51 protein-coding genes and 1 riboswitch are annotated in these 57,116 nt (G+C 68.6%); of the genes, 34 read left to right on the forward strand and 17 right to left on the reverse strand.

The genetic code is table 11. The annotated features are described in order from the left end of the window. Nucleotides 1-145: 145 nt before the first annotated feature. The 4 genes from AC1DDH_RS19280 to AC1DDH_RS19295 form a co-directional block, all read right to left on the reverse strand. Complete coding sequence (locus AC1DDH_RS19280; RefSeq protein ID WP_476956083.1) at nt 146-1,027, reverse strand: glycoside hydrolase family protein; 882 nt, start codon at nt 1,025-1,027, stop codon at nt 146-148. Between the two features lie 185 nt (nt 1,028-1,212). Then, nucleotides 1,213-2,358, reverse strand: a complete 1,146-nt coding sequence (wecB, locus tag AC1DDH_RS19285; protein WP_476956108.1) for a non-hydrolyzing UDP-N-acetylglucosamine 2-epimerase — start codon at nt 2,356-2,358, stop codon at nt 1,213-1,215. A 50-nt stretch (nt 2,359-2,408) separates the two neighbouring features. Beyond that, nucleotides 2,409-2,720, reverse strand: coding sequence for a hypothetical protein (locus AC1DDH_RS19290; RefSeq protein WP_476956084.1), 312 nt, complete (start codon nt 2,718-2,720; stop codon nt 2,409-2,411). Between the two features lie 145 nt (nt 2,721-2,865). Beyond that, the gene (locus AC1DDH_RS19295; protein ID WP_476956085.1) at nt 2,866-3,441 is read right to left on the reverse strand and encodes a YdcF family protein; all 576 of its coding nucleotides are present in this window, start codon (nt 3,439-3,441) and stop codon (nt 2,866-2,868) included. A gap of 210 nt (nt 3,442-3,651) precedes the next feature. Between AC1DDH_RS19295 and AC1DDH_RS19300 the strand changes: the two genes are divergently transcribed. The 5 genes from AC1DDH_RS19300 to rsmD all read left to right on the forward strand — a co-directional run bounded on the left by AC1DDH_RS19300 (nt 3,652) and on the right by rsmD (nt 11,852). After that, the gene (locus AC1DDH_RS19300) at nt 3,652-6,648 is read left to right on the forward strand and encodes a hypothetical protein (protein ID WP_476956086.1); all 2,997 of its coding nucleotides are present in this window, start codon (nt 3,652-3,654) and stop codon (nt 6,646-6,648) included. A 165-nt stretch (nt 6,649-6,813) separates the two neighbouring features. Beyond that, complete coding sequence (gene thiL, locus AC1DDH_RS19305) at nt 6,814-7,857, forward strand: thiamine-phosphate kinase (RefSeq protein ID WP_476956109.1); 1,044 nt, start codon at nt 6,814-6,816, stop codon at nt 7,855-7,857. Between the two features lie 22 nt (nt 7,858-7,879). Then, nucleotides 7,880-8,956 (forward strand): DAK2 domain-containing protein, encoded by a 1,077-nt coding sequence (locus tag AC1DDH_RS19310; RefSeq protein WP_476849017.1) that lies wholly within the window; start codon nt 7,880-7,882, stop codon nt 8,954-8,956. After that, nucleotides 8,946-11,198, forward strand: coding sequence for an ATP-dependent DNA helicase RecG (locus AC1DDH_RS19315; protein ID WP_476956087.1), 2,253 nt, complete (start codon nt 8,946-8,948; stop codon nt 11,196-11,198). Before AC1DDH_RS19310 ends, AC1DDH_RS19315 begins: the two co-directional genes overlap by 11 nt. A gap of 39 nt (nt 11,199-11,237) precedes the next feature. After that, nucleotides 11,238-11,852: a 16S rRNA (guanine(966)-N(2))-methyltransferase RsmD gene (gene rsmD / locus AC1DDH_RS19320; protein WP_476857249.1), complete on the forward strand. Its 615-nt coding sequence runs from the start codon at nt 11,238-11,240 to the stop codon at nt 11,850-11,852. On the opposite strand, the gene AC1DDH_RS19325 is transcribed toward rsmD, so the two are convergent. Genes AC1DDH_RS19325 through AC1DDH_RS19335 form a run of 3 tightly spaced genes read right to left on the reverse strand, consistent with a single transcriptional unit; the run spans nt 11,849 to nt 14,702 of the window. Continuing rightward, nucleotides 11,849-12,634 carry a spermidine synthase gene (locus tag AC1DDH_RS19325; protein WP_476956088.1) on the reverse strand — a complete coding sequence of 262 codons (786 nt, stop codon included), beginning with the start codon at nt 12,632-12,634 and terminating at the stop codon, nt 11,849-11,851. The genes rsmD and AC1DDH_RS19325 overlap by 4 nt on opposite strands. Before the next feature lie 2 nt (nt 12,635-12,636). Then, entirely contained in the window at nt 12,637-13,845 is a 1,209-nt protein-coding gene (locus tag AC1DDH_RS19330) for an aminotransferase class I/II-fold pyridoxal phosphate-dependent enzyme (RefSeq protein ID WP_476874035.1), read from the reverse strand. Further along, nucleotides 13,842-14,702, reverse strand: a complete 861-nt coding sequence (locus AC1DDH_RS19335; protein WP_476956089.1) for an SDR family NAD(P)-dependent oxidoreductase — start codon at nt 14,700-14,702, stop codon at nt 13,842-13,844. Before AC1DDH_RS19335 ends, AC1DDH_RS19330 begins: the two co-directional genes overlap by 4 nt. An 87-nt stretch (nt 14,703-14,789) precedes the next feature. Between AC1DDH_RS19335 and coaD the strand changes: the two genes are divergently transcribed. From coaD to mutM, 5 genes are all read left to right on the forward strand, one after another. Next, on the forward strand, nt 14,790-15,290 hold the full coding sequence (gene coaD, locus AC1DDH_RS19340; protein WP_223916485.1) for a pantetheine-phosphate adenylyltransferase: 501 nt from the start codon (nt 14,790-14,792) through the stop codon (nt 15,288-15,290). Nucleotides 15,291-15,464: 174 nt separating this feature from the next. Further along, nucleotides 15,465-15,989 carry a YceD family protein gene (locus tag AC1DDH_RS19345; RefSeq protein WP_079553424.1) on the forward strand — a complete coding sequence of 175 codons (525 nt, stop codon included), beginning with the start codon at nt 15,465-15,467 and terminating at the stop codon, nt 15,987-15,989. Between the two features lie 36 nt (nt 15,990-16,025). Then, nucleotides 16,026-16,229, forward strand: coding sequence for a 50S ribosomal protein L32 (gene rpmF, locus AC1DDH_RS19350; protein ID WP_009356569.1), 204 nt, complete (start codon nt 16,026-16,028; stop codon nt 16,227-16,229). Between the two features lie 21 nt (nt 16,230-16,250). Beyond that, entirely contained in the window at nt 16,251-16,973 is a 723-nt protein-coding gene (gene rnc / locus AC1DDH_RS19355) for a ribonuclease III (RefSeq protein ID WP_079553422.1), read from the forward strand. A gap of 9 nt (nt 16,974-16,982) precedes the next feature. Continuing rightward, complete coding sequence (mutM, locus tag AC1DDH_RS19360; RefSeq protein ID WP_476956090.1) at nt 16,983-17,954, forward strand: bifunctional DNA-formamidopyrimidine glycosylase/DNA-(apurinic or apyrimidinic site) lyase; 972 nt, start codon at nt 16,983-16,985, stop codon at nt 17,952-17,954. On the opposite strand, the gene AC1DDH_RS19365 is transcribed toward mutM, so the two are convergent. Genes AC1DDH_RS19365 through AC1DDH_RS19375 form a run of 3 tightly spaced genes read right to left on the reverse strand, consistent with a single transcriptional unit; the run spans nt 17,890 to nt 22,639 of the window. Further along, nucleotides 17,890-18,927, reverse strand: a complete 1,038-nt coding sequence (locus AC1DDH_RS19365) for an NAD-dependent epimerase/dehydratase family protein (RefSeq protein ID WP_476871163.1) — start codon at nt 18,925-18,927, stop codon at nt 17,890-17,892. The two genes, mutM and AC1DDH_RS19365, sit on opposite strands and share 65 nt — an antisense overlap. Beyond that, nucleotides 18,924-21,623, reverse strand: coding sequence for an alpha/beta fold hydrolase (locus tag AC1DDH_RS19370; protein WP_476956091.1), 2,700 nt, complete (start codon nt 21,621-21,623; stop codon nt 18,924-18,926). Before AC1DDH_RS19370 ends, AC1DDH_RS19365 begins: the two co-directional genes overlap by 4 nt. After that, a complete protein-coding gene (locus AC1DDH_RS19375) occupies nt 21,617-22,639 on the reverse strand; it encodes a 3-oxoacyl-ACP synthase III (protein ID WP_476848951.1) in 1,023 nt (340 codons plus the stop codon). Before AC1DDH_RS19375 ends, AC1DDH_RS19370 begins: the two co-directional genes overlap by 7 nt. A gap of 262 nt (nt 22,640-22,901) precedes the next feature. Here AC1DDH_RS19375 and smc point away from each other — a divergent pair, with 262 nt between their 5' ends. Together smc and ftsY are read left to right on the forward strand one after the other, a co-directional pair. Then, a complete protein-coding gene (gene smc / locus AC1DDH_RS19380) occupies nt 22,902-26,546 on the forward strand; it encodes a chromosome segregation protein SMC (RefSeq protein WP_476956092.1) in 3,645 nt (1,214 codons plus the stop codon). An 88-nt stretch (nt 26,547-26,634) separates the two neighbouring features. Further along, nucleotides 26,635-27,846 carry a signal recognition particle-docking protein FtsY gene (ftsY, locus tag AC1DDH_RS19385; RefSeq protein WP_028276845.1) on the forward strand — a complete coding sequence of 404 codons (1,212 nt, stop codon included), beginning with the start codon at nt 26,635-26,637 and terminating at the stop codon, nt 27,844-27,846. Between the two features lie 78 nt (nt 27,847-27,924). Here the strand turns inward: ftsY and AC1DDH_RS19390 are convergent, their stop codons facing one another. Beyond that, on the reverse strand, nt 27,925-29,631 hold the full coding sequence (locus tag AC1DDH_RS19390; RefSeq protein WP_476932432.1) for a hypothetical protein: 1,707 nt from the start codon (nt 29,629-29,631) through the stop codon (nt 27,925-27,927). Between the two features lie 161 nt (nt 29,632-29,792). Further along, complete coding sequence (locus AC1DDH_RS19395) at nt 29,793-31,043, reverse strand: MFS transporter (RefSeq protein ID WP_476848955.1); 1,251 nt, start codon at nt 31,041-31,043, stop codon at nt 29,793-29,795. 251 nt (nt 31,044-31,294) lie between these two features. Between AC1DDH_RS19395 and AC1DDH_RS19400 the strand changes: the two genes are divergently transcribed. Both AC1DDH_RS19400 and AC1DDH_RS19405 read left to right on the forward strand, forming a co-directional pair. Beyond that, on the forward strand, nt 31,295-32,677 hold the full coding sequence (locus AC1DDH_RS19400) for an ammonium transporter (RefSeq protein WP_476956093.1): 1,383 nt from the start codon (nt 31,295-31,297) through the stop codon (nt 32,675-32,677). Next, the gene (locus AC1DDH_RS19405) at nt 32,674-33,012 is read left to right on the forward strand and encodes a P-II family nitrogen regulator (RefSeq protein ID WP_028276847.1); all 339 of its coding nucleotides are present in this window, start codon (nt 32,674-32,676) and stop codon (nt 33,010-33,012) included. Before AC1DDH_RS19400 ends, AC1DDH_RS19405 begins: the two co-directional genes overlap by 4 nt. Nucleotides 33,013-33,213: 201 nt before the next feature. Here AC1DDH_RS19405 and AC1DDH_RS19410 read toward each other — a convergent pair whose 3' ends face one another. Then, nucleotides 33,214-34,602, reverse strand: coding sequence for a glucose-6-phosphate dehydrogenase (locus tag AC1DDH_RS19410; RefSeq protein WP_476956094.1), 1,389 nt, complete (start codon nt 34,600-34,602; stop codon nt 33,214-33,216). A 152-nt stretch (nt 34,603-34,754) separates the two neighbouring features. Between AC1DDH_RS19410 and ffh the strand changes: the two genes are divergently transcribed. Continuing rightward, nucleotides 34,755-36,344 (forward strand): signal recognition particle protein, encoded by a 1,590-nt coding sequence (gene ffh / locus AC1DDH_RS19415; RefSeq protein WP_223916506.1) that lies wholly within the window; start codon nt 34,755-34,757, stop codon nt 36,342-36,344. Nucleotides 36,345-36,415: 71 nt separating this feature from the next. Beyond that, a complete protein-coding gene (locus tag AC1DDH_RS19420; RefSeq protein ID WP_476956095.1) occupies nt 36,416-37,150 on the forward strand; it encodes an alpha/beta fold hydrolase in 735 nt (244 codons plus the stop codon). On the opposite strand, the gene thiC is transcribed toward AC1DDH_RS19420, so the two are convergent. After that, nucleotides 37,147-38,952, reverse strand: coding sequence for a phosphomethylpyrimidine synthase ThiC (gene thiC, locus AC1DDH_RS19425; protein WP_476956096.1), 1,806 nt, complete (start codon nt 38,950-38,952; stop codon nt 37,147-37,149). The two genes, AC1DDH_RS19420 and thiC, sit on opposite strands and share 4 nt — an antisense overlap. Next, nucleotides 38,948-39,055, reverse strand: a riboswitch (TPP riboswitch). (Overlaps the previous gene by 5 nt.) A 76-nt stretch (nt 39,056-39,131) precedes the next feature. Between thiC and AC1DDH_RS19430 the strand changes: the two genes are divergently transcribed. The 13 genes from AC1DDH_RS19430 to AC1DDH_RS19490 all read left to right on the forward strand — a co-directional run bounded on the left by AC1DDH_RS19430 (nt 39,132) and on the right by AC1DDH_RS19490 (nt 48,698). Beyond that, on the forward strand, nt 39,132-39,632 hold the full coding sequence (locus AC1DDH_RS19430; RefSeq protein WP_476956097.1) for a GNAT family N-acetyltransferase: 501 nt from the start codon (nt 39,132-39,134) through the stop codon (nt 39,630-39,632). A gap of 3 nt (nt 39,633-39,635) precedes the next feature. After that, nucleotides 39,636-40,742, forward strand: coding sequence for an amidohydrolase family protein (locus tag AC1DDH_RS19435; protein WP_476956098.1), 1,107 nt, complete (start codon nt 39,636-39,638; stop codon nt 40,740-40,742). A 75-nt stretch (nt 40,743-40,817) separates the two neighbouring features. After that, a complete protein-coding gene (locus AC1DDH_RS19440; protein WP_476956099.1) occupies nt 40,818-41,693 on the forward strand; it encodes a VOC family protein in 876 nt (291 codons plus the stop codon). A 609-nt stretch (nt 41,694-42,302) separates the two neighbouring features. Continuing rightward, nucleotides 42,303-42,740, forward strand: coding sequence for a hypothetical protein (locus tag AC1DDH_RS19445; protein WP_476848964.1), 438 nt, complete (start codon nt 42,303-42,305; stop codon nt 42,738-42,740). A 218-nt stretch (nt 42,741-42,958) separates the two neighbouring features. Continuing rightward, complete coding sequence (rpsP, locus tag AC1DDH_RS19450) at nt 42,959-43,384, forward strand: 30S ribosomal protein S16 (RefSeq protein WP_026266438.1); 426 nt, start codon at nt 42,959-42,961, stop codon at nt 43,382-43,384. A 1-nt stretch (nt 43,385) separates the two neighbouring features. After that, nucleotides 43,386-43,628 (forward strand): RNA-binding protein, encoded by a 243-nt coding sequence (locus AC1DDH_RS19455; RefSeq protein ID WP_018773450.1) that lies wholly within the window; start codon nt 43,386-43,388, stop codon nt 43,626-43,628. A 123-nt stretch (nt 43,629-43,751) separates the two neighbouring features. Next, nucleotides 43,752-44,369, forward strand: a complete 618-nt coding sequence (rimM, locus tag AC1DDH_RS19460; protein ID WP_476956100.1) for a ribosome maturation factor RimM — start codon at nt 43,752-43,754, stop codon at nt 44,367-44,369. Next, the gene (gene trmD, locus AC1DDH_RS19465; protein ID WP_476956101.1) at nt 44,370-45,233 is read left to right on the forward strand and encodes a tRNA (guanosine(37)-N1)-methyltransferase TrmD; all 864 of its coding nucleotides are present in this window, start codon (nt 44,370-44,372) and stop codon (nt 45,231-45,233) included. Nucleotides 45,234-45,468: 235 nt separating this feature from the next. Further along, nucleotides 45,469-45,828 (forward strand): 50S ribosomal protein L19, encoded by a 360-nt coding sequence (rplS, locus tag AC1DDH_RS19470; protein ID WP_018773447.1) that lies wholly within the window; start codon nt 45,469-45,471, stop codon nt 45,826-45,828. A 131-nt stretch (nt 45,829-45,959) separates the two neighbouring features. Continuing rightward, the gene (lepB, locus tag AC1DDH_RS19475; RefSeq protein ID WP_476956102.1) at nt 45,960-46,640 is read left to right on the forward strand and encodes a signal peptidase I; all 681 of its coding nucleotides are present in this window, start codon (nt 45,960-45,962) and stop codon (nt 46,638-46,640) included. Further along, nucleotides 46,641-47,627, forward strand: coding sequence for a signal peptidase I (lepB, locus tag AC1DDH_RS19480; RefSeq protein WP_476956103.1), 987 nt, complete (start codon nt 46,641-46,643; stop codon nt 47,625-47,627). It abuts the gene before it with no gap. 10 nt (nt 47,628-47,637) lie between these two features. Next, nucleotides 47,638-48,303, forward strand: a complete 666-nt coding sequence (locus AC1DDH_RS19485) for a ribonuclease HII (protein WP_223916524.1) — start codon at nt 47,638-47,640, stop codon at nt 48,301-48,303. 68 nt (nt 48,304-48,371) lie between these two features. Continuing rightward, entirely contained in the window at nt 48,372-48,698 is a 327-nt protein-coding gene (locus tag AC1DDH_RS19490; RefSeq protein ID WP_018773443.1) for a DUF2469 domain-containing protein, read from the forward strand. A gap of 10 nt (nt 48,699-48,708) precedes the next feature. Here the strand turns inward: AC1DDH_RS19490 and AC1DDH_RS19495 are convergent, their stop codons facing one another. Both AC1DDH_RS19495 and AC1DDH_RS19500 read right to left on the reverse strand, forming a co-directional pair. Beyond that, nucleotides 48,709-49,638, reverse strand: coding sequence for a transglycosylase domain-containing protein (locus AC1DDH_RS19495; RefSeq protein ID WP_476956104.1), 930 nt, complete (start codon nt 49,636-49,638; stop codon nt 48,709-48,711). 428 nt (nt 49,639-50,066) lie between these two features. Next, complete coding sequence (locus tag AC1DDH_RS19500) at nt 50,067-50,489, reverse strand: HAD domain-containing protein (RefSeq protein WP_476956105.1); 423 nt, start codon at nt 50,487-50,489, stop codon at nt 50,067-50,069. A gap of 171 nt (nt 50,490-50,660) precedes the next feature. Here AC1DDH_RS19500 and AC1DDH_RS19505 point away from each other — a divergent pair, with 171 nt between their 5' ends. From AC1DDH_RS19505 to AC1DDH_RS19525, 5 genes are all read left to right on the forward strand, one after another. Beyond that, nucleotides 50,661-51,017: a YraN family protein gene (locus AC1DDH_RS19505; protein ID WP_230012585.1), complete on the forward strand. Its 357-nt coding sequence runs from the start codon at nt 50,661-50,663 to the stop codon at nt 51,015-51,017. Continuing rightward, a complete protein-coding gene (locus AC1DDH_RS19510; protein WP_476887793.1) occupies nt 51,018-52,565 on the forward strand; it encodes a YifB family Mg chelatase-like AAA ATPase in 1,548 nt (515 codons plus the stop codon). It abuts the gene before it with no gap. A gap of 45 nt (nt 52,566-52,610) precedes the next feature. Continuing rightward, complete coding sequence (gene dprA, locus AC1DDH_RS19515) at nt 52,611-53,798, forward strand: DNA-processing protein DprA (RefSeq protein ID WP_476956106.1); 1,188 nt, start codon at nt 52,611-52,613, stop codon at nt 53,796-53,798. Nucleotides 53,799-53,846: 48 nt separating this feature from the next. After that, complete coding sequence (locus AC1DDH_RS19520) at nt 53,847-54,827, forward strand: tyrosine recombinase XerC (protein WP_476871181.1); 981 nt, start codon at nt 53,847-53,849, stop codon at nt 54,825-54,827. Nucleotides 54,828-55,208: 381 nt separating this feature from the next. After that, entirely contained in the window at nt 55,209-55,712 is a 504-nt protein-coding gene (locus AC1DDH_RS19525) for a DUF3145 domain-containing protein (protein ID WP_026266435.1), read from the forward strand. Between the two features lie 131 nt (nt 55,713-55,843). Here AC1DDH_RS19525 and fabF read toward each other — a convergent pair whose 3' ends face one another. Next, entirely contained in the window at nt 55,844-57,079 is a 1,236-nt protein-coding gene (fabF, locus tag AC1DDH_RS19530; RefSeq protein ID WP_028275211.1) for a beta-ketoacyl-ACP synthase II, read from the reverse strand. Between the last annotated feature and the right edge of the window lie 37 nt (nt 57,080-57,116).

A 57,116-nucleotide genomic window follows, 5' to 3' on the forward strand; every position in this document is an offset into this window, starting at 1 on the left:
GCATTAGCGTGGGACATTGAGGACCTCCTGGTCGCTGCAGCGGTTGTCTAAGCAACTCCACTGTGCAACCGGAGGTCCTCACCTCTGTGTCAACGACTCCAGCGAGTCATCACATTCACCGAACCAACGTCCCTGGGCAGTACAGCTAGAGGGACCGGTACAGCTCGCCGGTGGGGGTCAGTGACCCATTGCTCCGGAACAGGGCGGAGGCTCCCATGATGGGGTCGCCGTGGGCGCGTGTTTTCCAGGCGAAACGCTCCACGTAAGGCATTTTCCGGAGTCCGGCGGCGGTGTCTTTCATGAACGCCAGGATCTCCTTCTCCGTGAACCGGCTGGGCGACTTGGCAGTGGCCTTCCAGTCGGCGACGGCGTACTCGGTGATCCAGACGGGCTTCCCGTAGCGTTCATGCAGTTTCTGCACCGTGTTGAGGAACGAATCCGAGTGCGGCGGCGCGTACCAGTGCATTGCGACAAAATCCACCCGAAGGTCCTTCTTGGCTGCCTGGTCCATGAACTTCTTGAGCCAGTCGCCCAGCGCCTGTACCGGGGCCGGCGACCCCAGCCTGAGGCCCGCCTGTTCCAGCTGGGGCCAGAGACTGATGGCGGTATCCACGGACATGTCCGCTTGACCGGTATGGTCGGGTTCGTTGAAGCCGAGGAGATTGTCGGTGCCCGTCCAGGACACTTCCGACCGCACCTGCTGAATGGCTTTTCGGTCCAAGGAGCCTCGCCCCCAGACCATTGGCACAAATTCAGCGGCCTGGCTCGAAGCCGCCCGGAGAGGCGGATAATCCGGTCCCCAGTCGTAAAACCAGTCCACGTTCAGGGAGTCCAGCTCCTTGAAACCGAATCCGCCGAACCGCGGCATGCCGAGGCCCTTGCTCGCGTACGGGGGTATGGGGCGACGGGGTAGCGGCGTGGGTGAGGTCGACGGCGGCCGGGGCGCAGGTGTTGTATCCGGGGTGCACGCCGCCAGGGCGGCGGCGCCGACGGCGAGGGGCAGTGTGAGGAAGGTCCTGCGGTCCATCTGCACCCCCTGGCGTCGCTGTCGCGCGTCCGTCTCGAACCCGGGGAAACCAGAACCGCCGTCGTACAACGCCTTGCTGGCAACCCGCATCCTTGCCTGCTGAATCACCATTCTTTCACGAATGGGGGCAGCGGTTGACCGCGGTGTGGGCGCCTGCGGCTGCCCCGCCGGGTGGCCCAGGGCGCCTACGCGCCCGTGAACTCCCCGGTCCGGTAACCGACGCCGAGCAGCTCTTGAATGGCCGCTACCGTCCGGGCGGCGGCCTTGCCGTCGCCGTAAGGGTTCACGGCGTTTGCCATGGCGGCAAAGTGCGCGGAATCGTGCAGGAGGCGGGTCACCTCGGCAACAAGCCGCTCCTCGTCCGTGCCGATCAGCTTGACGGTGCCTGCCTCCAGGGCTTCCGGCCGCTCGGTATTGTCCCGCATTACCAGGACCGGCTTGCCAAGGCTGGGCGCTTCCTCCTGCACTCCGCCGGAGTCGGTGAGGACGATGTGCGCCCGGGACAGCAGCCGGGTGAACTCGCCGTAGGCCAGCGGCTCCGTCACCAGGACGTTGGCCTTGCCCTCCAGCGCGGGAAGCACTGCCTCGCGCACCACCGGGTTCTTGTGGGCGGGCAGCACGATGACCAGGTCCGGCTCGGCATCGGCGATCCGGGCAAGCGCCCGCCCCACGCCGCGCATGGATTCGCCCTGATTTTCGCGCCGGTGCGTGGTGACCAGCAGGATCCGGCGGCCGCTGGCATCCAATGCTTCCAGCCGGGGGTCCGTGAAGGGGAGTTGCTTGTCCACCGTGGCGAGGAGGGCATCGATCACCGTGTTTCCGGTGACCACGATGTCCTCGGGGTTGATGCCTTCCCGCTGCAGGTTTTCCCGGCTGGTGGAGGTGGGTGCCAGGTGCAGGCGGGTGATCTGGCTGGTGATCTTGCGGTTGGCTTCCTCCGGAAACGGCGAGAGCAGGTCACCGCTGCGCAGCCCGGCCTCCACGTGAACTACCGGGATGCCGTGGTAGAACGCCGCGATGGCGGCGGCCGTTGACGTGGTGGTGTCACCCTGGACGACGACGGCGTCCGGCCGGGTGCTGGCGAAGAGCTTCTCCAGCCCGTCAACGGTCCGCGTCAGGATGGCTGAGAGGGATTGACCCTGCTGCAGGATGTTGAGGTCGTGGTCCGGAACAATGCCGAAGAGCTCGTTGACCTGGTCCAGCATCTCGCGGTGCTGCCCCGTGACCGTCACGATGCAGTGGAAGAGCGGGGACTCCTGCAGCGCGCTGACGATCGGCGCCATCTTGATGGCTTCCGGCCTGGTTCCGTAAATCGGCATGATGCTGTGCATGGTCATTCCCCAAGGGTGTGCGAGTAGTTGGTAAGGTCTTTGGCCCGGGTTCAGCCGAAGAAAAGGGCAAGCGCGATCGCCAGCACCGCGATGACAACGAAGAGCATGGCCAAGAAAGCCACACGCCGTTTGCGCCGATATGATGCGGCCTGGATGAGCTGCTGGGCTTCTTTTTCCCGGATAGCGGCAGCCTGGGCCGCAGCTTCAGCGGCCGGGCCTGTAGTGTCCCGATCCGGTGCGTCCTCTGTTTCGGCATCCACAATTGGGGCATCCTGCTCGACCGAAGTCTCGGCAAGTGGTTCCTTGAGCGGAAGCGGCACCGCGCCGGGCACCAGGAGGCTGTCCGGGATCTCCGCGTGCATGCGGCGCCTGCGCAGGTGCCGGGGCGCGGCAACCAACGGGGGAGGGCGGTCAGGAGAGTGTTCCAGCGTGCCCTCCTTGCCTCGGTCAGATGCCCGAACCGGCTAACCAGTTCAGCCGGTTGAGGTTCAATTGTTACATTTCCGCTCACTGATTGGCGCATTCCGGCCGCAAGGAAGCGTCGATCAGTCCTCCGGTTTCGATCACAAACCGCCGAATCCATTGACCCAAATCCAGGTCCGGATGAGAGGCAACCATCTGTACGTCCGCCGTCGTGCACTGGCCAATCAGGCGCCCCGCGCGGGTGAGGTGATAACTGGATGTCACTACGGTGACGGACTTCCAGCCGTTGGCCTGGACCAGGCTGGCGATTGCCAGTGCTTCGCCGCGGGTGTCCAGGTCCGGGGGGCGGAAGCAGATGACGGCCGCGTTGGGGAAGGCGGCTAAATTACACGCCTCATCCGCCGCCCGGTTGCCGAACGTGTCCGTGTGCGAGATCACGAGGACCGGAACGTGGAAATCGGCCTGGAACTGGCGCGCCACCGGCAGGCGTTCGGAGGCCGCGCCGCCCAGCATGATGACGGCGTCGGTCCGGTGCACGCTGAGCGGGTCCACGTTGACGAACAGTTGGAGGGCGATGATCAGCCACAGCAGGAGACCTCCGACGGTGACGGCGAGCACCCTGCGGGTGGCGGTATTCACCGCGGCAACGGAAGGAATCACGGCTAAGAGTTTGGCACGCGGTTTTCAGGTGGCGAAATGGTGCGCCGGTACTGCGCCAAAACTTGCACAAAAGAATGCGTGATGCAGTTGTGATTTTGGAGATCAAAGTTACTGGGGTGACAGATGTGGAATGCCGTTTATGCTGTAGGCAACTTACGTCGCTCCCACCAACAGGTCTCCACCTGCGGTCTCACCCCTAAGCGAGCAATCTTGCGAAAACTAAACATAGCGGCAACCGTGATTGCCGCCGTGATGCTGGCAGCAACCTTGCCGCAGGCCGCCGTGGCCGCCGTCGAGGTGCCGGCCGCCGGACAGGTGTCCGCCGGAGCGCTGGCGCCGGCGGCTGCCATGCAGACGGCTGCCGTGCCGGCGGTGTCGGATCCAAGCCCGCAGGGGCAGGTGGATGACTTTGTGCGCCCGGAACCTCCCGCAGGCAGGGCAAAGTCCGAGTACACCTACGTCAGCGCGCCGCTGGCCGGCACGTTGAAAACCACATTGGTGACGGTGCAGCTGGCCGACAAGACTGCAGCCGAAACGGACGCGGCCGTCCCCATGGCCGCTGCGAAGGCCTCGCTCAGCGCCGCTAACCGCTACTGGGCCTACGCCACCGCGGGCCGGGTGGACATTGCGCTGGCCTCCTCGCGCCAGCTGCACAAGTCCGCCGCGACCTCCAAGCAGTCGCCGGCGCAGATCGTGGACATCGTCTCCCAGGAGCTGGGCTGGACGCAGAGTTCCTACACGGCGCTGGTCATGTTCATCCCCGGCGCCTACCTCACCAACGGCGCCGCGGGAATGACCTACAGCAACGGCAACATTGGCGGCCGCATCCTGATGCCGCAGAACAGCCGGCTTTCCACTCCGGTCCTGGCACATGAATTCGGGCACGCCCTCGGCATGGACCATGCCAACAGCCTGCTGTGCGGCAGCGGCGCCATGGACGTGGCCTCCGGTCCGTTCGCCGGGTTTGCGGATGCCACCTGCAGCATCAAGACCTACGGCGACAACCTGGATCTCATGGGTATTTCGCACTTCGACCTCATGCCGGAAATCAGCGCCAGCTTCTGGGAAATGGGCCGGTTCGGCAACGGCAACGAGATCGCCAACCTGGGCACGGTATCCGCCCCCCGCACGGTGAACCTCAAGCCTTGGGCCGGAGCAGGTGCCAACCGCGCAGCGAAGTTCACGGACCCGAAATCCGGCGAGGTGTACTTCCTGGAACTCCGCACCCCGGTCGGTTACGACTCCGTCATTGCGCAGGACGGAAACCGCGGCGTGAAGATCACCCAGCAGGGCGGCGGCAACTCCTCGATCCTGCTTCCTCCCAATACCCGGGCAACCGCCTTCAACGGCTACTACAGCAACACCCAGGCCTGGCAGGCCGGCCAGACCTTCACAACGCACGCGGGCACCAGGGTCTCCATTGACGCTGTCAGCAACACCGCGGCCACCGTGACGATCCGTCCGCCGGGTGCGCCCGCGAAGGGCTCCTTCGACAGCGCAGCCCTCGCGGTCACCTCGTCCGGCGCCACCATCAACGTCCGCGGATGGTCGGTGGATCCGGCGGCGGCCTCCACCTCCACCCAGACGCACGTTTACGTCACAGCACCTGACGGGACGACGACGGGCCACGCCTTCACCGCGGACAAGCCGCGCGCCGACGTCAACGCGGCGCTGGGCATCAGCGGAAACCACGGCTTCCAGGAGTCGATCACCGTCAAAGCGGCCGGACAGTATCAGGCCTGCGCCTATGCAATCGGCATCTTCAACAACACAGCACTGGGCTGCCGGACCCTCACCCTGGCCGGCACGCCCGCTCCCGAGGGATCCCTCGATGAGGTCACCACCGCCATGGTGTCTGGCAAACCGTCCATCAAGCTGCGGGGCTGGGCCGTGGACCGCGGCCAGGCAGGCGCGTCCATCCCGGTCCACGTCTACGTGACCACCCCCGCAGGGGCCACCACCGGCCAGGCCATCACCGCCAACCTGCAGCGCCCGGACGTCAACCAGGCTTTGGGGGTCAGCGGCACGCACGGGTTTGCGGTCACCGTCCCGGCGACGGAGACCGGCACGTATCGGGTCTGTGCCTACGCCATCCCCGTCGCCCCGTTTGCTGCCGGGAACACCACCCTGGGCTGCCGCAACGTCCCGGTTGCTGTCAGTGACCCGCCCACCGGATACCTGGATTCCGTGGCGTTCATCAACGCCGGGTCCTCGGCGCGGCTGGACGTCGCAGGCTGGTCCTTCGACGCCGGCGTACCGTCGGCGTCAATCCCCGTCCAGCTGAGTGTCACGGCGCCCGACGGCAGCACCAAGTCAGTGACCACCACCGCCAACGCTGCCCGGAGCGACGTCAATGCCGCCATGGGGATCGCCGGTTCGCACGGGTACCAGACATCCGTGAGCGTGACGAAGGCCGGTACGTACCGCGTCTGCGCCACCGGAATCGCGGTCGCCACGCTGACCAAGGGCAACGGCTTCCTCGGCTGCGTGAACGCTGCGGCGACCCCTGCTGCGCGGCCGGTCGGCTACGTGGACTCCATTGTGGTGCAGACCAGGACGCCGTCGGCGGTTATCACGGCGTCCGGCTGGACGTACGAACCCGGTACACCGGCGGCCTCCAACGCCGTGCATATCTACGTCACGGGCCCGGACGGCAAGACCAAGGGCTACCCCTTCACCGCGAACGGGACCCGGCCGGACGTCAATGCCGCGTTTTCGCTGACCGGAAGCCACGGATTCCAGAACAGCATCCCGATCACCCTGTCCGGCCGCTACCACGTGTGCGCTTACGGCATTGCCGTGAGCCCGCTGAGTGCGGGCAACACACTGCTCGGCTGCCGGGATGTGGTTGCGCAGCCTGCCGCCCCGGTGCGGGGCTACCTCGACACCGCCCGCCTGTCCGGGACCAGCACCAATAAATCGATCGTGGCGACCGGCTGGGCCATGGATCCGGGCTTCACGAGCCAGAGCGTTCCGGTCCGCGTCACCGTGAAGTCTCCGGACTCGAGCTCCAAAAGCTATGGTGTCACGGCCAACATTTACCGGCTGGATGTGAACCGGGCGCTGAACGTGAGAGGTAACCACGGATACCGGGCCTCGCTCCCCATCAAGGCCCGGGGCAAGTACACGGTCTGTGTCTCCAGCGCCGGGGCCGAGGTCCTTCGGACCGGGGTTTCCGCGCTGGGATGCCAGACCCTGACGTACTGACGGACCGGAGGGTTCCCTCGAACCCTCCGGCCCGGCACGGTCAGTCCCTCGCGGTAGCGTAGGGCTGTGCCTGAAACTGTGCCCGAACCTGTGCCCGTAACCGCTGTGCCCGAAACCGCTGTCCCCGAAACCGCTGTGCCCGAAACCGCTGTGCCCGAAACCGCTATGCCCGCGGACGCCGCACTGACCGTTGCCGGCCTCTCGGAGTCCCAGCTGCTGGGACGCATCTTTCCGCGGCTGACGATCCCGCAGCCCAATGGCGGACCGGCGGCGGCGTCGTACTTGCTGCTGGGGCCGGGGGACGACGCCGCGATTGTCGCGGCGCCGGACGGGCGGACCGTGCTGAGCATCGACACCCAAGTGGCGGACCAGGATTTCCGGCTCGAATGGAACAACGGCTACCGGACCACCGGGTACGACGTCGGCTGGAAAGCCGCGGCGCAAAACCTCAGCGACATCAACGCCATGGGCGCCCGGGCCACGTCCGTTGTGGTCAGCCTGACCATGCCGCCGGAGACCCTCGTCTCCTGGGTGGAGGATTTCGCGGACGGCCTCGTGGCCGGCATCAGGGGCCTGGGGGCTCCGGCCTGCGCGGTGGCCGGCGGCGACCTCGGCCGCGGCCGCGAACTGGCGGTCAGCGTGGCGATCCTGGGGACCCTTGACGGCAAGGAACCCGTCCTGCGCTCCGGGGCCCGGCCAGGGGACACCGTGGCCCTGGCAGGAACAGTGGGCCGGGCCGCCGCCGGGCTGGCGCTGCTGGAGTCGAACGTCCCAGTGGGCGCCCTGACCGCCGGGCAGCGTTCCCTCCTGGACACCCAGTGCAGGCCGCAGCCGCCGCTCGCCGCCGGACCGCTGGCCCGTGAGGCGGGGGCGTCCGCCATGATGGACATCTCGGACGGCCTGGTCCGGGACGGAAACCGCATGGCGGCCGCCAGCCGCGCGGTGCTGAACCTGGACGCCGCCGCCCTGAAGGAGCTGGCCGCCCCGCTGCTGCCGGCGTCGGAGCTGTTGGGGGCAGACCCGCTGGCCTGGGTCCTCGGCGGCGGTGAAGACCACGGGCTGCTCGCCACTTTCCCGGCAGGGGTTCCGCTCCCTCCCGGGTTCACTGCGATAGGCTCGGTAGAGGCCCCTGCACCAACCGAAAGCATGGGAGTAACGATCGCGGGCAGGCCCGCTGACGCTGTGGGATGGGATCACTTTGCAGACTAAGATTGCCGCCAACGCGCAAGCGATGAAGCGGTGGTTGGGCAAGGCGGAAACCACGCTCGGCAACCACAGCGACCGCCTGAACGCCATCAACATCTTTCCGGTAGCCGACGGCGACACCGGCACCAACCTCTACCTGACTGTCCGCGCCGCGGCCCACGCCGCGGACGCCGCCGTGCCGGGACACCCGGACGGGGCGGCGCACGCGGCGCCGGACCCGACCCTGCATGACGTTGGCGCCGTCCTGGCGCAGGCCGGCCAGGTTGCCATGGAGCAGGCCCGCGGCAACTCGGGAACCCTGTTCGCCGTCTTCCTCTGCGCTGCCGCCGAACCCCTGGCCGGGCACACCCGGATCAGCTCACCCCTGCTGGCTGCGGCCCTGAACCGGGCCCAGATCCGGGCCTGGTCCGCGCTGAGTGATCCCGTGCCCGGCACCATGCTCTCCGTCATGGAGGCTGCCGCCCGGGCCGCGGCCGCGGTGGACTCCGCACACGACGGCGATGACAGCAACCAGACCCTGGGCCTGGCCCTGGACGCCGCCGTCGAGGCGGCCCTGGCCGCCGTGGTCCGCACGGAGGAGCAGCTCGCTGCCCTGCAGGCCGCCCACGTGGTGGACGCCGGCGGCGTGGGCATGCTGCTCATCCTGGACTGCCTCCGCTCGGCCGTGCTGGGCGAGGAGCTCCAGAGCGAACTGCTGGACGGACTGCACGGCTACGACGTCCAGGATCCGCATATCCACGTCGGCATGCCGCGCGACGAAGGTGTCGAAGTCATGTGCACCATTTCCCTGTCCCCGCTGGACGCCGCCATGATGCGCCAACGGCTCGACGAAATGGGCGACTCGGTGATCATGAGCCAGGTCGGCGGCGGCGCCGACGCCGCCGGGCTCTACCGCTGGCGCGTCCACGTCCACGTCCTGGATGCGGACCTCGCCGTCGCGCTGATCCGTTCCCTGGGCGAGCCCACGGACATTTCCGTGAGCGAGCTCGCAGTCCCGCGCGACCCGGAGGCACCGGCCGCCACCGTTGCCGCCACCGCAGCCCCTACAGTTGCCACTGCGCGTGCCGCCGAAACCCGAAACCCCGACGGACATGCACGCTGAACTTGAACTGGGCCTGGAGCGCCGCATCGGCAAGCGCTCCGCGGCTGTCATCGAAAAACACCTTGGCATCACCACTGTCGGCGGGCTCCTGAACTATTTTCCCCGCCGCTACCTCAGCCGCGGCGAGCTCACACCCATCAGCGAGGTCCCGCTGGACGAGGAAGTGACCCTGATCGCCCGGGTGGTCTCCAACAGCACCCGGCCCATGCGCGCCCGGCGCGGTTCCCTCACCGACGTCGTGATCTCCGACGACGCCGGCGGTGCCGCTTCCACGCGGGCCGCCGGCGCACTGCCGGGCACACTCAAGGTCAGTTTCTTCAACGGGTTCCGGGCCAAGGCCGAGCTGCAGCCGGGCCGGCGCGCCATGTTTTCCGGCAAAGTCACGCGCTACGCCGGATCCCTCGGCCTGACCAACCCGGATTTCCTGCTGCTGGACGAGGACCCCGAAACACCGGGCATCGACCCCGAGAAACTCGCCGCCATGCCGATCCCGGTGTACCCGGCCACGGCGAAACTGACCAGCTGGTCCATCCAGAAGGTCATCTCGACGCTGCTGGACACCGTGGAACTGGAAACCCTCGGCGACCCGCTGCCCGCCGAGATCGCGGCGCGGGAGAAGTTCCTGCCGGTCGCGGACGCCTACCGGCTGATCCACGCCCCGCAAACACCGGCGGACTACCAGCGCGCCCGCGACCGGTTCCGCTACCAGGAAGCCCTGGTGCTCCAGTCGGCCCTGGCCCGCCGCCGCGCCCAACTCGCCGCCGAAGAAGCGACGGCCCGCCGCCCGGCACCGGACGGGCTGCTGCCCGCCTTCGACCGCCAGCTCCCGTTTACGCTGACCGCCGGCCAGACCGCCGTCGGCAAGACGCTCTCCGATGAGCTCGCCCAGGACTCGCCCATGAACCGGCTGCTGCAGGGCGAGGTGGGCTCCGGTAAGACGATCGTGGCACTGCGCGCCATGCTGCAGGTGGTGGACGCCGGGGGACAGGCTGCCCTGCTGGCGCCCACCGAAGTCCTCGCCGCCCAGCACTATGAATCCATCCGGCGCACGCTCGGACCGCTCTCCCGGGACGGGATGCTCGGCGGGTTCGGCCCGGACGCCGTCCAGGTCACCCTGCTCACCGGCTCCATGCCCACCCCGGCGCGGAAGCAGGCCATGCTCGACGCCGCCTCCGGAACGGCCGGAATCGTGATCGGCACCCACGCCCTGCTCAGCGACAACGTCTCCTTCTACGACCTTGGCCTGATCGTGGTGGACGAACAGCACCGCTTCGGCGTGGAGCAGCGCGACGCCCTCCGGGCCAAGGCCAGCAAACCGCCGCACCTGCTGGTCATGACCGCCACCCCGATTCCCCGGACCGTGGCCATGACCGTGTTCGGCGACCTCGAAACCTCCGTGCTCGATGAGCTCCCCGCCGGCCGCGCCCCGATCTCCACCCACGTGGTGGGGCTCGCGGAACACCCGGGGTGGGCCACCCGGATCTGGTCCCGTTCGCGGGAGGAGATCGACGCCGGCCACCAGGTCTACGTCGTTTGCCCCAAGATCGGCACGGACGACGACGGCGACTTCACCCCGGGCGAGGCCGAACCGACCGCCGCGGACCTCGAAGGCGACAACGGCGCGCGGGAACTCGCCTCGGTCACCGGCGTCGTGGAACATCTCCAGGACGAACCGGCACTCGCCGGGGTGGCTGTGGCGCCCCTGCACGGCCGGCAGGACCCCGTCCTGAAGTCCGAAACCATGGCCTCCTTCACGGCCAACCAGACCAAACTGCTGGTCTCCACCACCGTGATCGAAGTCGGCGTGGACGTCCACAACGCCACGCTCATGGTGATCCTGGACGCTGACCGTTTTGGCATCTCCCAGCTCCACCAGCTGCGCGGCAGGGTGGGCCGCGGCGGGCTGCCCGGAACCTGCCTGCTGGTCACCACCCTGGAGCCGGGCCATCCGAGCCGGCGCCGCCTGGATGCCGTAGCCGCCACCACCGACGGCTTCGAACTGTCCCAGGAAGACCTCAAGCTCCGCAGGGAAGGCGACATCCTGGGCGCCTCGCAGTCCGGCGGGCGCTCCACGCTGAAGCTGCTGCGCGTCCTCGAACACGAGGACGTGATCGCCCGGGCCCGGCAGGACGCCCAGCGGATCGTGGCCGCCGATCCCGCGCTGGCGGGCCAGCCCCGGCTTGCGGCCGCGATCGATGAATACCTGAACCCCGAGAAGGAGGCGTTCCTTGAACGCGGCTAGGACCACAAGCCAGGCAAACACGTCCGCGGGGGTCCGCGCATGAGCCGGATCATTGCCGGGGCGGCCGGCGGCAGCACGCTGAACAGCGTGCCCGGGAACCTGACACGGCCCACCACCGACCGTGTCAAGGAGGCCCTGTTCTCCAGGCTGGACGCCTTCAACGTCATCGCCGGCGCCCGCGTGCTCGATCTGTACGCGGGATCCGGCTCGCTGGGGGTGGAGAGCGGCAGCCGCGGCGCGGACTCCGTGGACCTGGTCGAATTCGACGCCAAGGCAAGCGCCGTCTGCCAGCGGAACGCCGATCTTGTCAACACCGTCACGGGCCGCAAGGTGGTCTCCGTGCACCGTTCCAAGGTCGAATCGTTCCTCGACCGGGCCGCCGGCTCCGCGATCTGGGACCTGGTGTTCCTGGACCCGCCCTACCCCCTGGACGAGCCGGCCCTCGCTGCCGTGCTGGCCAAGCTGGTGCCGCACCTGGGCGAGGGAGCGGTCGTGGTGGTGGAACGGTCGTCCCGGAGCCCCGAACCGGCATGGCCCCAGGGCATGGAACGGTTTGCCGAGAAGAAGTACGGCGAAACCCGGCTGTGGTTCACCGAGCCCGGCGTGGAAGCCGCGGACGCCGTGGAAGCCGTGGACCTGGAAGCCGGGGACTAGCCGGCCAGCGCGTCCAAATCGACGCCGGCGAGCAGCCGGGCCGGATGCGGACCGCGCGCCGTGAGCGCCGCCGTCCAGATCTCCGGCCACGGCCCCTGCGTCCCGGTCAGGATGATGTTCCCGGGGTACCGGCCAGTGAACATTCCGGCCTCCGCGAAGGCCGAGACGTCGGCCATGGCCCGGCGCATGGCCGCGATCTGGCTCCGGACCAGGGTCAGTCCGGGTTCGTCGCCCACGTTGACGATCAACACGCCGCGCGGCGTCAGCCGGGCCGCCGCCTCCTGGTAGAACCCGGTACACGCGATGTGTTCCGGCGCCTCCGGCCCGGAGAAGATGTCCAGGATCACGACGTCGAAGCGCAGGTCCGCCGGAAGCCCGGCGAGGGCGTCGCGGGCATCGCCGATCACCGTGTGCAGCTCGGTTCCCTCCGGCAGGGGCAGCTGCGCGAGCACGAAGTCCAGCAGTTCCCGCTCCAGCTCCACGGCGTACTGAACCGAGCCGGGCCGGGTGGCCTGGATGTAGCGGGCCAGCGTCAGGGCCCCGGCGCCCAGGTGCAGCGCCGTGATCGGCTCGCCCCACGGGGCGGCGAGGTCCACCACGTGCCCGATCCTGCGCAGGTATTCGTAGAAGATGTCCGCGGGGTCGGCCAGGTTGACGTGGGACTGCTCGGCGCCGCCGATGCTCAGCACGAAGCCGCCGTCGGTAAAGGGATCCGGTTCGATTACGGCGTGCTGCCCGGTGGTCCGCAGGAACCGCGAGGCCCCGGGTTGCTGCCCGGCCATGTTCACAGCCTGTCGCGCAAGGTCGCCAGCCGCTCGGCGGCCTCCTCCAGAACGTGCAGCTGCTTGCAGAACGCGAAGCGGAGCAGGCTGCGGGTGCGTTCGGCGCCGTCGGCGTGGCAGAAGACGGGCACCGGGATCGCGGCGACGCCCACGAGGGCCGGCAGCCTGCGGGCCAGCTCCACGGAATCGGTGATCCCCAGCGGTGAGGTGTCCACGTTGACGAAGTAGGTCCCCTGCGGGGTCAGCACGTCGAGGCCGGCCGCGCGCAGTCCCTCGCTGAGGATGTCGCGCTTGTACCGGAGGGTGTCGGCGATGCCGGCGTAAAACTCGTCCGGAAGCCCCAGGCCCACCGCGATCGCGGCCTGGAAGGGCGTGCCGGAACTGTAGCTCAGGAACTGCTTGACCGTCCGGGCGGCGGCCACGAGCTCCTCCGGCCCGGAGAGCCAGCCGATCTTCCAGCCGGTGAAGGAGAACGTCTTGCCGGCCGAGGAAATGGTCAGCGTGCGCTCCGCCGCCCCGGGCAGCGTCGCGACCGGGATGTGCCGCACACCGAACGTCAGGTGCTCGTACACTTCGTCGGTGACGATGACGGCGTCGTATTTCGCGGCCAGTTCGACGACGCGCTCGAGCACCTCGCGGGGGAACACCGCCCCGGTCGGGTTGTGCGGATTGTTGATCAGCACCACCTTGGTGCGGTTGCTGAATGCGGCCTCGAGTGCGACCAGGTCCGGCATGAAATCCGGGGCCAGGAGCGGGGCGGTGACGTGCGTGGCGCCGGAGAGCCCGATGATGGCGCCGTAGGAGTCGTAGAACGGCTCGAAGGTGAGCACTTCATCTCCCGGACCTACCAGCGCGAGCAGGGCGGCGGCGATGGCCTCCGTGGCGCCGGTCGTGACGATGATTTCGGTCTGCGGATCCGGGTCCAGCCCGTAGAACCGCTGCTGGTGCACCGAGATCGCCTCCCGCAGCGGCAGGATGCCCTTGCCGGGCGCGTACTGGTTGGCTCCGGCGGCGATCGCGGCCTGGGCGGCCTCCTTGATCTCCACGGGGCCGTCCTCGTCCGGGAAGCCCTGGCCAAGGTTGATGGCGCCCGTGCTCAGGGCCAGGGTGGTCATCTCCTCGAAGATCGTCACGCCCAGCGAGCCATCGGGGGAGAGCAGGTTGGCGCCGGTTGCGGCGCGCTGCCACGGCAACGGCATGAGGGGGCTCATCGGGTGCCCGCCTTCTCGTCCCGGCCGGTGAAGCTGTCCATGGTGGTGTAGATCCCAAAGACCTTTCCGCCCACGAAGTCCCACGCCCGCACCGGCAGTAAGCCCTTGAGTACTTTCCCCAGCGTGGCCATGGCGGGGGCGATCAGCAGCGGCCGCCCGGCGGCCGTAGCGCGCCATGCCCTGTCCACGGCGTCCTCGGGCGTCATGAGCGGGGTCAGCAGGGGACCGCGGGCTCCCTCGAACATGCCGGTGGAAATGTAGCTGGGGCAGAAAGTGGTGACTTTCAGGTGGCCGTAGCCCTGCTGCTCAAGCTCGAGCCGGAGCGAGTCGCTCCAGCCGATGACGGCCCATTTCGAGGCCGCGTACACGCTCATCCGCGGATTCGAGACCGTGCCGGCGGCGGAGGCAACGTTGAGGATCCGGCGCGGGCGGCCGGCGGCGGCCATCATGTCCGGCAGGAACTCAAGGGTGACGTACATGGGGGCGAGGGCGTTGATGTCCATGGTCAGGGCGATGTCACGGTCCGGGGCGTGGTCCCAGAAGTACGCGCCGCGGACAATCCCGGCGTTGTTCACCAGCAGCGCCAGCGGCCCCTCGGCCCGGGCCTCCCGGGCGGCGCCGGCAATCGCGGCGCGATCCGCCAGGTCCACCGTGCGGGGGACGGCGCGGGCGCCCAGGGCGGCAACTTCAGCGGCGGTGCCGGCCAGGGCATCGGCGTCGACGTCCCAGAGGATCACCACCCCGGCGCCTTCCCGGGCGGCGCGGAGGGCGTAGAGCCGGCCCATGCCGCTGGCGGCACCGGTGACCAGGACCACGCCGCCGTCCACGGTGAAAGGCGGCGCAGTGACAGGCCGCACAGTGAAAGGAGAAGTCGCGCGATTGTTCGATGCTGACATTCAGCCATGTTATCCCGGGCTGCGGCGCGGATACGGTAGGTTCGGAGCATGAGACGCGCTGTTTGCCCTGGCTCTTTTGACCCCATCCACAATGGACACCTGGAAGTCATTGCGCGTGCCGCGGGCCTCTTCGACGAGGTGATCGTGGCCGTGTCCACGAACTATTCCAAGAAGTACCGCTTCAGCCTGGAGGAGCGGATCGACATGGCCAGGGAAACGTTCGCGTCCTTGCGCGGGATTGTGGTTGAACCCGTGGGGGAGGGTCTCCTGGCCGAGTACTGCCGGCAGCGCGGTGTATCGGCGATCGTCAAGGGCCTGCGTTCGTCCTCGGACTTCGACTACGAGCTGCCGATGGCCACGATGAACCGGCAGCTGACCGGTGTCGAGACGGTGTTCCTGCCGGCGGAAAGCCACTACCTGCACCTGTCCTCCACCCTCATCAAAGAGGTCTTCGCCCTCGGCGGGGACGTCTCGGACTTTGTTCCCCGTTCCGTGCTGAAACGGCTGGCCCCGGGCGAGCCGGTCCCGAACCGCGCGCGCAAAGTGTAAGCTTGACCGGTACTCGGCGGCCTGCTGCCGGTTGCGAGGCCCGAATCCGAGGCCGCTTGTGGTGTGAACCGCCGGCGTGCCCCCGGTTTGAGTCCGTCCGGAAGTTCAGGCTAAGATAGTACGTCGGTCATATGTTCAACAGGAGTTCTCATTAAACGAGATGCTAGTTCGCCCTTGGCGTTCGACGTCAAGGACCTCGGACGCAGTCCGGGAAGCATGCGGACGCTGACGGAACATGTACCCGCGCCAAGTGATCTTGGCGTGGCGCTCATTGGCGTGCAGGAAGGCTCGGATGTCGAGCTGGACCTGCGGCTTGAGGCCGTACACGAAGGAATTCTGGTATCAGGAACCGCGCACGTTGAAGTTACTGGCGAATGCGGCCGATGCCTGGATCCCCTTGCGTATGACCAAGAGGTTGATGTGCAAGAACTTTTCTTCTACGAGGATGCTGTGTTCTCCGACGAAGAAGACGAAGAAGAGCAACGTCGAGTCGAGCACGATCTGATCGATCTTGAGCCGGTGTTGCGGGACGCAGTTGTCACCATACTGCCGTTCCAGCCGGTGTGCCGGGAAGACTGCCAGGGCCTTTGCTCCGAATGTGGAGTGCGCCTGGAAGACGAGCCGGGGCATCACCACGAGGTCGTAGATCCTCGCTGGGCCGCCCTGGCTGACTTGGCTAAGCCTGACCGGCAAAACTGATTTGTAAGTGTTTTTCTAGAGAGAAATGAGTTAGCCGTGGCTGTCCCGAAGCGGAAAATGTCTCGCTCGAATACCCGCGCCCGCCGCTCCCAGTGGAAGGCAACTGCCCCCCACCTGGTGAAGACTGTCGAGAACGGCCAGGTCACGTACAGCCTGCCGCACCAGGCAAAGGTCGTTACCGACTCGGCTGGCACTGCGCTGTTCCTTGAGTACAAGGGCCGCAAGGTCGCAGACGTCTAATCCGCCAACAGGCTGAAAAAGATGTCTTCAACTGAAGAGCTTCTGAAGCGTCTCGGTGTCACTATTGACGCCGGGACGCTTCGTCTTGCGCTCACACACCGTTCCTACGCCTACGAAAACGGCGGCATCCCCACCAACGAACGGCTCGAGTTCCTGGGCGACTCCATCCTGGGGTTCTCCGTGACGGACGCGCTGTACCGTGACAACCCCACGCTGCCCGAAGGCGACCTGGCCAAGCGCCGCTCCGCCGTCGTCAGCACCCGGGCGCTGGCCGGCATCGGCCGCAGCATCGGGCTGGGGGAGTACATCTACCTTGGACAGGGCGAAAAGCTCACCGAAGGCAAGAACAAGGCGTCCATCCTGGCGGACACCATGGAGGCGCTGATCGGCGCCACCTACCTCTCCAACGACATCGAGACTGCCCGGCAGCTGGTCATGCGGCTGGTCGGCCCGCTGTTGAAGGACGCCGCCGCCCTCGGCGCGGGCACCGACTGGAAGACTTCCATCCAGGAGCTCGCCGCCAGCCGGCAGCTTGGGACCATCAACTACGCGGTCGACGGCTCCGGGCCGGACCACGCCCGGACGTTCGAGGCCGTGCTGCGGATCGGCGGCACGGACTACGGCACCGGCACCGGCAACTCCAAGAAAGAGGCCGAACAGGAAGCCGCCGCCGACGCCTGGCGCCGGCTGACCGCCCCGTCCGCGCCGGATCCGCAGCAACTGCAGTCCCAGACCGGCAGCTAGGCAGCGGCATTGCCTGAACTGCCCGAGGTCGAGGTGGTCCGGCGCGGCCTGGTGAGCTGGGTGCGCGGCCGGACCATCACCTCCGTCGAGGTGCTGGACCCGCGCTCCCTGCGCCGGCACGCCCTGGGACCGGACGACTTTGCCGGCAACCTTGAAGGCGCGCGGGTCCTGGACGTGGTCCGCCGCGGCAAATTCCTGTGGATGCCACTGGCGGACACGCCCGCCCCGCCCGGAAACGGTGCCCCGGCCGGCGAACCGGCCCCCGCCGTCGCGCTCATGGCCCATCTGGGCATGTCCGGCCAGCTGCTTATGCAGGACCCCGGCGTTCCGGACGAAAAACACCTGAAGGTCAGGCTGCGGCTCAGCCCAGCCGACGGCATGCCCGAACAGCTCCGGTTCGTGGACCAGCGCATCTTCGGCGGCCTGTTCCTGACCACGCTGATCCCCACCGACGACGGCGGCCCCGGCGGCCTCGCCGAAACGCCGCTGCCGCTCATCGCCGAGGAAGCCGCGCACATTGCCCACGACCCGCTGGATCCCTGGTTCTCCTTCGAGACCTTCTACCGGCGCCTGCGGGCCCGCAAAACCGGGCTCAAGCGGGCGCTGCTGGACCAGGGCCTGGTCTCGGGGATCGGCAACATCTACGCGGACGAGGCCCTCTGGACGGCGCGGCTGCACTACGCCCGGCCCACCGACACCCTGCGCCGACCCGATGCGCTGCGGGTCCTCGACGCCGCCCGTGCGGTCATGACGGATGCCCTGGCCGCCGGCGGCACGAGCTTCGATTCGCTCTACGTCAACCTCAACGGAGCCTCCGGGTACTTCGACCGTTCCCTGAACGCCTACGGCCGGGAGGGGCTCGAGTGCAAGCGCTGCGCCGCCGCCGGCCGGGTCAGCCGGCTCCTGCGGGAACAGTTCATGAACCGGTCCTCGTACACCTGCCCCGTCTGCCAGCCCCGGCCGCGGAACGGGCGCTGGTAGGGGGCGTCCGGGCGTAGTGCCCGGCCAGCCTCGCCAGGCCCTCGTCAAGCGAAACGGCGGGGGCCCAGTTGAGGAGTTCACGGGTCTCGCGTTGGTCGAACCAGTGGGCCGTGGAGAGCTGCTCAGCGAGGAATCTGGTCATCGGCGGCTCCCCGGCCCGGCCGGACCGGGACCACACCTTCTCCACCACCGATCCCGCAGCCCGCGCGAGACTGCCCGGCACCGTCCACGACGGCGCAGGGACGCCGCCCGCGGCGCAAATGCCCGCCAGCAGCTCACCAACCGGGCGGGGTTCGCCGTTGCTGACCACGAGCGCCCGGCCGTGGATGTGCTCCATCCGGTCAAGCGCGGCGACGATGGCCGAAGCGGCGTTGTCCACGTAGGTCGTGTCGATCAGGGCCGCACCGGCGTCGAGCAGCGGCAGGCGGCCGCGGCTGGCACGTTCCAGCACCCGTTCCACCAGCTGGGTGTCACCCGGGCCCCAGACGATGTGCGGGCGCACCGCCGTGACCCGGAAACCCGGCGAGTCCGCGGCCAGCGCCAGCAGTTCGGCCTCGGCCTTCGTGCGGGAGTAGTCACCGTGCGCGCGGGCCGGGTCCGCCGCCTCGGCGCCCAGCCCGGCGATGGCGGCCCCGGAATTGGCCACGGACGGGGAGGAAACAAACACCAGCTCCCGCACACCGGCCTCGCGGGCGGCCCGGAGCAGGCGGCGCGTGCCTTCGACATTGACCTCGTCGAACTCCGCGGCACGGCCCGTGAAGGACACCTTCGCGGCCAGGTGGATGACGCCCTCGGCGCCGGAGACGGCGCGGCGCACGGCGGCCTCGTCCGCAACGGACCCTTGGAGGTCCGTTACGCCGTCGACCCCGGAGGGGCGGCGCTGGAACGTGCTGACGGCATGGCCCTGCCGCACCATCAGACGTGCCACCTCCCGCCCGAGCAGCCCGCTCGCGCCGGTGACGAGGACCCTCATGGCGTGCCCGGACGGCCGCCGGCCAGCACCGCCGAAGCCCACCGGGCCACGCGGCTCCGGTCGATCTTGGCGTTGTGGCGGATGTCGGTCGGCTGGCAGGGGACAGCGAGCACGGCGGAGACACTGACCCCTGCCGCGCGGGCGGCGTCCCGTACGCGGCCCGCCAGCTGCGGCGCGGCGGGACCGGCCCGGCGGACCGGCGGAACTGTTTCGACGACGGCGACGACAGCCTGGGTCCCGGACGGACCGACCCCGACGACGGCTGCCATCCCGACGTCGTCCAGGCGTTCGATGGCCTGCTCGGCGCCCACCGGCGTCACCACGGCGCCCGGGGCCGTCACGACGTGCACGAGGCGTCCTTCCACCCAGAGCCGGCCGGCGGCGTCGAGGTGCCCCACGTCGCCGGTGCGGTGCCATCCGGCCGTGCGGACGCTCTCGCGCTGGGTCAGCCAGAGCCGGTCGTAGGCTTCTTTCACGTGCGGGGCGCTGACGAGGATCTCCCCGCTCACTCCGGCCTCCCTGACGGGCTCGTTCCCGGGTGCGGTGCCGTCCGCGGCCAGCGGGATGATGGCCACGCGGGCGCCCTGCACCGGCCGGCCCACGCACACGCCGTTGCCGGCGCCTGCCATGGTTCCGGCGGCGGCGTCGGCCGCGGCGGCACGGATCTGTTCGAGGCTGATGTCCGTGACGGGCAGCGCCTCGGTCATCCCGTACGGGGTGTGCAGCGAGGCGCGCGGCAGCAGCCGCTGCACCTCTGCGAGGAGGGCTTCAGGGACCGGCGCGCCGGCGGAGAGCAGCAGCTCCACGCGCCCCAGCGCCTCGTGTCCGGCCCGGCTCAGGCCGGCCCGGGTGGCCAGGACGTTGCGCAGCGCCGCGGGCGAGGCGAAGACCACCGTGGCGTCGATGGCTGCTGCGGCGTGCGCCAGCGCGCTGGCCGTCAAGGTGCGGGGGGCGGTGACGTCCATGGCGGGCGTCACCGAAACGGCTCCGAGCGCCGGTCCCAGCAGGGCGAACGGCGCGAAGCCCGCCACCAGGCGTGCGCCCGGGCGGATCCCCAGCGTCGCGGCCACGGCATCGCGCATCGCCGCCAGCCGCCGGTGCGTGTAGACCACGCCCTTGGCGGGCCCGGTGGAACCGGAGGTGAACAGCACCGCGGCGGGGGCGCCCGGGTCCGGAACCGGGGCCGTGCCCGGGCGGGGCAGTCCGGGGCTGAGGCCGGCTCCGCGGCGGGCAAGGGCAGCGAGGGAGGTCTCGACGGCGAGGAGCCGGCGGCGGCGGGCCGGCAGGTCCCGCACACTGATGCGCCGCCCCGGCCAGCCAAGTACCGAGGCGGCCGCCAGGGCCTTGTCGATTCCGATGAGGAAGTCCGGGGTGGCGCCCTTCACCGCACGGCTCAGGCCGCGGGTGCCCAGGCCGGCGTCGGCCACGATGACCACCGCGCCGAGCCGCAGGCAGGCGTAGAGGACCACGGTCAGGTCCACGCCCGGGGGAACCATCAGGCTCACCCGGGTGCCGTTCCCTACACCGGCGTCCTGCAGGCCCGCCGCGAGGGCGGCGATGTTCTGTTCGAGCTCCTGCCAGCTGAGCGAACGGGCGACGCTGCCGTCCGTGGCCATTTCCGCGACGGCGGTATCCCCGGCCGCCGGTCCCGCCGCCAGCTCGGCGAGGGGCGCCCAAAGGGGCGGGACCCCGGCGCCGGGCTCCAGGGGCCCGGCCCCGAATTCCAGCATCGAGTCGTCGGCCGGGCCGTCGGCCGGCCCGCTGTCCGGCCCGCACTCCGCCAGCCACTCGAAGACGGGCGCGGCGATGTCCCGGTCTTCCGCGACCAGGTGGCCGGCACCCTCGAAGCGGTGAACTTTCGCGTCCGGCAGCCGGCCGATGAGGTCCTTGAGGTACCGGTCGGAAAAGATCGGATCGCGCGGGCCCCAGAGCATCAGGGCCGGAACCCCCAGCCCGCGCACCCCTTCCGCGACGCGGCTGAGCGTGGGGAAGCTGGGATGGGACGCGTCGGCGGGAATGTCCGCGACAAAGTTCCCCACGCCGGCGCGTCGGCCGGCGCCGCGGTAGGGGGCCATGAAGGCGCCACGGACATCCGCGGTGAGCGGCGGGCGGGCCAGGGCATGCGTCACGCGCAGGAAGCTGTCCGTCCCCGTCGTTCCCCAGCGGTGCACGGCAGGGTGCAAGGCAAGCCGCAGCGCAGGCGGGATGCGGGCGCCGGAGGGCTGGTGCACGGCCGTGTTGGTCAGCACCACGCCGGCGAGCTGCTGCGGATGGGCCACGGCCCAGCCCAGGCTGATCACGCCGCCCCAGTCGTGGCCGACGGTGACGACCGGCCCGTCCAGGCCGAGCGCCGCGGTGAGGTCGCCCAGGTCGTTGATCCGGTCCTCCAGGCGCCGGAACGTGCCGGTGCGCTCGGAGAAGCCCATGTCCAGCTGGTCCACGGCCACCACGCGCCACGGATGTGCGGGGTCGGATCCGGCGGCCAGCAGGGTCCGCCACAGGTAGGACCACGTCGGGTTGCCGTGCACGCACAGCAGGGTGCCGGCAGGAGTCAGGCCGCGGCGCGCGAGCTGGGCACCGTTGTCCAGCAGGTGCCAGCGGCGCACGGTGCCGGGCTCATCCGCGGCGGAGGTGGACGCCACATCGATCTCGCGCGACCATTCGGGGTCGACGCCGGGCCAGTCGGCGGCTACCAAACGATTTCCACCATGGCGGTGTTCAAGCCGGAACCGACGCCCATGCACAGCACGCGGTCCCCGGCGGCGAGAGTCTGCGCTTCGGCCGCGAGGGTCATGGGGAGCGAGGCCGGGCCCACATTGCCCCAATGCGGGAACGTGATCGGCACCTTGTCCGGGTCCAGGTCAATGGCGTTGATGATGGCCTGGGTATAGGCATTGCTCACCTGGTGCGTGACGTACCGGTCCATCGAGGCCCAGTCCCACTCCGGCTGGGCCTCGTGCCAGGCATCGACCACGAGCTGCAGGCCGCCGTCGAGCAGGCCTTTGGTGTCGGTGGCCATGCCGTCAATGCTGCCCACGCACAGTTCATGGTGCTCGGTTCCGGCACGCATCACGCCGCCGAGGACCCGGTGCGCCCCGGGGTGCTCGTCCGCCGGGCCCAGGACGGCCGCAGCGGCTCCGGAGCCGAGCGTCAGTGTGGCGAACTCGCGGTTGAAGTCCTCGCGGGTCGTCTCGGGCCGCTGCAGCCGGGCCAGGGTGGCCTCCTGCGTTGGCTGGGCGTCTTCACCGTTGACGATCATCGCGTACTTGATCTGGCCGGAGTCGATCATGTTGGCCGCCAGGGTCATGCCGTTGACGAATCCAAGGCAGGCGTTGGCCAGATCAAAGTTCATGGCCGACGACGGCAGGCGCAGTCCGTGGTGGATCTTCACCGCGACGGACGGTTCGAGGTTGCGCCGCGTCACGGAGGTGTTGATCAGCAGGCCAATCTCGGACGCTTCGATGCCGGACTCGGCCAGGGCCTTTGCACCCGCCTCGATGGCGGCGTCGTCGAACGATGTCCCGGGGGCCCACCAGCGCCGGTGCGTGATGCCCGCGACCCGTTCGAGCAGTTTCGGGGGGACCCTCAGCCGCCGCAGGGTCGAAGCCAGCCTGCGGTCGAAATCCATGGAACTGACGATCGTCGGAGCTTCGACGCTGCTTACCGAAAGTAGAGCGGTGTTGCTGTGCCGGAATGTTGCATTGCCTACCAATTCAAGCCCCTCTTCATGTCCGTCCTGCGCTCCGGCGGTGGCCGCTCACAAGCCCGAGAGCTTAACTATGCCCCGTGAAGGTCAATTCCCGCATATGCGGCCTCAGCCATCTGCGGCGGCTTCGCGCTGGTTCTGCGCGGAATGGCCGCAGATGCGCAGTAGATTGTAAGTATCCGGGGCCGCCCCGGAACCCCCGTGTCCGTCCGAATCATGCTTTCGTCGGACAGCGGACCAGTCCGCCGACCAGGAGAACCGAAGCGCCTTGCACCTGAAAAGTTTGACCGTCCGGGGATTCAAGTCGTTCGCCTCGGCGACGACCTTTGAATTCGAACCGGGCGTCACCGCCGTGGTGGGCCCCAACGGCTCGGGCAAATCCAACGTGGTGGACGCGCTGGCGTGGGTCATGGGCGAACAGGGAGCCAAGACCCTCCGCGGCGGCAAGATGGAAGACGTGATCTTCGCCGGCACCTCGGGCCGGCCGCCCCTGGGGAGGGCGCACGTCTCGCTGACCATCGATAACAGCGACGGCGCCCTCCCGATCGAATACAGCGAGGTCACGATCTCGCGCACGCTGTTCCGGACCGGCGGCTCGGAATACGCCATCAACGGCGCGGGATGCCGGCTGCTCGATATCCAGGAGCTGCTCTCCGACTCGGGCCTGGGCCGCGAGATGCACGTGATTGTCGGCCAGGGCCAGCTGGACAAGGTCCTGCACGCCACCCCCGAGGACCGGCGCGGCTTCATTGAGGAGGCCGCCGGCATCCTCAAACACCGCCGCCGCAAGGAAAAGACGGTCCGCAAACTCGAAGCCATGCAGGCCAACTTGTCCCGGCTCAGCGACCTCACCGGCGAAATCCGGCGGCAGCTGACCCCGCTGGGCAAACAGGCCGAGGTGGCCCGGCGCGCCCAGAGCGTCCAGTTCGAGGTCCGTGACGCCCGCTCACGGCTCCTGGCCGACGACCTCGTTGCGCTGCAGTCCGCGCTGGCGCAGGACGTGGCGGATGAATCGGCGCTCAAGGCACGCCGCGCCGTCGTCGAACGCGACCTCGAGGCCGGGCGGCAGCGCCAGGCCGTCCTCGAAGGGCTCGCAGCCGAGGCCACGCCCGCGCTGAACGCCGCGCGGGAGAACTGGTATTCGCTTTCCACCGGGCGCGAACGGCTCCGTTCCCTCGGTTCGCTCGCAGAGGAACGCCGCCGCCTGCTCGGCGCCGCGGACGTGGTTCCGGACACCGGCCGGGACCCGGACCAGCTGGAGCAGCAGGCCGCCCGCGTCCGCGACGAGCAGGCCGGGCTGGAACGGCAGATCCTGGACCGCACCGAGGCCCTGGACGCCGCGACAGCCGCCAAACACGACGCCGAACAGGCCGCCGCCGCCGAGGACAAGCGGCTCGCGGCCCTGCTCCGCGCCGCCGCGGACCGGCGTGAAGGCCTGGCCAAGCTCGCCGGGCAGGTCGGCGCGGCACGGTCCCGCGTCGAGTCTGCCCAGTCCGAGCTCGGCCGCCTCCGCGAATCGCAAAAGGCGGGCGAGGAGCGCCGCCGGCAGGCGCACAGCGAGTTCACGGCCCTGGAAGCGCAGGTCGCAGGGGTCGAGGACGGCGAGGAATCGCTCGACGCCGATTACGAGGCCGCGAGCGAGGCCCTCGAAACCATCATCGCCGAAATTGACGCCCTGAAGGCGGCCGAGCGCGAAGGCGAGCGGGAACGTGGCGCCCTTATGGCCCGCCGCGATGCCCTCCAGCTGGGCCTGAACCGCAAAGACGGCTCCGGGCATGTGCTCGGCGCGGCAGCCGGGGACCTGGCCGACGGGGTCCTGGGATCGCTGGCATCCATGATCACCGTGGATCCAGGATTCGAGGCCGCCGTCGCCGCCGCACTCGGCAGCGCGTCCGACGCCGTGGTGGTCCGGGACCAGCAGACGGCCGCCGCTGCCGTGCGGCTGCTGCGCGCGGACGACGCCGGCCGTGCCGCGCTGCTGCTGGCCGGCCCCCCGGCCGGGTCCCCGCCGCCGGTGGCCGATGCGCTGACGGCCGATGCATTAACCGGCGGCAGCACGCTTCCCGCGGGCGCGCGCTGGGCTGTGGATCTGGTGGATCTTGTGTCGGCTGCGGCACCGGACGCCGCCGGCCTGCCGCTGCCCGCCCTGCTGGCCGGCGTCGCCGTCGTCGAGGACCTGGATGCCGCAGCGCAGCTGATCGCCGCGCGTCCCGAGCTGACCGCCGTGACCCGGACCGGGGACGTCTTCACGGCGCTGACCGTGACCGGCGGGTCCGCGTCGGCGCCGTCGCTGCTGGAAGTCCAGGCCGCCGTCGACGACGCCGCGTCGAAGCTGGCCGCCGTCACCGCCGCGCTCGAACGCAACCGCTTCGCACTCTCCACCGCCCGGACCCGGCGCGCCGAAGCCCGGGACCGTGCCGACGCGGCCCTCGCGAAACTCCACGATTCCGACGCGAAACTCGCGGCCGTCGCCGAACGCCTGGGCCACCTGAACGCGGTGCTGCGCAGCGCCGTCGCCGAAAGTGATCGGCTGGCCGCGTCCCTGGCCAGGGCTGAGGCCCAGATTGTCAGCGAACAAGGTGCGCTGGAAGCGGTGGCGGCCCGGCTCGCCGCGGCCTCAGAGGCCCCCGCGGAGCAGGAACCTTCCCCGGAGCACCGGGATGCCCTGGCACTGGCCGCCTCGCTGGCCCGCACGGCCGAAATGGAAGCCAGGCTCGCCCTGCGCAGCGCCGAGGAACAGCTCACGGCCACCCGCAACCGGGCGGCGTCGCTGGAACGGGCCGCCGCCACCGAACGCCGGGCCCGCGAGGAAGCGGCGGAACGGGCCCGCCGCCGCCGGCTCCAGGCCCGGCGCGCCGCCGCCGTCGCCGTCGCCGTGCAGCAGGTCATCGGATTCATCGACGTGTCCGTCGAGCTGGCCCGCCGCGAGCGGGACAGCGCCGAGGAACGCAGGGACGCCATGGACCTTGAACTGGCCGGGGTCCGCAGCGGCAACGACGCACTGGCCCGCGAACTGGCCGAACTCACCGACTCCGTGCACCGCGACGAGCTCGCCCGCACGCAGCAGCGGCTGCGGATCGAGGCGCTGGAACTGAAGAGCGTGGAGGAGCTCGGGCTGACTGCCGGGCAGCTCGTGGCCGACTACGGACCGGACCTGCCCGTCCCGGTCCCTGCCGGCGACTCGGCGGACAAATGGGCCGCACTGCGCGCCCCGGTGGACCAGGACGGACGCGAGATTTCCGACGGCAAGCCCTTCGTCCGTGCGGAACAGGAAAAGCGGCTCAAACGCGCCGAACGCGACCTCGCGGCCCTGGGGAAGGTCAACCCGCTGGCGCTCGAGGAGTTCGCCGCGCTTGAGGAGCGCCACCAGTTCCTCAGCACCCAGCTCGAAGACCTGAAGTCCAGCCGCAAAGACCTGCTGGACATCATCAAGGAAGTCGACGACCGCGTCCAGAAGGTCTTCGCCGAGGCCTTCGAGGACACCTCCCGGCAGTTCGTCCGCGTCTTCGCCCGGCTGTTCCCCGGCGGCGAGGGCCGGCTGGTCCTGACCGACCCCACCGACATGCTCACCACCGGCATCGAAGTCGAAGCCCGCCCGGCCGGCAAGAAAATCAAGCGGCTCTCGCTGCTTTCCGGCGGCGAACGCTCCCTGACGGCCGTGGCGCTGCTGGTGGCCATCTTCAAGGCACGGCCCTCGCCCTTCTACGTCATGGACGAGGTCGAGGCCGCGCTCGATGACACCAACCTGGGCCGCCTCATCACCATCTTCGAAGAACTCCGCGAATCCAGCCAGCTGATCGTCATCACGCACCAGAAACGCACCATGGAAGTCGCCGACGCCCTCTATGGCGTCACAATGCGCGGCGACGGCGTCTCCACGGTGATCAGCCAGCGGCTCAGTGCGGAGATCTAGGCAAACGTCCAGGTCCCGGCACGACGGCGCCCGCGCGCAACAAAAGCGCTGGCCACGGCCCATTTGGGGTTTGTGAGAAGCTAGGGGAGTGAACGATATCCTCCCCATCATTCTGCCCATTTTCGCTGTCCTGGTGGTCCTCGGTGTGCTGATCCCGGTGCTCATGAAGACCCGGAAGAGCGCCAAGACCTACACCGGCCCGCGTGACGCAAACGACCCCGTGCAGGCCCCGGGAGCCGGAACCCTTGTGGAGGACCGTCCCGCGCAGGCGCCGGCACCGGCACGGACCTCGCCGGACGGCGTCGAACTCGAAGAACCAACCCTCGAAGTTCCGGACGACGCAGCCGGGCTGGAAACCGTCCCGGTGGAAACCCCGCTGCCGGTGGCCGGGCGGCTGATGCGGCTGCGCGAGCGGCTGGTCAAGTCCAACAACATCCTCGGCAAGGGGCTCCTGGCCCTGCTCTCGGCAGACAAGATCGATGAAAACGTCTGGGATGAGGTCGAGGAAACCCTGCTGCTGGCCGATCTCGGCACCGAACCGACCATGCAGCTCGTGGACTCGCTCCGCGAACGCGTCAAGGTGATGGGCACCCGGGACCCTGAGCACGTCAAGGCCCTGCTCCGGGAGGAACTCATCAAGCTCGTGGATCCGACCATGGACCGGAGCCTGAACGTCGAGCGCCACGGCGACAAGCCCGCCGTCATGATGGTTGTCGGCGTCAACGGCGTTGGCAAGACCACCACCGTGGGCAAGCTGGCCCGCGTGCTCGTGGCCGAGGACAAGGACGTGCTGCTGGGCGCGGCGGACACCTTCCGCGCCGCCGCCGCCGAGCAGCTGGCCACGTGGGGCCAGCGCGTCGGCGTGCCCACCGTGAAGTCGGACATCGACGGCGCGGACCCGGCCTCGGTGGCCTACGAGGCCGTCAAGGCCGGCATCGACCAGGAAGTCGACGTCGTCATGATCGACACCGCGGGGCGCCTGCAGAACAAGGTGGGCCTCATGGACGAGCTCAGCAAGGTCAAGCGGGTCATCGAAAAGCTGGCCGAGGTGGACGAGGTGCTGCTGGTCCTGGACGCCACCACCGGCCAGAACGGACTCAACCAGGCCCGGGTGTTCTCCGAGGTCGTGAACATCACCGGGATCGTCCTGACCAAGCTGGACGGCACCGCCAAGGGCGGGATCGTCGTCGCCATCCAGAAATCCCTCGGAGTCCCGGTGAAGCTGATCGGCCTGGGCGAAGGCGCCGACGACCTCGCGCCGTTCGACGCTGAAGGCTTCGTGGATGCGCTGCTGAACTAGCCCGCACCGCAACAAAAAGAGTGCCCCGGTCCTGTCTGGCCAGTTCAGACGGGACCGGGGCACTCTTTGTTCAAGCGGCTAGTACTTGAAGTTCAGGACCGTCACTGTGCCGGCCGTCAGCTTGAACTGCTGCGTCTGGGACTTGTACGCGAAGCCGGGCACCGTGGCGCGCTTGGCGAGGGGCGTGGGCTCGGCCTTGGCGCCATCGATCACGGTCTGGTCCTCGGCTGCGTAGCTGGGTCCGCTGAGCTGGGTCATGGTCCCGGTGACCGGTTTGCCCGGAAGGTTCAGGGTGACGGAAGTCTGCGCGGCCTTTTCGGGGTCGTTTTCGTTGATGATCACCACGCTGGTGCTGCCGTCGGCGTTCTGCAGCGCGTAGCTGAACGCCGGGCCGCCTCCGGCGCTGTTCACTTTCATGAACTTGCCGGCCTCGAGCTCGGCCACCATGGAGATGCCGAAGAAGTTGGCCCGGCCGGACATCTGGCCGTTGCCGAACGGGTAGGCCCCGGCGCTGCAGATGGCGGACAGGGGCGGGCCGCCCTTGCAGGTCAGCAGCGAGCTGTGGAAGCCGATTCGGGTGATGCCCAGTTGGGCGGCGGTGAGGGCATAGTCTGCCGCCCAGAGCGCAGATGCGTGGGTGCGGGAGGTCTCATTGGAACCGGGGCACGCCGAGATCCCGGTTTCCGGAATCCAGGTTTCCAGGCCGGCGGCCTGACCCACCGCGAGGGCCGCCTTCTGGTAGTTGACGCCACGGTCGTGCATCGTTCGGCTCATCGCGTTTGCCAAGGTAGGCGAGTCCTGGGGCAAGCTGCCGTCACAGTTGGAGAGCGGGTAGTGGTGGAACGTCAGGATCTTCTTCTGCGGGAGGTCCGCATCGACGAACGGCTGCCACCACTTCTGGTCGTAGGCGCCCGGGCCGGAGATGGGCACGTTCGGCGCCACTGCATAGATCGCGTTGGCGTAGTCCTTCAATTCCCGAATGTACTGATCCAGGCTGTAGCCGCTGCCGGACTTCACATCGTTGAACACGAAGCCGTTGGGCTCATTGCCCACAGTGATGCTCAGCAGCCGGTCGCCGAGGATCGCCGAGGCGTTTTTGGCCATGTCCGCAGCCCGCGCCGGGTTGTAGTGGCCCAGATCCACTGTGAGGCTGACCCTGGCGTCGCCGGCGTCCAGCAGGGTCTTGAGCCGGACCAGGTCTGCCGGGCCCACAGCCTTGACCGGGTGCGTCTTGTCACCCTTGTAGTCGGCGGGGACGGCCTCGCCGGTGGAGGTCCAGAAGAAACGCCGGTCCACGGCGTTGCCGCCGAAACGCAGGACCGGCTGGTCGATCTCCTTGAGCAGCTTGACCATCGACGCGTTGTCGCTGCTGAGGTCGGGATCGGCCAGATCCGTGGCCTCCAGGGAAATTCCCGCCATGCCCTTGTTCAGGGAAGTGCCCACGAGGTCGCTGGAGACATCGACCTTGAGGGGCTCAACCTTTTCCAGCGGCGACCCGGCCGGCGGACCCGGCTGCGCGTAATAGGTGACGGTCGGGCCCACCTCGGCAGGGGCGAGCGCCGGTGCCGACTGGGCCGGGGAAGAAGCGGCCGGCGGGGCCGGCGTCGGGTTTCCGAGGGCGAGGGGAACCAGTACTGCTGCGGCGACGGCGATAATTCCGGCGCCGGCGATCAGCCCTGCGCGCTTCCTGTTTCCCGCGCTTGTGCCCGCACTCTTACCGGGGTTTGCGGGTTGGGCGGGGTCGGGGCTTTCGGCTTTCCCGGGGGAAGAGTCGAATTTGGCCATGGGGGATTACCTCCGGAAGTTTGTGGCACGTGCCCCCAGCTTAGCCAAGGGCGAAGGCCGCCGCTGACCGGAAGGCCCTGGACAACGTCCCGTGCACGGTCCCGGACAAGATCCCGGCGGAGGCGCCGCCCGGAGCGGACCAGCGGCGGCAACGCCGCAGGTCAGGCGCGGTCCGGGGCCGGCCGGCGGAACGTTTCGCGGGCCGGCAACCACACTGCGGCGGCGGCCAACAGGATGCCGCCAGTGACCCCAAAGGCCCAGCCGTAGCCCAGCCGGTCCGCCAGCAGCCCGGCCACCACCGGTCCGACAATTGCGCCGCTGTCGGAAGCCATCTGGAAGACGGCCAGGACGCGGCCGCCCGAGCGCTCGTTGCCGATCACGTCGGCGATGGCGGCCTGCTGGGCCGGTCCGAGCAGCCCGGAGCCGATCCCGGCGCAGGCGGAGGCGAGCAGGAACCAGGGCAGCTGGTGGGTGAAGCCGATGGCCGCCGTGGCGGTGCCGGTGACCAGCAGCCCGGCCAGCAGGAGCGGCTTGCGGCCGAGGCTGTCCGCGAGCCGGCCGGAAAACGTCAGCGCCACCGCGTTGCCGCCGGCAAACACCGCCAGGGCCCAGCCGGCCGATTCCGGACCGGCGCCGAGCGCAACGACGGCGAAGAGCGGCACTGTGGCCATCCGAACCCCGAAGGTGGCCCAGCCGTTGGCAAAGCTCGAAAACAGGCCGGCCCGGTAGGCGCTGTCCCGCAGCGCGTCCCGCAGTTCCATCGCAGGGGCCGTGGCGCCGGGCTGCCGCGAGGCGGCGGGGACATGGCTGAGCTGGGTCTGCACCACGACGGCGGCCAGCACCAGGGCCCCCGCGTAGGCCAGGAACGGCACCCGCAAGCCGAAGCTGGCGAGCATCCCGCCGACGATTGGGCCGCAGACGTTGCCGATCAGGAAGGCGGAGGCATAGGCCCCGGAGACCCGGCCGCGGCTTTCCGGCGGCGCGAGGCGGACCACGAGCGCCATGGACGCCACCGTGAACATCACCGAGCCAGCCCCGCCGAGGCCGCGGAAGACCAGCAGCTGCCAGTAATTCTGGGCGAAGGCGCAGGCGGCCGTGGACACCGCGACGATCAGCAGCCCGGCCACATAGACCGGCCGTTCGCCCAGCTTCACGATCAGGGTGCCCGCGGCCGGTGCGAAGACGAGCCGCATGAAAGCGAAGATGCTCACGATCACGGCCGCGGCGGTCGCCCCGACGTCGAACGTGGTGGCGAACTGGGGCAGAACCGGTGCCACGAGGCCGAAGCCGATCGCAATCAGGAAGGCCGCCACCAGCATCACCTTGATGTCCCGGGGCAGCCGGGAACGGCCCGGGGCCCGGGAGGGCACCTCGGCTGCGGCGTCGCCGGCGGGGCGGGAGGTCTTGCTCATAATGCGTTCGTCCTTGGGAAGATGCGGTGCCGGCTGGCGGCGGGTCCAACAAGTGCGGGAATAATCCGCTGAAACATAACCGTAACAAGTGTGAGATGCACCATTTACGTCCGGGAGGTTCTTGTAACAACCCGGCAATGTAAATCCTCCGCCAGCGAAACACGGCCCCGCGAAACTCTTTCTAGAACGCAAATAAATGCGTTGGGACCGGCGGACTACTCCGCACCTAATAGCAAGAGAGGACGTAGACCATGGAACTCACCGCAGGTCTCGTTTGGCTCCTGGTCGCCGCGGCACTCGTGCTGTTCATGACCCCGGGCCTGGCATTCTTCTACGGCGGCATGACCCGCGCCAAGTCGGCTTTGAACATGATGATGATGAGCTTCGTCGCCATTGGAACCGTCGGCATCATGTGGATCCTGTGGGGCGCTTCGATGGCTACGACCAACGAAGACAACTTCTACCAGATCTTCGCCAACCCGTTCAGCCACTTCGGCCTGCACAACTTCACCGAACCGGCCGACCTGCTCAAGGTCGGCTACGCGGCCACGTTCGCGATCATCACGGTGGCCCTGATCTCCGGTGCGGTCGCCGACCGCGCCAAGTTCTCCGCATGGGTGGTCTTCACCCCCATCTGGGCCACCCTGGTCTACGCGCCGATGGCCTTCATGGTCTGGGGCGGCGGACTCTTCTCCGCGAATGGCTGGTTCGGCCAGACGTTCGCGCCGGTCATCGACTTCGCCGGCGGCACCGTGGTCCACATCAACGCCGGCGTCGCGGGCCTGATTCTGGTCCTGATCATCGGTAACCGCAAGGGCTTCGGCAAGGACCCGAACCACCGCCCGCACAACATTCCGTTCGTCATGCTCGGTGCCGCAATCCTGTGGTTCGGCTGGTTCGGCTTCAACGCCGGTGCCGCTGCCACTGTGGAGCAGGCCGGCCTGATCTGGATCAACACCCTGGCCGCCCCGGCCGCAGCCATGCTCGGCTGGCTCGCCGTGGAGCGCTTCCGCGACGGTCACCCGACCTCCCTCGGTGCCGCGTCCGGCGTGGTCGCCGGCCTGGTCGCCATCACCCCGGCCTGCGCCAACGTCTCCCCGCTGGGTGCGATCGCCCTCGGCGTCGTTGCCGGTGTGGCTTCGGCGCTCGCCGTCGGCCTGAAGTTCAAGTTCGGCTACGACGACTCGCTCGACGTCGTCGGCGTACACCTCGTCTCCGGTGTTGTCGGCACGGTCGCAATCGGCTTCCTGGCCACCCCGACCCAGGGCGCCGCGGGCCTGTTCTACGGCGGCGGCACCACGCAGCTGGTCGCCCAGACCCTCGCGGCAATGATGGCCATCGTCTTCACCGCCGTGATGACCTTCATCATTGCCTTCCCGATCCACAAGCTCATGGGCTTCCGGGTTTCCCAGGAACAGGAAGTTGTCGGTGTGGACCTGAGCCTGCACGCAGAGACCGCCTACGAGTTCGGCGTCGGCGGGCACGGCGGCAGCTTCCAGCCGCTGCACGAACTGATCACGGGCAAGCCGATGGGCGGCGAGCCGCAGGAGGAAGGCGCAGCCGCCGAAGTGCCGGTGGACGCCGCGTCCAACGGCAAGCAGAACGCAACGGGCAAGGAAAGTGTGGGGGCATGAAACTGATCACGGCAATCGTCCGACCGGAAAAGCTTGAGGCTATTCGCGAAGGCCTGGAAGCCTACGGTGTGCAGGGCCTCACGGTCAGCGCAGCCAGCGGCTACGGCCGGCAGCGCGGCTACACCGAGGTGTACCGCGGGGCCGAGTACAACGTGGACCTGCTGCCAAAGATCCGGGTGGAAGTCCTGGCCACCGACGAACAGGCGGACGACATCCTGGATGTCATCATCGCCAGTTCCAACACCGGCCGGGCCGGCGACGGCAAAGTCTGGACGATGGATGTGTTCGAGGCTGTCAGGGTCCGTACCGGAGAGCGTGGTTCGGCAGCGATCTAGCTGCCCCGCTCCACTCCCGGAACGGGAGACAGGCAGGGCGTTGACACGGCACTGACACAGCGGGCCGGATACCTGGGAAGGTATCCGGCCCGCTGTGTCGTTGCTGCTTGTGTCGTTAGTGCTGTGTCGTTAGTGCTGTGTCGTTGCTGCTGTGTCGGCCCGGCGTGCCGCGGGATCCGCGCTGGCCCTGCCGCGACGAATCTAGGCCGGCCAGCCCTCCGGCCCCGGGGTCCCGGCCGGATATTCCTCCAGCGGGACATGTCCGGCGGTCCACGATTTCAGCACCGGCGCCAGGATGCGCCAGCAGTCTTCGGCCGTGTCCGCCCGCACCGAGAGCAGCGGATCCCCGGTCAGCACGCCCTCGAGCACTTCACCGTAGGGGAGGAGTTCGGAGGCGCTCAGTTCGGCCTGCAGCGTGGCCCGGTCCAGGCTCAGGACATTGCCCGGTCCGTTCACGTCGACGTCGAACTGCAGCGTGTCCGGGCCAAAGCCGATCCTCAGCTGGTTGGGGGCGTCCACACCGGTGAACCCCCTCGGAAGGTGCGGCACCGGCCGGAAGGTCACCACGGCCTCCTTGCGTTTCTGGCCCAGCGCCTTGCCTGAGCGCAGGATGAACGGCACGCCCTGCCAGCGCCAGTTGTCGATCTCCACCTGCACCTCGGCGAGGGTTTCAGTAGCCCTGGACGCGTCCACGCCCTCCTCCTTGGCGTAGTCCGGGATGTCCCGGCCGTTGATCGAACCCGCCGTGTACCGGGCCCGGCGGCTGCTTTGCCGGTAGGGGGCCTTGATGCTGCTGGCCCGCAGCACGGTGGCCACGGCATCGCGGAGATCGCGTTCGTCCACGGATGCCGGCGGCTCGATTGCCATGAGGGCCATGATCTGAAGCAGGTGGCTTTGGATCATGTCACGGAGCGCCCCGGCGCCGTCGTAGTAGCGGGCGCGGCCTTCGAGGGCGAGGTCCTCGTCGAAGATGATCTCGATTTTTTCGATGTTCTGCCGGTTCCACACCGGCTCCAGGAACGTGTTCGCGAAGCGCAGGCCAAGGATGTTCAGGACCGTTGCCTTGCCGAGGAAGTGGTCCACGCGGTGGATGTGGTCCTCCGGGACCAGCGCGGCCAGCGTCTTGTTCAGGTGGCGCGCCGACTGCTCGTCTGAGCCGAACGGCTTCTCCATGACCAGCCGGGTGCCGGCGGGCACGTCCTCCGGCGCCAGGGCCTCGCACGCGAGCTGGCTGACCCGCGGCGGCAGGGCGAAGTAGACAGCCACAGGCCCCTCCAGTTTCGCCAGGAGCCCGGCGAGCTGGCCCTCGGCCGTGACATCGAGCTGGTGGTAGGTGCTCTCCTTGCGGATCCGCTTGAGCTCCCGCTTGCCGTGGGCGTCGGCCTTGGAGTCCTCGTCCGCGAACGACTCCTCGATCCGGCCAAGCCACTGCTCCGGCGTCCAGGGGTCCGATCCCGCTCCCGCCAGGGCGAGGCCGTCGGCGCGGCCCCGGGCCACCAGGCGGGCAAGCCCCGGTAACAGGAGCCTTCCGGTGAGATCGCCGGAAGCGCCCAGGATGAGCAGGGTTTTTACAGTTGTTTGGCTGGTCACCTACGCCAGCATGCCATCTTGAAGGCGCATCTTGGTACCCTAGATAGTCGAGTCCTGTTGTCGTGGCGGTTCGTCCAGGCGAATACCAGTCGCGACGCTGGCGTGCCGCACCGGCCGCCACCTGTAGATCCACTGAAAGAAGTGCACGGCGCGTGTTCAATTCACTCTCTGACCGGTTGACAGCAACCTTCAAGAATCTGCGTGGCAAGGGCCGCCTGACCGAGGCGGACGTTGACGCCACAGTCCGCGAGATCCGGCGTGCCCTCCTGGACGCCGATGTCGCTGTGCCCGTGGTCCGGGAATTCACCGGCCGCGTGCGCGAGCGTGCCCTCGGCGCCGAGGTCTCCGGGGCGCTGAACCCGAGCCAGCAGATCGTGAAGATCGTCAACGAGGAACTCGTCGAGATCCTCGGCGGCGAGACCCGCCGGATCCGCCTGGCCAAGACCGGACCCACCATCATCATGCTGGCGGGCCTCCAGGGCGCCGGCAAGACCACCCTGGCCGGCAAGCTCGCCAAATGGCTCAAGTCCCAGGGCCACAGCCCCATGCTGGTGGCCTGCGACCTCCAGCGGCCCAACGCCGTCACCCAGCTGCAGGTGGTCGGCCAGCGCGCCGGCGTACCCGTGTTCGCCCCGCACCCGGGCGCCACGTCCACCGAACTGGACCACCCTGCCGGAGACCCCGTCGCCGTCGCCCGTGACGGCGTCGAGGAAGCCAAGCGCACCCTGCACGACGTCGTGATCGTGGACACCGCCGGCCGTCTCGGCGTCGACGCCGAGATGATGGAGCAGGCGCGCCAGATCCGCCGCGCGATCGTCCCGAACGAAGTCCTGTTCGTGATCGACTCCATGATCGGCCAGGACGCCGTCAACACTGCCCTGGCCTTTGACGAGGGCGTCAACTTCACCGGCATCGTGCTCTCCAAGCTCGACGGCGACGCCCGCGGCGGCGCCGCGCTCTCCGTCGCGTCGGTGACCGGCAAGCCGGTCATGTTCGCCTCCACCGGCGAAGGCGTGGACGACTTCGAGCTCTTCCACCCGGACCGCATGGCCTCGCGCATCCTCGACATGGGTGACGTCCTCACCCTGATCGAGCAGGCCGAGAAGTCCTGGGACAAGGATGAAGCCGCCCGGATGGCGAAGAAGTTCGCCGACCAGGAAGACTTCACCCTCGATGACTTCCTCGCCCAGATGCAGCAGATCCGCAACATGGGCTCCATGAAGAAGATGCTCATGATGATGCCGGGTGCGCAGAACATCCGCCAGCAGCTGGAGCAGTTCGACGAGCGCGAGATCGACCGTGTCGAGGCCATTGTCCGCTCGATGACCCCGCACGAGCGCGTGGCTCCGAAGATCATCAACGGCTCCCGCCGGGCCCGTATTGCGCGCGGTTCCGGCGTGCACGTCTCCGAGGTCAACGGACTGCTGGAACGTTTTGCCCAGGCCCAGAAGATGATGAAGAAGATGGCCGCCGGCGGCGGGATGCCCGGCATGCCGGGGATGCCCGGCATGGGCGGCGGGGGCGGTGCCCGCAAGGGAGCCAAGTCCGCGCCCAAGAAGAAGGCCCGCTCCGGCAACCCGGCCAAGGCGGCGCAGGAACTGCGCGACGCCGAGGCCCGGCGTGCCGCCGGCCCCAAGGCGTTGCCCACCGGCGCGTCGTTCGGCCAGCAGGGCGGCGACTTCGATCCGTCCCAGCTGAACCTGCCCAAGGGTTTCGACAAGTTCCTCGGCGGCAGCAAGTAGCCGCAAGTGCTGACGGCCGCCGGCACTGTGTCGCCGGCGGCATCAGCACTGAAGTGCCATAGGGTTAGACAATGTTCAAGCAGCGCGTAGTCTTCGTCCACGGGGACGGCAGCTTCGGCGCCGCCGCGTGGCCAAAACAGCACGGAATGGCGCTGGACTACGACGCCCTGTTCCTGCGGCGGCACGGGTTTGACGCCGTCGCGGAACCGCTCGAATCCAACTTCGCGGCCGACGCCGCCATCGTGCTCGCCTCGCTGGCAGACGACGGCCGCGGCGAGGCCGGCGGCCATGTGGTGGCCCATTCGCAGGGCGCGATCGCGGCGATGATGGCCGCCGTCGAGCGGCCCGACCTCGTCCAGTCGCTGACCCTGGTGGAACCGGCCTGCCTGTCCCTGACCGCGGAGCTCCCGGCCACCGCCGCGCACCGGGCCCTGATGCAGCCGCTCTTCGACGTCCGGTACAACCTCAGCGACGACGACTTCCAGCGGGAGTTCATCCGCCGCGCGTTCGCGGCCGACGCCCCGGGAGCCACGACGCCGGAGGCCCTCCGGGCTGCGCGCCGGCTCCGCCTGCAGGCGCCGCCGTGGGAAGCCCCGCTGCAGATCGTGCCGGGCGTGCCGACCCTTGTCCTGACCGGCGGCTGGGAACCGCTGTATGAGGAAATTGCCGGTTACCTGCGCGAGACCGGCGCCCTGCACCGCACGGCGCCGGGAGGGCACCGGCCCCAGGATTCAGCCGAAGGGGACCGGGCCATCCGCTCCTACATTGCCGAGGTCAGCCGGCACCAGCACGCCCGGGCGTCCTAGGAAGCTGCGGGTTCTCCCACCGAGGGCTGCGGCAGGTAGACCTTGCCGCCCGAGGCGAGGAACTCGTTGCTCTTCGCCCGTATTCCGGCCGCCATCTGCGCTAGGGCCGCCTGCGAATCTGCTGATCCATATTCGTCCCGGATGTCCTGGCTGATCCGCATGGAGCAGAACTTCGGGCCGCACATCGAGCAGAAGTGGGCTGTCTTGGCCGGCTCCGCGGGAAGCGTCTCATCATGGAAGGCCTCGGCCGTGACCGGGTCCAGGGACAGCGCGAACTGGTCCCGCCAGCGGAACTCGAACCTTGCCTTGGACAGGGCATCGTCGCGTTCGTGCGCGCCCGGGTGGCCCTTGGCGAGGTCCGCGGCATGGGCGGCGATCTTGTAAGTGATCACGCCCGTCTTCACATCGTCCTTGTTCGGCAGCCCGAGGTGTTCCTTGGGCGTGACGTAGCAGAGCATGGCAGTGCCGTAGCGGGCGATCTCGGTGGCGCCGATCGCCGAGGTGATGTGGTCATAGCCCGGTGCGATGTCCGTGACGAGCGGCCCGAGTGTGTAAAACGGGGCGCCCTTGCAGAGTTCCTGCTGGCGCTCCACGTTTTCCCGGACGAGGTGGAAGGGCACATGCCCGGGGCCCTCCACCATGACCTGCACGTCGAAGTCCCAGGCCCGCTGCGTGAGCTCGGCCAGGGTGTCCAGTTCGGCGAACTGTGCCGCGTCGTTGGCATCCGCCGTCGCGCCCGGCCGCAGCCCGTCGCCCAGCGAGAACGCGACGTCGTAGCGTGCGAAGATCTCGCACAGCTCATCGAAGTGGGTGTACAGAAAGTTCTCCCGGTGGTGCGCCAGGCACCAGCCAGCCATGATGGAACCGCCGCGGGACACGATGCCGGTGACCCGGTTGGCCGTCAGGGGCACATACCGCAGCAGCACGCCCGCGTGGATGGTCATGTAGTCCACGCCCTGCTCGCACTGTTCGATCACGGTGTCCCGGAAGATCTCCCAGGTCAGGGCGTTCGCCTCACCGTTGACCTTCTCCAGCGCCTGGTAGATCGGGACCGTTCCGATGGGGACGGGGGAATTACGGATGATCCACTCGCGCGTGGTGTGGATGTCATCCCCGGTGGAGAGGTCCATGACGGTGTCCGCGCCCCACTGCGTGGCCCACTGGAGTTTGTCGACCTCCTCGGCGATGGAGCTGGTCACGGCTGAGTTGCCGATATTGGCGTTGATTTTCACCAGGAACGACTTGCCGATGATCATCGGCTCGGATTCGGGGTGGTTGACGTTGTTGGGAATGATCGCGCGGCCCGCGGCCACCTCGCTGCGCACCAGCTCCACATCGCAGTTCTCGCGCAGCGCGACGAACCGCATTTCCTGGGTGATGACACCGTCCCGGGCGTAGCGCATCTGCGTGACGGTCCTGCCCTCAACGGCCCGGCGCGGCACCGGCCGGCCGCCCCGCCACTCGGCCGACGCAGCACCGCGGCGCACCGCCGATTTGCCGTCGTCGAGCAGCTCCCGTTCGCGGCCGGCGTAGGGTTCGGTGTCCGCCCTGGCCTCAATCCAGGGGGTGCGGAACGGCTCCAGCCCGCGGACCGGATCGCTGCCCGGGCCGGCAGTGCGGTACACCCGGAACGGCGGGTTCCGGACGTCGCCCGGGGAGGGTTCCAGGGCGATCTCGGTCACCGGCACGCGGATGCCATGCTCGGGATCCGTGCTGAAGGCCAGCGAGTGGGACTTCAGCGACTGCGTGGTGGCTGCGGACTGAATTTGGACAGGGCTGTGCTGTGTCACTTGGGTGTTCACGGAAAAGCTCACTTCCTTCGCCGGCATTACCCGGACAGGTTCAACGGTCGCAGGCTGCGTCAGCCCGATCTCAGCCCCTGCAGGGGCACCCGTGTGGTCGTAGACGAAACTACCACGCACCTCCGGCCGGCCCTCGAGTGTGACGGAGTGCGGTCGGGCCGCGGTGTTAGCGTGGCATTGTGACTCTGCCCAGGGCCGTGCCCCGCATCCGGATGGCGACGCCGGAAGACCTCCCGGCGCTGCCGGTTCTCGAGGCCTCAGCAGACCGCATCCTCGAAGCGGAGCTGGGGAACCAGACGCTCCCGGCTCCGGAGTTGACGACGCCGGTTGAGCCGCTCTTCACACTTGTCGCCGGTAACCCGCCCGTAGGGTTTGCCCGCGTTGACGAGGTCGGCGGCCAGGCCCATCTGGAACAGCTCTCCGTGCAGCCGGACTCCGCCGGGCGGGGGATAGGACGGTCCCTGGTGGAGGCAGCCCTTGATGCGGCCCGGAGCCGTGGCTATTTATCGATGACGCTTTGCACCTTCGAAGGCGTCCCGTTCAATGCGCCGTTTTATGCGAGCTGCGGTTTCGAGGAACTCGCCCAGCCAGGACAGGCGTTGGGCGCCCTGCGGATCCACGAAGCGCAGCTGGGGCTGGACGGTCTTGGCCGGCGGATCGTCATGCGGATTAGGCTTTAGGTCATGACCGGCATCATCGAGTTCAGCGGCCCCATCCTCACCGCGGCGGACCAGAAACGCCGCGGGCTCTGGTCGGTGGGCGGCCTGCTAACCTTCCGCCGTCCGGCCGCCGCGCCTGACCTCGTGCTGGACGGCTGGGTCATGCCCGGCCTCGTGGACGCGCACTGCCACATCGGCCTCGGCCCGGGCGGGGACGTTACCGAGGACACCGCGGAATCCCAGGCCCTGGCGGACCGCGACGCCGGGACACTCCTGGTCCGCGACGCCGGCGCCGTCCACAACACCCGCTGGCTCCAGCAGCGCGCGGACCTGCCCCGGATCATCCGCTCCGGCAGGCATCTCGCCAGGACCCGGCGCTACCTGCCGGGCCTGGCCGTCGAGGTCGAGCCGGAGGATCTCGTCGAGGCCGTGCGGAAGCAAGCCCGCGCGGGCGACGGCTGGGTCAAGCTCGTGGGGGACTGGATCGACCGCGACGCCGGCGACCTCGCCGCCAGCTTTCCCGCCCGGACCATCAGGGACGCCGTCCAGGCCGCCCACGATGAGGGGGCCCGCGTCACCGCACACTGCTTCGCCGAAGACACCCTCGATGACATGCTCGACGCCGGGATCGACTGCATCGAGCACGCCACCGGGCTGCTGCCGCGGCACCTGCCGCGCTTCCTCGAACAGGGTGTTCCCATCGTGCCCACCCTGATCAACATCGCCACGTTCCCGGACATCGCCGCCCGGGCGGCGGCCAAGTTCCCCCGCTACGCAGCCCACATGCGCTCGCTGTGGGAGCGCCGGGCGGAGCGGATCCTCGAAGCCCACGAGGCCGGGCTGGCGATCTATGCCGGTACCGACGCCGGCAGCGTGATCAGCCATGGCAGGATCGTGGACGAGATCCAGGCCCTGCACGCCGCCGGCCTTCCCGCCGCTGCCGCCCTCAACGCCGCGAGCTGGTCTGCGCGGACCTGGCTCGGCGCGGAGTCCATCGGTGAAGGGGCAAGCGCTGACGTCCTCGTCACCGCCGAGGATCCGCGGAGCAATCCGGCCACGCTCCGCCAGATCCGGCACATCGTGCTGCGTGGGCTGCCGGTAGGCCGGGCGCCAGTCCATGTTTTGGAATAAATTGAAGCTTCAAGTAATTTATCTTTACGTAGAGTCGCCGAAGGCCGGTGGCTACAGAATCCACGGAGCATTGCCATGACCGCAGAAGCCAGCACCCAGGACCTCCTTCCTGCCGAACTCACCATGGGCACCGTGATGCTCAAGGTCGGCGACATGAAGCTCATGACCGACTACTACCAGCGCGCCCTCGGCCTGGAGACTGTGGCCGAACAGGACGGCGGGCTCTACCTTGGGCGCCAGCAGAAGCCGCTGGTGCATCTGGCGCCTGCCCCGGGCCTGAATCTACCTTCCCGCGGCGAGGCCGGGCTCTTCCACACCGCCCTCCTCTTCGAGGACCAGCACTCCCTGGCGGCCACCATCGCCACCGCGGCCCAGTACGAGCCCCAGTCCTTCACCGGCAGCGCGGACCACCTCGTCAGCGAGGCGTTCTACTTCAACGACCCCGAAGGCAACGGCATCGAGCTGTACTGGGACCGGCCGCGGGCGGCGTGGTCCTGGGAGGGCAAGAACGTCGTCATGGACAGTCTCGCCCTGCCGCCGCAGCGCTACCTGCAGCAATACCTGACCGAGGAGTCCGTGGCCGGCCAGCGCCAGGCCGCCGCCGGCGTCGGGCACGTCCACCTGCAGGTCGGCGACGTCCAGTCGGCGCATGATTTCTATGTCGGCACGCTCGGCTTCGAAAAGACCGCGGGCTGGCACGGCCAGGCGCTGTTCGTCTCGGCCGGCGGCTACCACCACCACATGGCCATGAACGTCTGGAACAGCCGCGGCGCGGGCCCCCGGCGCGACACGCTGGGCCTGGGCGAGGTCCTCATCGAGGTGCCCTCCGGCGACGACGTCACGGCCCTGGCCGACCGGCTCAAGGTTGCCGGCGTCGAATCCCACCACACCGGCGCCGAGCTGCGCTTCGAGGATCCGTGGCGCAACCGGATCCGCGTCGCCGTGCGCTAGAAGTTCTCCCCCAGGCAAGCTGGTCGCTGGACATGTCCAGCGCGCACAGCTTCCCCCGGACATGACCCCTCTTCGCCGGCGGGACCGCTGGGCATGTCCACTGCGCGGAGCCGGGACTCCGGAACATGTCCATTGCTCGCAGCCGGGACTCCGGAACATGTCCATTGCTCGCAGCCGGGAATGGACATGGTTGCCATATGTCCAGTGCTCAGGGCCAGGGGAGGGCATGCCCATCGGGCCTTGGTCGGTTTCCCGGGCCAGCGAGGGACATGTCGACTCTTCGCCAGCAGGACACTGGAACATGTCCATTGCTCGCAGCCGGAAATCGACATAGTTGCCACATGTCCAGTGCTCACGGCCAGGAGTGGGCATGTCCACGGGCGGGGTCGGTTCCCGGGCCAGCGAGGGACATGTCCACTGTTTCCAGGCAGGACGTCGGAGCATGCCCATTGCTCGCAGCCGGGAATGGACATAGTTGCCATATGTCCAGTGCTCAGGGCCAGGGGAGGGCATGCCCATCGGGCGGGGCGGGGCCGTGCTGAAGCGGCTAGGCTGAAGCGACGCCGAAAACAGCGGTCTGCGGACCGCCGAACCCTAAGGACCAGCTGCATGGGATTCACCGAACTCTTTGTGTCCACCCACGAAGAAGCCCTCAAGCGCGCCGGCGCACTGGAAGGCGGCGGCCCGGCCGCCCCGGGCGCCGTCCGCATCCCGGAGATCAGCGATTTCGAGGTGGAGCGGCTGGGAGACCTCGCCGGCGTCGCCGTGCACGCCCCGGGCGCGGACTATGAACTGGCCATGGTCGACGTGGCCAGCGACTCGCTGCTTGGCGTCCCGGCGGCAATGGTCCGCACGCTGGCGGAACTGCTCAGCTATGAAACCGAAGGGGAGGGCGAGGTCCTGGAGGATGTCGCCGCCAACTGGGCCGCCGAGGAGGACATGCCCTTCGGCCCCGACGAGGCCCGGGACTACGTCCGCCGGATCGCCGAGCTCGCCGCCGGCGTCGACCCCGCCACCAGGTCCGGCCTCTACGTCTGGACGTCCTGACCGGCCCTCGAGGCCGCTTCCAGGCCGCGCGCTGGTGCGCCGGGCACGTGTCAAGTCGAAATCCTGCCGGTGATCTGGCACAATGAACAGGTACTCGATCTGCGTGGCCCCTCTCTCCGCGTCTGGATCTTGTCCTTTAGAACCCCCAAGTACGGCCCGCCCCACGGGTGCAGAACGCCGGGCTCGACCCCGTTTCAGAAACAGGAGTGACCACAAAAGTGGCCGTAAAGATTCGCCTTAAGCGCTTCGGTAAGATGCGCGCACCGTACTACCGCATCGTCGTCATGGACTCACGCTCCAAGCGTGATGGCCGTGCTATCGAAGAGATCGGCAAGTACCACCCGACCGAAGAGCCCTCGTACATCGAGGTCGACACGGACCGTGCCCAGTACTGGCTCGGCGTCGGCGCACAGCCGTCCGAGCAGGTCGCCGCGATCCTGAAGATCACCGGTGACTGGCAGAAGTTCAAGGGTCTCCCGGGCCAGGAGGGAACCTTGAAGACCAAGGCTCCCAAGGCTGCCTTCGTTACCCCGGAAAAGGGTTCCGTGATCATCCCGGAAGCCATCACCAAGAAGGCCAAGAAGGACGAAGCTGCCGAGGCTCCCGCCGACGCCGCCGAAGCAGAGACCACCGAGGCTGAGTAAATTGCTGGCAGAAGCGCTCGAACACCTGGTCCGCGGGATTGTTGACAGCCCCGAGGACGTCAAGGTCAGTGCGAAGAACAACCGCCGCGGGGAAACCCTCGAGGTGCGCGTTCATCAGGACGACCTCGGACGGGTGATCGGCCGGCAGGGCCGGACCGCACGCGCATTGCGCACTGTGGTTGCGGCGCTGGCGGACGGCGAGCCGGTCAGGGTCGACGTCGTCGACACCGACCGCCGCCGGTAACGCTTTCAGCACTACTTGTCTTGAGTCCGGCCCCTTCACCAGATAATGGTGGAGGGGCCGGACTGTTTTCCCGGAATTCCGCACCAGAGAATACAGAATCACCAACCCCGAACAGAGGAACAGATGCAGCTCCAGGTGGCACGAATCGGCAAGCCCCACGGCATCCGCGGCGAAGTGACCGTCCAGGTGCTCACCGATGCGCCCGGCGACCGTTTTGTCCCCGGCACCCAGTTCATCGTTGAACCCGCCTCGGCCGGTCCGCTGACGGTGTTCAGCGCCCGCTGGAACAAGGACATCCTGTTGCTGGCCTTTGACGAGATCGAGACCCGCAACGAGGCCGAGGGCCTGCGCGGCGCCAAGCTGTTCATCGAAACCGAAGACATCGGCGCCGAGGACGACGACGAGGGCTGGTACGAGCACGAGCTCGTGGGCCTGGAGGTCCGCGTAGGCGGCAATGTGGTCGGCAAGGTCTCGGCGCTGCACACGCTGCCCGTCCAGGACCTGCTGGTGGTCACCACGGACGACGGCAAGGAAGTCCTGATCCCCTTCGTCGAGCAGATTGTGCCCGAGGTCAACGTGGCTGAAAAATACGTCCTCGTCACCCCGCCGCCCGGACTGTTCGAAGTCAACACGGACGAGGCGCCCGAGGCCCAAAACCTCGAGGCCCAAAACCCCGCAGCCCAGGCTCCGAAAGCCGAGGGCGCCGCGGCCCGGAACTCCGAAGAGCAGGGCATCGCCTAGATGAGAATCGACGTCGTCAGCATCTTTCCGGAGTACCTGGCCCCGCTGGAGCTGTCGCTGATCGGCAAGGCCCGCCAGGACGGCCTGCTGGACCTCAAGGTCCATGACCTGCGGGACTTCACCACCGACCGGCACCGCACGGTCGATGACACCCCCTACGGCGGCGGCGCCGGCATGGTCATGAAGCCCGAACCCTGGGCTCAGGCCCTCACCGCCGTGGCCGCCGGGCGGTCCGGGGACGCAGGGGACGCCGGCGCACCTGACGACGCCGGCACCCCCGGCACTCCAGAGTCTGCCGGCCAGGAAACTGCCGCTAAGTCTGTCCTGATCGTCCCGTCGCCGGCGGGGGAGCGCTTCACCCAGGCCACCGCCCATCAGCTCGCCGAGGAGGACCAGCTGGTGTTCGCCTGCGGCCGGTACGAGGGCATCGATGAGCGGGTCCTGGAATGGGCGGCGGAGCACTTCACGGTGCGCCCGATGAGCCTGGGGGATTACGTCCTCAACGGCGGCGAGGTCGCCGTGCTCGCCATGGTTGAGGCCATCGGACGGCTGCTGCCCGGCGTCGTCGGCAACCCCGAGTCCCTCGTCGAGGAATCCCACTCCGACGGGCTGCTCGAGTACCCCGTCTACACCAAGCCCTCCAGCTGGCGGGACCGCGACGTCCCGGCCGTGCTGCTGAGCGGCAACCACGGAAAGATCGCCCAGTGGCGCCGGCATGAGCAGTACCGGCGCACCGCCGAACGCCGTCCCGACCTCCTCGCGGAGTTCGACGCCGGCAAGCTGCCGCGCGCGGACCGTACGGCCTTCTCCGACCTGGGGTACGACGTCGTCGACGGCCGCCTGCTGCGCCGTCCCGACGCCTAACCGCCGGGATTGGGCTAACCCGCACAAAATGTGGCAAAATTAGTCCTTGTGCCTGCTGGGTTGCGAACCTGCCACAGGGGGAGCGCTACCAACAGCCCGGCACCCCGGCCCCGTCTACTCCTGACAGGGCCGGATTGACAAACTTTCGGCGGAAATTTCCGGGCGGCGCATGCCACCGGCCCTGACCGCCGTAACCCAACGTGAGTGACCTGTGGCGTTCACCAGGAGTGGATCAATGCATATCCTCGATTCCGTAGATGCAGCCTCGCTGCGCACCGATGTTCCCGAGTTCCGCGCGGGTGACACCATCAAGGTTCACGTGAACATCATCGAAGGCAAGAACTCCCGCGTCCAGGTCTTCCAGGGCTTCGTCCTTGGCCGCCAGGGCGATGGCGTCCGCGAAACCTTCACCGTCCGCAAGGTCTCCTTCGGTGTCGGCGTAGAGCGTACCTTCCCGGTGCACTCCCCGATCATCGACAAGGTCGAGCTCGTCTCCAAGGGTGACGTGCGCCGCGCCAAGCTTTACTACATGCGCAACCTGCGTGGTAAGGCCGCGAAGATCAAGGAAAAGCGCGACTTCCAGACCGCCAAGTAAGCCTTTTTCGTCTTCCACGACAGGCTTCCACCGCGGATCCACGGACCGTATCCGGTGCGTCAGCTAGTGCGGCGCCGGAGCTATCCGCAACAGCGCACATTAGTTCACGACAGCGCCAGGGGATACGGAACATGGAACAGCCAAAACGCCAGCCCAGGAAACCGGGCTGGCGTTTTGCGTTGCTGGCCCTGGTGCTCGCCGTGGCCATCAGCGCCGTGGTCCGCTCCCTGTGGGTGGACATCTTCTTTATCCCGTCCGCCTCCATGGAGCCGCTCCTGCACACGGGGGACCGGATCGTCGTGGCGCGGACCGGCTTCCAAGCTAAGCCCTTGGGCCGGGGCGACGTCGTCGTCTTTGACGGCCGCGGTTCCTTTGCCCCGCTCAACAGTGGCAACGGCCCCGTGGTGGATGCCCTCGCCGAAGCCGGACGCTGGCTTGGCCTTGCGGGCAGCGACACAACGTATGTCAAGCGCGTCATCGGACTGCCCGGCGACCGTGTGGTCTGCTGCGACGCCAGCGGCCGGCTCACAGTCAACGGCCAGCAAGTTGCGGAACCGTATGTGTATCCGGGGGACACCCCGAGCGATGTGAAGTTCGCCGTCCAGGTGCCTGCCGGGCGGCTCTGGCTCATGGGGGACCACCGCTCGATGTCCGCCGACTCCCGGAGCCTCCTGGGCGCCCCTGGCGGGGGCATGGTGCCGCTGGAACGCGTCATTGGCAGGCCGGTACAGATCATCTGGCCGCTTGATAGATTTGCAGCAGTAGCGCGGCCCGAACCGGCTGCGACAACGACGACGACGAACGGACAGTAGATGCCCGAGACCGAACCGCGCACTCCTGATCCGCAGGGCCAGGACCGACCCCGGGCTACCGCCTCGGCGATTCCCGCGGATGAGCCGGCGGATCCACCGGCTGGTGCGCCGGCTCCTGCTCCGGCTCCTGCGTCGCAGGACGACAGCGCCGGTGCGCAGCGCGCTGATCGTATCCAGGCTGCCCGTATCGAGACTGCCCCTGCCGCGGCTGGGCCGACCACGCCTGAGCCGACCGGGAAGGAGCGGGCCGACGGCCCCGCCCACGCCGATCCGACCTCCCGCCGGGCCAGGAAGGCCAAGGCCCGCGAAGGGCGCAGCCCGCTCTTCCTGTGGCTCAAGGAGGTTGCCACGGTGGTCGTCGTGGCGATTGTGCTGTCCTTCCTGATCAAGACCTTCCTGTTCCGGGCCTTTTACATCCCGTCCGAATCCATGGTCAACACCCTCGATGTGAACGACCGCATCTTCGTGAACCTGCTCGTGCCCGAGCCCATGGCGCTCCAGCGCGGGGACGTGGTGGTGTTCCGTGACAGCCAGGGCTGGCTCGCCCCCGCCGCCCCCAAGGCCAAGGGCCCCTTCACCTGGGTGCAGGACGGGCTGACGTTCGTCGGTTTGCTGCCGGACAACTCGGAACAGCACCTGGTCAAGCGCGTCATCGGGCTCCCGGGTGACCACGTGGTCTGCTGCGACCCCGGCGGACAGCTCACCGTCAATGGCGCGCCGCTGGACGAGAAATACATCAATGCCGCAGAGATTCCCCAGGTCCGCGACTTTGACGTCGTCGTGCCCGCGGGCAAGGTCTGGGTCATGGGCGACAACCGCAACCACTCCGCGGATTCGCGCGCCCATATGGACACCAACGGCGGCTTCGTCAACGAATCCGACATTGAAGGCAAGGCCGCCGTCATCGCTTGGCCGCTGAACAGGATGTCGGCCTTGGACAACTACCCGGACGTCTTCCGCAGCGTCCCCGCCCCGTCCGGAAAGTAATCCGCCCGTCATGTCAGCAGCCCCCACCCTCGACTACGAACGCCGCTTCCGCAGCTCCGGCGCTCGGCTCCTCGCGGGCATCGACGAGGTCGGCCGCGGCGCCCTGGCCGGTCCCGTCAGCGTGGGGATCGCCGTCGTCGACCTGCAGCAACAGAAGCTCCTGGCCGATGTCCGGGACAGCAAGCTGCTCAAGGTCGCGGACCGGGAGCGTCTGGTGCCGCTGGTCCGGGACTGGAGTGTCGCCTCCGCCGTGGGGCATGCGTCCGCGAACGAGATCGACGAACTCGGGATCATCGCGGCGCTCCGTCTTGCCGGGAACCGGGCCTGGTTTGCCGTGCTCGCCGCCGGCGTCAGGCCCGAGGTTGTCCTGCTGGACGGCAGCCACAACTGGCTCTCGCCGGATCTGCAGCCGTCCTTGTTTGACGATGCCCCCGCCGAACCCGGTTGCGATGCCCCGGTGCACACACTGGTCAAAGCCGACATGCAGTGCCTCAGCGTCGCCGCGGCCAGCATCATCGCCAAGGTCGAGCGCGATGCGATGATGTGCGGGCTGCACACCCAGTACCCGGCCTACGGCTGGGACGTGAACAAGGGCTACGGCACCGCAGCGCACAAGGAGGCGCTGCGGACCTCCGGTCCCACGCCGTACCACCGGGTCAGCTGGCAGCTGCTCTAGGTGTTCTGGCCGCTCGGGCGCGACGGCCGGTGGCGCGCGGCCGGCGCCGGATGGTGCAAGATGGAACCATGAGTGCCGAGGACCTTGAAAACTATGAGACCGACATGGAGCTACAGCTCTACCGCGAATACCGCGACGTCGTCGGGCTGTTCAGCTATGTGGTCGAGACCGAGCGGCGTTTCTATCTTGCCAACCACGTTGACCTGCAGGCCCGCAGCGCCGACGGCGAGGTCTACTTCGACCTGACCCTGCAGGACGCCTGGGTGTGGGATGTCTACCGCTCCGCCCGGTTCGTCAAGAGCGTCCGCGTCATCACGTTCAAGGACGTCAACGTCGAGGAACTGCCCCGCAGCGAGGAACTCGCCCTGCCCAAGGTCGAGGACCTGGGCAACTGACCTTCGATTCCTAGCCCCCGGGTGGCGCAGGGTTTCCGTTGCGGTCCAGGGCAATGCCCTGCTGCCGCAGCAGGTCCAGCACACTCTCCGGATACGAACCGCAGCCATCCGGGTTCGCGGATCCCCGCTCGGCCGCGTGGTCGGACGCCGTGTCGCCGATGCCGATGGTTGCGACGGCCGCCTTCCATCCGCCGAGCCCCTCGATCTGCTTGGGGACCCACACGTTGGCCGCACCGTTGACGTAGTCCCACACTTTGGGGTGGACCCCCGGGCCCAGATAGATGCCGCCTCCCGCCGCCCGGGTGACGAGTGTGGGCAGTGGCAGGACCCCCATCAATTGCGCGGCCTGATACTCGGACATGTTCCACGGGGGTTCGTCGAAGTAGTACCAGCTCGCCGCGCAGATGCCGTACAGCCTCGGGCCGAACTGCGCGTAGTTCAGATACAGCTCCATGATCCGTTGCGGGGTCAGGGTGAGGCTGAACTCGGTCGCAAGCCCGGCCTCCAGCCCCTTCCTCAGGGCATTCGTATCAGGCCACAGGAAGATGTTCTTGACCAGCTGCTGCGGGACCGTGGAACCGCTCGGGTCATCCTTGGCCTGCAGGTAGGCGACGGCCCTGTCCCGGAACTCATCGACGGAGAACGCGCCAACACGCGTTCCCAGCTGTTGGTCCTCGTGGGCGACGGCCGCGGCGATGACATAGCGGCTGATGTGGTTCAGGGACACGTACTGGTAGGCGATCGGGCCGCCGGTCTGCAGCATGTAGGCAGTGCGCGGGGGAGCGAACCAGATGAAGGAGACGGCGGCCAGCTCCGTGATGACCACCATGGCGACGGCGAACTTGAAGATCCTGGCGAGCAGCCGCCGGATCCGGTGCGTGCGTCTTCCCGCCGGAGCCGCCGGCTCAGGCTCCGGGGCGGGGCCGGGCTCTGACCGCACTGGTGGCGGCCAGGTCTCGGGCTCAGGCCGCGCTGGTGCGGGCCCGGATCCTGGCGCAAGCCGCGGTGCGGTCTCGGTCTCAGGACGCGCTGGTGGGGGCCAGCTGGGGCCCGCCTGCCTGCCGGGCGGACCTGGTTCCGTAAGCTGCTGCGTTCCCAGCGGCTGGGCCGCTCGATATTCCATACGCCGATCCTTCGGCCGATCCTCAGGAGAGACCACGGACGCCCCGCGGAATTCGAGGGGGTTGGGAAAAGCCTAGGTGGGCCGTGCGGGCATTGGCTACGTTTCGTTGCCTGACAATCGCATCAACACGTCCTGTCAATGCCGCCACGGATTTGATCGCCGGAAGTGGCCGCCCGGGATCCGCCCAGATCCGGGGCCGTCGGCAGGCGTCGCGGCGAAGTGTCCCAACGTTGGTAGATGTGCACTCATGGGTTATCTCCACTGTTGAGAAATTCGGTTACCTGCTGCGCAACCTCGTCGGAGATTCCCGTTTGCCAGCTCGTGTTGAACAAGGGCTGATCGGCATAGAAGTCTGAGTCATCGTCGACGATTGCATACCGCGCAACTTCCGGATGCCGGTCCAGCCACATCTTCACTTCCTCGCCACGAAAACCTGTGTCCGCTGTCGGAGTAACGTCAAAGGTCTTGCAAACGTGTCTGTCGACTTCTTCACGGCCGCCGGGGATATGCCGCCATGTGGACGTTAGAACAACGGCTGCGTCCGTGTCGAAGATGATCTTGCAGACCTTGGACGCCAGGAAAGGATCGATGCCCATGAAGCCGCGAAAGCTCTGTCTCGTACCAACGCGGTTGACGACACCGTCAATGTCGAGGAAAAGTACCTTCATTCCTTGTTCCTCCTGCAGTTCTTTCGTTCTGCCTTGATTATGCGATCAACAGTGCTGAGCGGGCTGCGGATACTCTTCTCATCACGCATGTGCTCTTGCAGCCCGGCGACGTTTTCCACATAGCCGAGGTGGGCCCTGTCGTCGTAAGTGGCGGCGCTTCACGCTGGAGGCATGAGAGCTAAGGATGTGCTGGGCCGGCGCGGGGAGGACCTCGCTGCGGATTTCCTGCAGGCCCACGGCATGAGGATCGTGGAGCGGAACTGGCGCTGCCCGGAGGGTGAGATCGACATTGTCGCGCTCGACGGCGACGCGCTGGTCATCGCCGAGGTGAAAACCCGGAAATCCCTGGCCTTCGGGCATCCGTTTGAGGCTGTCGGCGCGGACAAGCTGGCCAGGCTCCACCGGCTGGCAGCGGCGTGGTGCCGTGCCCAGGGGCTGTGGATGCCGCTGTGCCGCGTGGACGTGATCGCGGTGGTCGACGACGGCATCGGTGAGCCCGCCCTCGAGCACCTCAAAGGGGTGGGGTAGATGGCCCTGGGCCGGACCTATTCTGTCGCCCTCGTGGGCCTCAACGGCTACATCGTGGAGGTCGAAGCTGACATTGGCCAGACCCTGCCGGCGTTCGTGATCCTGGGCCTGCCGGACGCCTCACTGAACGAGGCCAAGGAACGGATCCGCTCGGCGGCGCAGAATTCGGGGATCCCGCTGAGCCGCCGGAAGATCACGGCCAACCTCATTCCGGCATCCCTGCCCAAACGCGGTTCGGGCTTCGACCTCGCCATCGCGATGGCCGTGCTGCTGGCGGCGAACGACATCAGGCCCACGGGCCGCACGGTCTTCATCGCCGAGCTCGGCCTGGACGGCCGGTTGCGGCCAGTGCGCGGTATCCTTCCGGCCGTGATGGCCGCGGTCCGGGCCGGCTACCCGGAGGTCGTCGTGGCCCGGGCCAACGTGGCGGAGGCCGAACTGGTCCCCGGCGCGCAGGTCCGGGGCTACGCCACACTGGCCCGGCTCGCGTTCGACTGCGGCGCGGACCCGCAGGACCTCGCTCTCGACTTCCAACCCGAGACCGAGGACTCCGGCCACCCCGAACCCGGCACCGGTCCCGCCCTGGCGCCGGACATGTGCGATGTCTCCGGCCAGGCGGCGGCGCGGCGTGCATTGGAAGTGGCCGCCGCCGGTGCCCACCACCTGCTGCTGACCGGACCGCCGGGTGCCGGGAAGACCATGCTCGCGGAGCGGCTGCCCGGGCTGCTGCCGGATCTGGGCGACACCGAGGCCATGGAGGTGACCGCCATCCACTCGCTGTGTTCGCTGCCGTCGGGCTCCGTGCAGCTGCTGCGCCGCCCGCCCTACGAGAACCCGCACCACACCGCGACGGCGGTGGCCATCATCGGTGGCGGCTCCGGGCTGCCGCGGCCCGGGGCGGCGTCCCGCGCGCACCGCGGGGTGCTCTTCCTGGACGAGGCCCCGGAGTACGACCGCGGCGTCCTGGACGCCCTGCGGCAGCCGCTGGAAAGCGGAGAGCTGGTCATCCACCGCTCGGCCGGGTCCGCGGCCTATCCCGCGCGATTCCAGCTGGTCCTTGCAGCCAACCCCTGTCCCTGCGGCAAGGCAACGGGCAAAGGAGTGGACTGCATCTGCACGCCCATCATGCGCCGCCGGTACCAGGCCCGGATGTCAGGGCCACTGCTGGACAGGGTCGACATCCAGCTCGAAGTCGAGCGGGTCTCGCTCGCCGGCTTCGGCCAACCTGCGGCCGAGGAAGGAACGGCCAGCATCGCGGAAAGGGTCCGGGCGGCCCGGACCCGCCAGCTGGACCGGTTGCTGCCATTCGGGATGGAAACCAACGCGCAGGTGCCGGGGCGGCTGCTGCGCGGGTCCCTGCGGCTCGATGCCCCCACCACCCGCATCCTGGACTACGCACTGGAGCGCGGAGTGCTGACCGCCCGCGGCTACGACCGCGTACTGCGCCTCGCATGGACCCTTGCGGACCTGTCCCGGCACGACGTCCCGGACGCAGACGACGTCGGGCAGGCGCTGGGCCTCCGGCAGGCCGCCGCGGTCTCACCCTGAGCCTGCCGGCACGAAGCCCACCCCAGCCGTGCGAAAGGAACCACCATGATTGATGACGACCGAACAGCCCGCGCCGCCCTGGCCCGCCTGTTCGAGCCGCAGGACGCGGCGGCCCTGGCACTGGTCCAGGCAGTGGGGGCGCAGGACGCCCTGCGGATTGCCAGCGGCGCGCTGGCCGCGGGTCCCGGGCTCGAACAGGAGATCACTGGAATCCTGGCGGACGGCGGGTGCGGCAGCGGCTGGTCCGGGCTCAGCGAGGCGCTGAAGCGTTGGGCCCCGCGCGTGCCCGACCTCGCGCCGGAGCGGGACCTGGCCACCATGCACCGGCTCGGCGGACGCCTCATCATTCCCACGGATGACTTGTGGCCGCGGCAGCTGGCGGACCTCGGACTGCAGGAGCCCCTGTGCCTGTGGTGGCGCGGCGTGGAACAGGAGCTGCCACCGGCGGCCCGGTCCGTAGCCCTCGTGGGCTCCCGGGACAGCACCAGCTACGGGGCATCGGTAACGGGCGACCTCGCCTACTCGCTGGCCCAGCGCGGCTTCACGATCGTCTCCGGCGGGGCCTACGGGATTGATGCCCACGCCCACAGGGCGGCCCTGGCCGGAAGCGCGGGCGGCGTGCCCACCATTGCCGTCATGGCCGGGGGAGTGGACCGCTTCTACCCCGCCGGCAATGAGGACCTGCTGCGGACCGTGGCGAACCGCGGCGCGGTCCTGGCCGAGGTTCCGCCCGGGTCCGCTCCCACCCGCTACCGGTTCCTGCAGCGGAACCGGCTCATTGCGGCGTTGGCCTCCGTCACGGTCGTGGTCGAGGCCCGGTGGCGCTCCGGCGCCCTCAACACGGCCCACCATGCCGAAAGCCTGGGCAGGGCCGTAGGCGCCGTGCCCGGATCCATCCACAGCGCCAACTCCGCCGGCTGCCACCGGCTTCTCCGTGAGGGCGGCGCGGTATGCGTCACGGATGCCGGGGAGATCGCCGAGCTCGCCTCCCCGAGCGGCGAGGCGATGCCCCCGGACAAGGCAGGCCGGTCCGAGGCCCACGATGGCCTGACCCTGCAGGACCTGATCCTGCTCGATGCCCTGCCGCTGCGGACCACCACCACGGTCGAGAAGCTTGCCGCGGTGGCCGGGCTGAGCCCGGACTCGGTCCGCGCAGGTCTTGGCCGGCTCGGGCTGCTGGGGCTGGCCGAATCCCGGCATGGCGGCTGGAAACGCTCCGGGAAGGCGGACTGAGATGGCTTGCTTCACCGGGAAGAAGCGGCTCGCCGACCGGCTCCTTGAATGCGGGGGGAATACTGCCAGAGTAAGAGGGTGTCTACACAGGATCCCCCCGCTGCCTCGCCCGCCGCGCTCGACGGCGGTATCCGGCTCGTCGCCGCACGCTTCGGCCGCTACCTGGAAGCGGAGCGGGGCCGGTCCGCCCATACCGTGCGGGCCTATCTCTCCGATGTCGAAAGCCTGCTCGCGCACGCCGCAACCGAGGGCGTCCACGACCTTGCCGGGCTGGAGCTCGGGACCCTGCGGCGCTGGCTTGGTGCCCAGAGCGAGTCCGGGAAGTCCCGCGCCACCCTGGCCCGCCGCGCCGCCACCGCCAGAGCCTTCACCGCCTGGGCTGTCCGTGAGGAGCTGATCGAAGCCGACCCCGCCCTGCGGCTCAAGGCGCCAAAGCGGGAGAAGTCCCTGCCCGGCGTCTTGCACCAGCAACAGGTCCGGCGGCTCGTGGACGACGCCGAATCCGCCTCGGCCGAGGGGGAACCGCTGGCCTTGCGCAACCGTGCCATGGTGGAGCTGCTCTACGCCACCGGCGTCCGGGTTGGCGAGCTGGCCGGCATGGACGTCGACGACCTCGACCCGGACCGCAGGACGCTCCGGGTGCTTGGCAAGGGCAACAAGGAACGCACGGTGCCCTACGGGCTGCCGGCGGCGCTCGCCGTCGACGACTGGCTCCGCCGCGGCCGGCCGGCCCTCGCCACCGGGACCAGCGGCCCGGCGCTCTTCCTGGGCGCGCGCGGCGGAAGAGTGGACCAGCGCCAGATCCGCAGCGTGGTTAAGGAGATGCTGGAACGGCTGGGAGACACCGCCGCCACCGGGCCGCACGCCCTGCGGCACTCCGCAGCGACCCACCTGCTCGACGGCGGGGCGGATCTGCGCGCCGTGCAGGAAATCCTGGGGCACAGCAGCCTTGCCACCACCCAGATCTACACCCACGTGTCCGTCGAGAGGCTCCGGCAGAGCTACCAGCAGGCGCACCCCCGGGCCTGAGGATCGCCGGTCCGGCGCGTCCGGCCGGCCGGAAAAGGCACACAATTCGGCCCGGATTCCTACACCGGATTCGGCCCGCATACCTGCCCGGCGCCAAGCGGACCAGGGTCCACCTGCGGGACTGCCGAAGCATGCACGGCGCGCCGGAAAAGACGCGCCGAATCGCACTGGCGTAATTAGGAGGGGTAGGGCAGAATAAAACTCACGCCCGGGAAGTTTCAAGTTGAACTTGAAGCTGGAATGCACCACGTCCCAGCTTTGAACCCGGTTGTATATTAGTAGTCTGGCAGGGACCGCCGGCATAAATTCGGATCCGCGCAACAGACAGACATCCAGGCACAGGTCGTTGGGGAAGACGTACCTACAGCTATGGAGGATGGAATGTCTGTTGCACTGACCCGAGGTGTGTTGTTCGTTCACTCGGCCCCGACTGCCTTGTGCCCCCACGTCGAGTGGGCCATAGGGTCTGTCGTGGACAAGCGGACGGACCTGGAGTGGACCGCTCAGCCTGCCGCGCCCGGAATGTTCCGGGCCGAGCTGTCGTGGACCGGAACGCCGGGCACGGGGGCTCAATTGGCGTCGGCTCTGCGAGGCTGGGCGCACCTGCGCTATGAAGTCACTGAGGAGCCGAGCCAGGGGGTGGACGGCGGCCGCTGGTCGCACACCCCGGAGCTCGGGATCTTCCACGCCACCACTGACGTCCACGGCAACATCATGGTGTCCGAGGACCGCATCCGTTACGCCTACGAATCCGGCGCCGGCGACCCCTCGGCCGTCTACCACGAGCTCTCGCTCGCCCTGGGCGAGGCCTGGGACGAGGAACTCGAGCCGTTCCGGCACGCCGCCGAAGGCGCCCCCGTGCGCTGGCTCCACCAGGTCGGCTAGGGCCTCACCGGGCGCACCACCGCAGCAATTCCATAGCTACGCGCCAAAAGGCAGATGGCGGCAATGTTCACGAAGAACATTGCCGCCATCTGCCGTCCCGGCGTGCTGCGGGCGTGCTGCTGGTCGTGCAGCTAGACGCTGCGTACCGCGATCACGGCGTTGTGGCCGCCGAAACCGAACGAGTTGCTCAGCGCGGCGATGCTGCCGGCCGGCAGGTCGCGGGCGGTCGTGACGACGTCGAGCGGGATTTCCGGATCCTGGTTCTCGAGGTTGATGGTCACCGGCGCCTTGCGGTCGTAGATGGCCATGACGGTCAGCACGGCCTCCACGGCACCGGAGGCGCCGAGCAGGTGCCCCATCTGGGACTTGGTGGCCGAGACCGCTACGGAGTCCACGTGCTTGCCCAGGGCGGCCTTGAGGGCCGCGTACTCGGGCTTGTCGCCGACCGGGGTGGAGGTGGCGTGCGCGTTGACGTGGACGATGTCTTCGGGCTGGATGCGGCCATCGAACATCGCAGCCTTCAGCGCGCGGGTGGCGCCCAGGCCCTGGGGGTCCGGGGCGGTGATGTGGTAGGCGTCGGCGGTGACCGAGGTGCCCGCCAGTTCGGCGTAGATCCGGGCGCCGCGGGCCAGGGCGTGTTCCTCGGCCTCGAGCACCAGGGCGCCGGCGCCCTCGCCCATGACGAAGCCGTCGCGGTCACGGTCGTAGGGGCGTGAGGCGTGCTCGGGATCGTCGTTGCGGCGTGAGAGGGCCTGCATGGAGGCAAAGGCGGCGATCGGCATCGGGTGAATGGCGGCTTCGGCGCCGCCGCACACGACGACGTCGGCCTTGCCGGCGCGGATGAGGTCCAGGCCCACGTGGACGGCCTCGGTGCCGGACGCGCAGGCGGAAACGGGGGTGTGGGCGCCGGCGCGGGCACCCAGGTCCAGGCTTACCGCGGCGGCCGGGCCGTTGGGCATCAGCATTGGCACGGTCATGGGCAGGACGCGGCGGGGACCCTTTTCGCGCAGGGTGTCCCAGGCATCCAGGAGGGTCCAGACGCCGCCGATGCCGGTCGCGAAGGCCACCGCCAGACGGTCGTGGTCGATTTCGGTGATGCCGGAGTCGGCCCACGCCTCACGGGATGCGACCACGGCGAACTGGGTGGACGGGTCCATGCGCTTGGCCTCGACCCGGGTCAGGACGTCCAGGGCAGGGGTGGAGGCGCGTGCAGCGAAGTGGACGGGCAGCTCGTACTTGGCCACCCAGTCGTCCTCGAGCGTGTGCGCGCCGGAGACGCCCTTGAGCGCGTTCTTCCACATCGTGGGGACATCGCCGCCGATGGGTGTGGTGGCACCCAGACCGGTAATGACTACTTTGCGTGCCATGGGATCACTCTCTGTCGGTGCGCCTGCCGTATCCGGA

The organism is Arthrobacter sp. 10T425 (assembly GCF_056393985.1).

What these genes read in the sequence shown, in the direction of transcription:
- AC1DDH_RS19290 (WP_476956084.1), bottom strand. Translation starts at nt 2,720, where the DNA reads ATGCACGCGGAGATCCCGGACAGCCTCCTGGTGCCCGGCGCGGTGCCG.
- AC1DDH_RS19520 (WP_476871181.1), top strand. Translation starts at nt 53,847, where the DNA reads ATGCGGGGGGAATACTGCCAGAGTAAGAGGGTGTCTACACAGGATCCC.
- AC1DDH_RS19525 (WP_026266435.1), top strand. Translation starts at nt 55,209, where the DNA reads ATGTCTGTTGCACTGACCCGAGGTGTGTTGTTCGTTCACTCGGCCCCG.
- AC1DDH_RS19490 (WP_018773443.1), top strand. Translation starts at nt 48,372, where the DNA reads ATGAGTGCCGAGGACCTTGAAAACTATGAGACCGACATGGAGCTACAG.
- AC1DDH_RS19390 (WP_476932432.1), bottom strand. Translation starts at nt 29,631, where the DNA reads ATGGCCAAATTCGACTCTTCCCCCGGGAAAGCCGAAAGCCCCGACCCC.
- AC1DDH_RS19315 (WP_476956087.1), top strand. Translation starts at nt 8,946, where the DNA reads ATGCACGCTGAACTTGAACTGGGCCTGGAGCGCCGCATCGGCAAGCGC.
- rimM (WP_476956100.1), top strand. Translation starts at nt 43,752, where the DNA reads ATGCAGCTCCAGGTGGCACGAATCGGCAAGCCCCACGGCATCCGCGGC.
- AC1DDH_RS19405 (WP_028276847.1), top strand. Translation starts at nt 32,674, where the DNA reads ATGAAACTGATCACGGCAATCGTCCGACCGGAAAAGCTTGAGGCTATT.
- fabF (WP_028275211.1), bottom strand. Translation starts at nt 57,079, where the DNA reads ATGGCACGCAAAGTAGTCATTACCGGTCTGGGTGCCACCACACCCATC.
- thiL (WP_476956109.1), top strand. Translation starts at nt 6,814, where the DNA reads ATGCCCGCGGACGCCGCACTGACCGTTGCCGGCCTCTCGGAGTCCCAG.
- AC1DDH_RS19440 (WP_476956099.1), top strand. Translation starts at nt 40,818, where the DNA reads ATGACCGCAGAAGCCAGCACCCAGGACCTCCTTCCTGCCGAACTCACC.
- rnc (WP_079553422.1), top strand. Translation starts at nt 16,251, where the DNA reads ATGTCTTCAACTGAAGAGCTTCTGAAGCGTCTCGGTGTCACTATTGAC.
- wecB (WP_476956108.1), bottom strand. Translation starts at nt 2,358, where the DNA reads ATGCACAGCATCATGCCGATTTACGGAACCAGGCCGGAAGCCATCAAG.
- AC1DDH_RS19510 (WP_476887793.1), top strand. Translation starts at nt 51,018, where the DNA reads ATGGCCCTGGGCCGGACCTATTCTGTCGCCCTCGTGGGCCTCAACGGC.
- lepB (WP_476956102.1), top strand. Translation starts at nt 45,960, where the DNA reads ATGGAACAGCCAAAACGCCAGCCCAGGAAACCGGGCTGGCGTTTTGCG.
- trmD (WP_476956101.1), top strand. Translation starts at nt 44,370, where the DNA reads ATGAGAATCGACGTCGTCAGCATCTTTCCGGAGTACCTGGCCCCGCTG.
- rsmD (WP_476857249.1), top strand. Translation starts at nt 11,238, where the DNA reads ATGAGCCGGATCATTGCCGGGGCGGCCGGCGGCAGCACGCTGAACAGC.
- AC1DDH_RS19330 (WP_476874035.1), bottom strand. Translation starts at nt 13,845, where the DNA reads ATGAGCCCCCTCATGCCGTTGCCGTGGCAGCGCGCCGCAACCGGCGCC.
- AC1DDH_RS19485 (WP_223916524.1), top strand. Translation starts at nt 47,638, where the DNA reads ATGTCAGCAGCCCCCACCCTCGACTACGAACGCCGCTTCCGCAGCTCC.
- AC1DDH_RS19365 (WP_476871163.1), bottom strand. Translation starts at nt 18,927, where the DNA reads ATGAGGGTCCTCGTCACCGGCGCGAGCGGGCTGCTCGGGCGGGAGGTG.
- AC1DDH_RS19280 (WP_476956083.1), bottom strand. Translation starts at nt 1,027, where the DNA reads ATGGACCGCAGGACCTTCCTCACACTGCCCCTCGCCGTCGGCGCCGCC.
- AC1DDH_RS19435 (WP_476956098.1), top strand. Translation starts at nt 39,636, where the DNA reads ATGACCGGCATCATCGAGTTCAGCGGCCCCATCCTCACCGCGGCGGAC.
- lepB (WP_476956103.1), top strand. Translation starts at nt 46,641, where the DNA reads ATGCCCGAGACCGAACCGCGCACTCCTGATCCGCAGGGCCAGGACCGA.
- AC1DDH_RS19395 (WP_476848955.1), bottom strand. Translation starts at nt 31,043, where the DNA reads ATGAGCAAGACCTCCCGCCCCGCCGGCGACGCCGCAGCCGAGGTGCCC.
- AC1DDH_RS19325 (WP_476956088.1), bottom strand. Translation starts at nt 12,634, where the DNA reads ATGGCCGGGCAGCAACCCGGGGCCTCGCGGTTCCTGCGGACCACCGGG.
- AC1DDH_RS19500 (WP_476956105.1), bottom strand. Translation starts at nt 50,489, where the DNA reads ATGAAGGTACTTTTCCTCGACATTGACGGTGTCGTCAACCGCGTTGGT.
- coaD (WP_223916485.1), top strand. Translation starts at nt 14,790, where the DNA reads ATGAGACGCGCTGTTTGCCCTGGCTCTTTTGACCCCATCCACAATGGA.
- dprA (WP_476956106.1), top strand. Translation starts at nt 52,611, where the DNA reads ATGATTGATGACGACCGAACAGCCCGCGCCGCCCTGGCCCGCCTGTTC.
- AC1DDH_RS19400 (WP_476956093.1), top strand. Translation starts at nt 31,295, where the DNA reads ATGGAACTCACCGCAGGTCTCGTTTGGCTCCTGGTCGCCGCGGCACTC.
- AC1DDH_RS19445 (WP_476848964.1), top strand. Translation starts at nt 42,303, where the DNA reads ATGGGATTCACCGAACTCTTTGTGTCCACCCACGAAGAAGCCCTCAAG.
- rplS (WP_018773447.1), top strand. Translation starts at nt 45,469, where the DNA reads ATGCATATCCTCGATTCCGTAGATGCAGCCTCGCTGCGCACCGATGTT.
- AC1DDH_RS19420 (WP_476956095.1), top strand. Translation starts at nt 36,416, where the DNA reads ATGTTCAAGCAGCGCGTAGTCTTCGTCCACGGGGACGGCAGCTTCGGC.
- AC1DDH_RS19505 (WP_230012585.1), top strand. Translation starts at nt 50,661, where the DNA reads ATGAGAGCTAAGGATGTGCTGGGCCGGCGCGGGGAGGACCTCGCTGCG.
- AC1DDH_RS19310 (WP_476849017.1), top strand. Translation starts at nt 7,880, where the DNA reads ATGAAGCGGTGGTTGGGCAAGGCGGAAACCACGCTCGGCAACCACAGC.